Here is a 55,425-nt window from a genome sequence, read left to right on the forward strand (position 1 = left end):
TTCAGAGAAAAGAGGAAAGAGGAAAATAAACAATCGTAAGTGATTAGTTTTAATCCCAGATCTGATAATTAAAATATTGCCTGCCTAACTGAATAGACAGGCAATAGCAATTATTTATCCTCTTGGAGGGAACTTATCGTTTCCATAACTGTTCCGTTCTCTGATTTGTCCAGTTTTATTATGGATAAATAGCTCGGATTTTTGTTTCTTTGCGACGTCTTTAGCAAACGATATAGCGTCTTTTTGAGTTTCGAATATTTTTGTTGCTTTAGTATTCCCAGCACCTTTGACTTGGTAGCCACCTTCAGAATGCGGTGTTACATGTTGGTTCTTTCCCATTATACCGACTCCTTTATTTGAAAATTGTATGTGGGGCGAACATAGGTACTCTTTGAAATATATATAGAATGTTGTATCATGTGAGTGTAAATATTTTTATGGGCTCTTAATTGTTTGGCAGAACAATTAAGAGCTTTTATTTTACTTTTCTTTGAAGTTCTCTCTCAATTCTTTGTAATCCCCTTTTAACTTGCTTATCCACTTCTCGATTCATGTCCCTTACTAATTTGTTAATATTGGATGTTTTAATCCTCACTCTCATTTTTACTCACCACCTTTATATGAATATTTATCCATCCCACACTATTGTATTATAGCACCGCTTACTCCTTGCAACAACATGTAGTCGCTAAAAAATTTATATATACAATATGTTGTGTTTTGGGTGGGGCGGATATTGAATTTGTCAAATTAGAAAAGTGCAGAGATTAATAGAATGATTTAGGATTAACAAGAAAAGGGCAAGATTTCTCGACAATTTCTATAATTTTCTACATTGCTAAAAATTGTGCAAAGATTTTTTTCATTGATTATATACAAAATAACCACAGCTAGCCTCAAAATGACTAGCTGTGAGCATGAATTTTTCAAGGCAACATAGGACCTCTCAATCATAAGATATTCTTATTAGCCCGCGGCACCAAATAAGAAGGCATCTCCACCTCAAGCTCCCACACAAAACTCATCGGCTTATTACCAGAGTGCTTAATATAATTCGCTGTCCCTAAAAATACAAATGGGGAAGGGATGCTTCCTTTTTCCTTCTTATATTCCCTTACAAACAAAGCGATTTTTCCACCGTTCTGACGGTGATGAATATATCGCTGACCAGTCGGACTTTCCTCGCTCACTCTACTTTGAGTCTCCCAGTGAAAGAGGGTTTCGTTGATCGCGTAGTCTTCGTATAGCGTGGACGGTGAGAAATCCTTCTCTGACTTGTTCAGGGTGATAAAGAAGATGTCTAGGTTTTTGTCTTTAAAGTATTTGACGCCTTCTCTAAAGGCCGGACTTTGGTCTAAGTTGTAATAGTTGAAGCCTGCCATGATTTGGGCTGTGGAGTACTGGCTGTGTACTTGCAGCGGGCAGGTGAAGTCAAAGTTTGGTTCTAGTTCAATGGTTTCTAGAGATTCGTATAGAACTTCGAGAATTTGTTTGATTTCGTCTTGGAAGACGGGATGCTCGAGTACGAGTTCGATTCCTTCTTTAATTGATTCAAATCCTTCTTTTGCAGGGTGTGCTTGATAGAAGGAGTAGTAGAAAAGGTTGAGCATGAGTTCTTCTTCTTTTCCCTTCACTTCTCTTGTATTCATATAGTTGAGTAGGAATGAGAGAAGTTTTCTTGAGTTGAGATGGAACAGGTTTGGTAGACGACTGGTGATCCATTTTTCCTTTTCGTATGTGAAGTTTTCTTGGATTCCTGCTTCAACAAGGAGTCGGTGAAAGCTTCTGTTTTTGTTTCCGCCATAGAAATCGTACAGATCTAGATGATAGTGTGTTAAGACATTGAGTAATGACAAGGGTTGGCCTGTGTCTTGTTCAAAGGTTTTTAGTTTTGAGATGATGTTAGCCTTCGTATTGGCACTTGATTTGATGTTTCGCAGGATGTATTCCTTCGCTTGTTTTTCTAGTTGGACAAAGCAGCCTTTTGGAAGGTTGAAGAATCCATTTTCTACGTAGTACTGAACAGAGTGCTTGGACTTGCCGATGAGTGCCCGCAGTTTCTCTTCATATGAGTAGTTTTGATGGGCTTGACCTACGAAATCGAGTACGGTTAAGCATTCTTTGTCCTCTGATAAGCGAAGCCCGCGACCTAGCTGTTGAAGGAAGACGGTTAAACTCTCCGTTGGACGGAGGAATAGTACCGTGTTGATTTCTGGAATGTCGATTCCTTCATTGTATAGATCAACGACAAAAATAAATTTGATATCACCTGACACCAGTAATCGTTGTGCCTCCATCCGAGTAGTCTTGTCTGATCCTCCATGTAGAGCAATTGAAGGGATCCCAGATTGGTTAAAGAAGTCGGCCATGTATTGGGCATGAGCGATAGAAACGCAGAATCCGAGTCCTTTGACGTCACTCAGATCCGTTACGTATTTCTCCACACTTTGAATAATTTGACTGCTTCTTAAATCGTTTGATGTATAGACATTCTCTAATTGTTTCGTATCGTAGCCACCCCGGGACCATTTTAGATGGGAGAGATCAACGGTATCGGTGACACAGAAATATTGAAAAGGACTTAATAACTTTTGGTTGATGGCTTCGGTTAATCTCATTTCTGCGGCGATGTGATCGTCGAAGTAGGTGAGAACGCTTTTGCCATCCATTCGTTCTGGGGTGGCAGTTAACCCTAATAGAATACTAGGGTTAAAATGATTCAGCAGCTTTTGATACGAGTCTGCTGCTGCGTGATGAAATTCATCGACAATGATGAAATCGTAATAGCCGCTTTCTATGTGGGTGTGAAGCTGTTTGCTATTAAAGCTTTGAATGCTGACGAATAGATGATCTAGTGAGGAAGGCTGTTGGGTTCCCACTAGCATTTCTCCGAAGTTGGGGTCTCTGAGTATGGCACGAAAGGTATCCATGCTTTGCATTAAGATCTCTTCTCGATGTGCCACAAATAAAAGTTTTGCTTTTCCTCCGTTCGCTTTTCTGAACTGTTTATAATCGAAGGCAGAGATGACGGTTTTACCGACACCTGTTGCCGCGACTAATAGGTTCTTATGTCTCCCATGAATGTCTCGTTCTGCCTGTAATTTTTCGAGAATTTCTTTTTGGTAGTAGTAGGGCTGAATATCAAAAATGTACTGTACAGAGCTTTCAGCCACTTCGAATTTACTTCGTTCAAGAGCCATTCGTAGAGTGTGCGTGTCCTCTTCATTTTTTCCATTAAACGCTTTAAACTCCTTGTCATTCCAGTAACTTTCAAACGTTGCTTCACATTTTTTTAGCACATCAAAGGAGTCCTTTTCCGTTACTTTCACATTCCATTCTAAGCCGGAAGTGAGAGCTGGATTCGATAGGTTAGATGATCCAATATACGCTGTGCTGAAGCCGGTATCTCGCTTGAACAGATAAGCTTTTGCATGAAGACGGGTTCGTTTCACATCATAGGAAATTCGAATCTCCGTGTTGGATAACTTACTGAGTTCTTGAATCGCCTTATAATCCGTCGCTTCCATGTAAGAGGTGGTAATGATGCGAAGCTTGCCTCCTCCTTCGGTAAACGTCTTTAATTCTTCTAAAATAATCCTCAAGCCACTCCACTTAATAAATGACACGAGCATTTCGATGGAATCCGAAGAGAGGATTTCTTTTTTTAGTTCACCCAGCATATTCGGTTCATAGCTAGATCCTGTGAACAAAGAACTTTCTGAGATGGGGGTAACAGGACGGACGACTTCTTGCTGCTGGATGCTCCTTACGAAATTTACTCGAGAGTAGATATGCGTTAATACTTCAGCTTCTTCTGATATTTTAAGAGAGTTGAACTCTTGTTGATCCAAATTACGGCTCAGCGTGTCGATGATCTCGTTACAGGTTTCGATTTGTTTAAGGAGAGCATCATGATCATTCTTTTCTTGATCACGGACATGTTTAAGAGCGTTTCTCGTTACTGAGCTTATGTAGGAAGACAGCATTTTACGGGCTTCTTCTACGTCTATAGGGGTACGGCCGATTTCGATGTCTAGGTCTGTGTTAGCTAGTTCTTGGTGGAGCTGTTGGGTAATGATTTGTTCGTAGATTCCTTGTTTGAGCATGGTGGTGGACACTTCTTTCGCTGGATTTATTTGGTATAATCATATCATAGATGTTATACAGGTAAGGAACTAGAAAGTTTAAGTTAGCTTAAAGTGTTTTGGAACTATTGGACTTATTCTTCAAATAATAGAATGATAGCTACAACACTGGAAAAAAGTGAATTTTTTATAAGAGGACAATACTTTTAATATGGGAGTGTACTAAATGACTGCAAACACCAAGCTCGAATTGATTCTTGAGAAATCTTTAAGTCTGCCAGGGGTGAAGGTTTCAAGAGAAGAGTTTTTAACAAAAGTTTTCTCTAAGAGAAAGGGTGCGTCTGAGCTAAGGGAGATCATGGAGAAGGGTCCATACGGGGCAGGGGTGACGAGGAAGGAAATCGATAACATCGCCAAGTCAGTCATCCACAAAAGGACATTGACTAGTACCTCACTATCATTCGGAGCGGGGCTGCCAGGGGGCATTGCTATGGCAGGGACTATCCCTGGGGATGTTATTCAATTCTATGGAATTGCTATGAGGCTCGCACAAGAATTGGCCTATTTATATGGACATCACGACTTATGGTTGGAGGAACACCTAGATACTGAGAAAGCACGTGATAATATCCTAGTTTTCTTAGGTGTCATGTTCGGGGTGGGGGGATCCCAATCAGCCATTAAATTCTTGTCCTCAAACCTATCTAAGCAAGTATTGAAAAAATTGCCTCAAAAAGCACTAACTAAAACACTATACTATCCAATTATTAAGAAAGTGTTAGCCTCTATAGGGATAAAGCTTACTAAAGATTCGTTTGCAAAAGGTGTTTCTAAAGTCATTCCCGTTGTTGGGGGTGTTATTTCAGGATCTCTAACGTATACTACCATGAGACCAATGGGTAAAAGATTAGCAGTAACGTTATCAGAAACCTTGGTCATGACAGAAGAGGAAGTTAAAAAAGAATATTATGAAATGCGAAAAGAGTTTCCAGAGATTATTGATATTGATTTTGAAGAGGTTGAGGATGAAGAGAAAGATAAAAAAGACATCTCCGTTTAATAATGCAATTTTTTTTTGCTAATTAATATAATTTGGAGATCAGCTTTCAAGAATAAAAACCTCACTATTATCTGGTGGTGTAAGAATGAACGAAGTTATAATAAATGGTGAAGATGCAGGAGTTTCATAAGTATATTAAACGGAACCTGGATTTACCTGAATACTATGGTGAGAACCTAAATGCTTTATGGGATTGTTTGACTGGTTTTATTCAGTTGCCTTTGTTGCTTGTGTGGGAGAAATTTGATATAAGTAAAGGTCATCTTGGGGAAGACTCAGAAAAGATTTTACAGCTTTTTAAGGAAGTACAAGAAGAGCTGGAAGGCGATTTTATTATTGAGGTTAAGTGAGTTTTTAATATGAAGACGGTTATCTTTTATGATAGCCGTCTTTTTTTATTTAGTCGATGTGAATTTCCAAGTGAGAATTGCTGAGGCATTTTTATCTTAGTTTGATGTCATTTTATTACAATTTCTGTTTATTTATATAGTGATAGGTTATAAGAATAATATACCTAATTTGCACATGTAGGAGAGGGAAGTGATGACGATGTTTGTTGCATGCCTAATCATAGCTGTGGTTTATCTCTTTATATCCTTTGCAAGCTACAGGGCATTTACAAATGTGTATCTCAGAACAGGAGTCGGTTTAATACTGGGAATAATACCTTTGGTTGTATTTGTCCATTTTGAATGGTGGTTTATTCTAAGTTCAATCACGCTTACGATCTTGATTATGTTGCTTCCTAACTTCATGAGAAGAACTTAGTTCTGGTGTTTTCTTGCCATTGGATGACACAGTTCCTGCTGCGTTTTACTAATTTCATAAACTCGCCTTTTAACATTCGGACCCCACCCGAATGTTTTTTTTATAAAAATATTATCCATAGGGTGTCCCTTTCACTCCCATCTCCCTATATAAAGGGTGAAACCAAAACGAATGAGGAGTGATTGTAATGAATGGATGGAGAAAGTTGGAGACAGGTATGTTGGATAAGGAGACGTTTCATCACCCGGAGGATCTTCGGCTGTATGTGTTGATTCTGTTGAATGCGACGTATCAAGGCGGGGTTCAGGTTGGGGGTGTGGTGCTTGGGGAAAGGCAGTATGTGCGTTCGCTCCGGAAGCTGCGGGAGGATCTGTGGTTCTATAATGGGAAGAAGATTGATGAGTATTCGCATTCGCGGATTCAACGTTCGATTAAGCGGTTGGAGAGGGATGGATGGTTGAAGGCAGAGAAGTATGAGCATGGGTATGTGTTTACGCTGAGACCGACGAAGGATTTCGCTTGTGGGGAGTATTTGAGTTGGATGGGGATGTCGAAGAAGGAAGAGGGACGGGAGGAATCCGGTGGTGACCAGCCTGATGATGGGGCTGGTTCCGGAGGGTCTTCGTGCGGCGAAAAGGATGTGAAACAGGTGCGGAGAGAACCTGCAAACAGACTTAAGAACTTAGAGAATGAAGAGATCTTAGAGAACAACAACATCAACACCACTGCCACTAGAGACACTATGGATGTAAGTAGGCTGCAGGCGCTGATCGGGCATTTCGTCGGCAGGAGGGGACAAGGCTTTCTGTTGACACCGATGGATCACGTGGCGATGGAGCGGATCAGTTTGAGCGAGTTGTCGACGGATGAGCTGATTCAGTTCATGGATGAGCAGTTTGACAAGCAGGAGAGCATCAATCCGAAGCTGACGATCAACAGTCCGAAGTATTTGGAGAAGGCCCTTGAGGCGTACATCACTCCTCGGGAATCGATGCAGGACATGGATGACTTCTTGGAGGGGCTTGAGGAGATTGTGACGGAGGCATGACGTCGGGAGAGTTCAGGGAGCTGGTGAAGATGATCAAGGGGGCCTATCCTCACCGGCTACTCAGTCGTGAGACGGCGATCATCTGGTATCGGCACCTGAAGGACTGTGAGTATGACGGGGTGAAGAGGCGGATTGAAGCTCATATCAAGGTGAGCCCGTACATGCCGACGATTTCTGAGCTGTATGAACCGCCGGTGGAGGAAACGACGATACTACAAACCATGGAAGCGTGGGAAAAAGAAGGAGCGATTCGAATTGAGGATGAACGACGAAATGAATGGACACGACCTGCACCACCCTGGGGCTGATGAGCAGCTGCTTCGGGAGTTGCATGAAGCGGAGAGCATGATCATTGGAGCTGTGCTTCTGGATGCGGATGTGTTAGATACACTGACTTTGGAGGAGAAGCATTTTAGCCTGGTGAGGAACCGCCTCATTTTTAAAGCAATGAAGGGGCTACAGAAGAAGCGGCTGGAGATTAATCTCGTGATGTTGTTGGAGGAGCTTGGGGATGACATTGAGAATGTGGGTGGGGTCCAGTTTCTCCTGGCGCTTGCCAACTACTGCCCGACGACGGTGAACATCGAGCAGTATGAACAGATTGTCCTGAAGTATTACGAACTGAGCCTCATCAAGAATTCGGCCCACCACTTCCTGAACGCCTACACCCCGGAATCCGCACAGGGCCTCTACAAAGCACTCATCGACATGCATACGAATGCGGCGATCGACGAAGAGTCGAAGGACGACATCATCATGGATCTCTATGAATCTCTTTACATGGAGAGGGACGGACTTCCGGGTGTCTCGACGGGATTTGAGAGCCTGAATGCGCTGACGGGAGGGTGGAAGGAAGGGGAGCTCATCATCCTGGCGGCAAGGCCTTCCATGGGGAAGACGGCTTTTGCCATCCAGCTTGCTTGGGAATGCACGAGGGAGAAAGGTGTGAGCATGGTGTTTTCCTTAGAGATGAGTTCGAGGCAGATCATGCAGCGACTTCTTTCAAGTATCACGGATATTAACATGATGAAATGGCAGAATCCGTATAAGTATTTGACGAAGGACGAGATGCCGAGGATGCACGGGGCGATGAACGCCGTGTACAAGGCGAAGCTTGAACTGTCGCAGAATGGGATGATTACGTTGCCGGAGATCAGACAGCGGATCATGAATCTGAAGCGGGAGTACCCGACGGAGCCGTTTCTTGTGGTGATTGATTACCTGCAGCTGATCACGGTGAAGGAGCGGTTTGACCGGCATGATCTGGCGATTGGGCATATTACGAAGCAGCTGAAGGGAATGGCGAAGGAGTTTGGAATTCCGATCATTCTGTTGTCGCAGCTATCGAGGGGAGTGGAGTCTAGGGATGACAAGCGGCCGAGGCTGTCGGATCTGCGGGACTCGGGGAATATCGAGCAGGATGCAGATGTGGTGTTGTTTTTGTATCGGGATGATTACTACTATCCGGACTCGAAGAACGGGCAGGAGGTGGAAGTGAAGATTGCAAAGAACCGGAATGGGCCGGTGGGGACGGTGAAGTTGGAGTTTGTGAAGGAGTTTGGGCGGTTTCGTGGGGGATGGATGAAGCAGGGGGGCGGTTCTGTTGGTTCGGTTTGAGTGTGGGCCTGGGGGACAGGCCCGATTGGCTCACTGAATGATAAAGGGGGAGGGATTGGGATGTTGGTGACGGAGTATGCGAAGGGGAATGAGTTGAATTTTCGGGTTGAGAGTTTGAAGGTGTATGGGGTGTTGGTGGGATTGTTGGGTGAGGAGCGGAAGAGGCGTGAGGATGGGTATGGATTGGTGAGTTATCGGGAGTTGTGGGAGGGGTGTAAGGAGGCGGGGGTGTTGAGTGGGGTGGATCAGGGGTTTGCGGTGATGATGGATATGGTGGGTGTGGTGGAGGATGGGGGATTGATTGGGAGGGAGAGGGTTAGTGGGGGGAGTTGGATGGGAATTTAAGTAAATGAAATGGAAGCAGGAGAACCGTCCCTCTGCTTCTTATTTTTCTCCTTTTTCACCCCACCTATTCTATGGTAAATTTAGTAGAATAGTAGTTTCACTTTTCAAACAATAGAATTCTATTCTGCATTAACCATGGAGGCCATATGTTTTTCTCACTTCGCAATCGATTATTTATGATCTTCACTTTGCTGCTGACCTTTCCTTTTCTCGTTCTGTCGATTCTGATTCCGAACTGGTTTACGTCTATTATGGAGGAACGTACGACGAGTTCGACGATTGAAATGATGGAACAGTATTCCCTGTATATTGATTCGATTACGTCGCAGGCAGAGGATTTAGGAAAGCAGGTACTGGTGAACCCTACGACTCAGGATTGGATCAAATCCGAAGAGGATGAAAGGGAGGCAACGGAGGCTGAACGTCTTTTGATGAAGAATCAGTTAAAGGCGGAGTTGTCTTCGATGATGATCAACAATTCCAAGTCGATGTCCGTATCGGTTTACCTCAATGATGGGACTGGGACTGCCGGGAATCTTCCTCCTCTGGAGAAAACAGATTGGTTTGATGATTTCTATAAAGACGATCAACGCTGGCTAAGGTCTCATAATGATCTGATGGCGGATCATGTGAACAGTTATCTTCTGCCCCTCTTTGATATTAATACCCTTGATTTATCCGGGGTGATCAAGGTGAACTTTCCATCGTCCCTTCTTGAGAATGCCTTAAGCAAGATCAAGCTGGGTGAGAACGGAAGAGTCTATCTCCTGGACAGCAGCGGCAGAAATGTGCTGACGGGCAGCATTGATACACCGGAGAATGTAGTAGAAGAAAGCTTAAAGACCATTAAGACGGAAGCAAACAGCTCGGGATTAATAGAGGTCCCTTTCAAGAAAGAAGAGTATATGATTTTCTATCAGAAGGCAAAGGTTGGGGATTGGGTACTGGTCAGTGAAATTACCAAGTCTGAACTGTTCGCTCAGATTAATGAGCTTCAGAGGAATCTCCTTTTGACGAGTGGATGGATTTTCTTATTGACGATCATGGCGTCTTATCTTTTCTCTTCAACTATCGTAAAGCCTTTGGGGAAACTGACCGGTGCCATGAAGCTGGTTGAAAAGGGAGAATTTAAGAAAGCGAAGCAATTGATTCCTTCCATAAAGACAGCAAATGATGAGATTGGTTATGTGGTGGATGTGTTCGGCCAGACAACCAACCGCCTCGACACCCTGATCGAAACGGAATATGAAGCCAATATCCGCAGAAGGGATGCGGAATACAAGGCGCTGCTCCTGCAAATCAATCCCCATTTCTTCAATAATACTCTGGAAACCATTGGTGGTCTCGCAGCTCAAGGGAAGAACAAAGAGGTGATCGATGTCACAATCCATTTAGGGAGGATTATGGGCTATTCCCTCAATACGGAATCGGACATGGTGACCCTCGGAGAAGAAATGACCTATATACGGAGGTTTATGGAAATTCTAAAGCTGCGCTATGAAGAGGCTCTTTCCGTTTCCATTGAGGAAGATCCTGAAGCCTCTACGCTCCCGATCATTAAGTTCGTTATCCAGCCACTTGTGGAGAATTCTGTGAAATATAGCTTCATAGAAAAAACGGAGGCCGTTCTTCGCATTGCGACGAAGAAAATGGATGACTGGGTAGAAATTGTGATTGAGGACAATGGAATCGGGATCCCTGAGTCTATTGTGGAAGAGTTGGAACGTGACCTGAGTCGTCATGAAACTAGTCAAGTACTTGAAAGCAAAGGACGAAGCATCGGGCTTAAAAATGTCCTGGGACGATTGAAGCTGTATTACGGAGAACAATTCACCTATCACATTACAACCAAAGAGAATATAGGCACAACCATTGTGTTACGTATAAAAAGTGGAGAGGGGGATCTTCATGCTGAAAGTGATTCTGGTCGATGATGAGATTCAAATCCGGAGAGGGTTGAAGTGGAAAGTGGATTGGGAAGAAGAAGGCTTCGTTATTGCCGGTGAAGCCTCGAATGGTAAGGAAGCGTTACAGGTCATTGAAGAGGTGGTGCCTGATCTTGTCCTGACCGATGTCAGGATGCCGGTCATGGACGGGATGCAGCTTGTGAAAGCGTTATCGGGTAAGTATCCGGAGATCAAGGTAATCGTCCTGTCGGGTTACGCAGATTTCGAGTATGTCCGTTCCTCTTTGGTCGAAGGAGTAAAGGATTATCTGCTTAAACCGGTCGATCCCGAGGAATTGACGGCTGCCCTTAGAAAAAGTAAGGGCGAGATTGAAGTGGAGAAGCAGAGAAGGATGGAAACGGATAGAATGAACCAATTCCACGCCGAGGAAATGAGGGAGCAGTACCTTCTTCATTTGGTGAAGGATGAATGGGCGGAGAAGAATATTTCCAGGGAGAGGCTGAGTCAGCTTAAGCTTGATGTGCTGGTGGGTGAGGACACGGTCGTCCAGTTCATTACCGTAGAGATTCGAAGTAGTGACTCCGAACAAGTGAGGGATTTGTTTCTGCCGTTCAAGATGTTGTGCAGAGAATTATCCTATGAGCATGAAGGCATCATGTCCTTCTATGACACGAGTTACCCGAATATGATTCATTTTCTATGTCATCATCATTCAGGGGGAGACCAAGTCCCTCACTTTGTTCAGGAGCTGCAAAAGAATGTCAGCGCCTATCTTCATCTTGAAACGGTCATCGGACTGGGGAAAGTGGTCAGGGGCTTATCACAATTAAAGAACGGATATATTTCGGCCCTTCTTTCCTGGAGCCAAAGTTCAGCTGATGTCATGTCCCAGGTTATCGACGGGACATCGAGTAAACAGACCGCCGAGTTCACTGAGGATGCAGAGTGGAAGCTGTCAAACAGTATGGAGCAGGGGGATTTCGAGAGCTTCAGAAAACATCTTCTGACAACTCTTGCTGAATGCGACCGGCAATCCGTGATGTCGTATTCCTTTGCAGCGAGCCGGGTGCTCTTCATGCTTGGATCCATGGCAAGAAAATATGATCTATATACCGATGATTTGAAGAAGAAGATGTGGAATTGTCAACTGGGGATATGGGAACTGACTTCCCGTGACCGGGTTAAAGGAGAACTGTTGGACCTTGCAAGAGTGATTGCGGAAAAGGTGAGTGAAACCCGCCATTCCTCTAATGGCATTGCCATCGTGGAGAATGTAAGGCGGTATATGGACAGGCATTACACGAATGAAATTTCACTTACCTCCCTTGCTGATCAATTCCATATCAACTCGGCCTATTTATCGGAGATGTTCAAAGAACTGGTAGGACAGAATTTCAGCGATTATCTCGTGAATCTCCGAATGGAAAAAGCCCGTTCCCTATTGATGGATGAACAGTTAAAGGTCATCGAAATTGCCCATCTTGTCGGCTATTCCAATTCCGGATATTTCAGTACGGTGTTCAAAAAGCGATTTGGGCAAAAGCCACTGGATTACCGGAAATCCATGACAGAGGATAAGGGGGAGGCACGATGAAGTATAAATTGCCCATTATCTATGTTCTCGCTGCGCTACTCATGTTGACAGCCGGCATTTACAGTATCTTCTCTTTCACCTCCTTCAAGGAAAGCAGCAGGGATAAGGCCGGTGAAATACAAGATGAACAAGCCAAAATCCACCTGACATTCTGGAGAAACAAAGGGACAGAGCTTGAGAATCAGGCGTATGAAGAGCTGGTGGCTGACTTTAATAGGGAGCATCCTACGATTGAAGTGAAGATGATTCCTGTACCATATGGTGATTATGAGTTGAAACTAAGAACCGAAATGGCAGCAGGTGATCCACCTGATATCTTGACGATCGATACGCCTACTCTCGCCCTTTATGCCAGTGCGGGTGGATTGATGTCCCTGGACGATTATATGAAACAAGAAGGTCATATCGAGGATCTCGCAGCCCCTACGTTGAAGGGGATCACATACGAGGATAAAATCTATTTATCACCCATTGCAGAGTCGAGTGTCGCCCTTTTTTATAATATCCATTTGTTCGAAAAAGCAGGGGTACCCCTCCCTTCCAAAAATCCACATGATCCGATGACATGGGAGGAGGTTCTCGAGGCAGCTAAGAAAATCTCTGCTTTATCACCTGACATCACGGGGATCGACCCCGCTCAAGGGTTCCCGGATGGGGAGTCACCTTCCTACTTCAAGATGCCTATCCTTTGGCAATTTGGAGGGGATGTCCTGGATCCGGACAATCAGACAGCGAGTGGATATTTGAACTCCCCGGCTTCCCTGAGAGCCTTGCAGTTTTATCAGGATCTGTATCAGAAACACCGGGTGGCCAAGGTCGAACTCCCCGAGGAGGCCTTGGAGACCGATAAGCTCGGCATGACCGTCCTCGGTTCCTGGATGGTGGAGAGTCTCAGTAGTATGAATCCTGATTTCCGACTGGGTGAGGACTTCGGTATTACCGCCCTGCCGAAAGGGAGCGAACAGGCGGTTCCAAACGGAGGTTGGTCTCTCGGTATATCGTCTGAAACCGACTATCCCGATGAAGCATGGGAGTTCGTCCGATATGTCACCAGCTTTGAAGGGGCAAAGAAGTATGTGGAGATCACCGGTGATGTTCCTGCGCGATATTCTGTTGCCGAAGCCTTTCCTGAATTCAATGAGTACCCTAAGAATATTTTTGTGGAACAGGCACAAAAGTACTCAAGGAATCGACCGATTACCCCTGCTTATCCTGTCGTGAGTGAAGCGGTCAAAACGTTATTTGAAGACGTGGGGATCGGAGGGAAAGATGTCAAAACGTCAGCAGATAAGGCGGTAAGAACGATTAATGAAGAACTGAATGATTTAGAGTAGAAACCTTTGGCAGACGCCGGAGGTTTTTTTGTGCCGTGAACTTCCAAAAAATTTAAACTGTCTCATCCGAAAATAGTAAACGTTTTCATTCTGGGATTCTAGTAAAGTGAACACAACAGGCAGGTCATTGTATAACACACAACTTGATTTTTTATAAAGGGGGTCAAACGATTGCAAGAACTTGCGAAGGCAGATACACCAGTCATAACAGAAACACAGAAAGATTCGAAACTCAAATCAAAGCTCCATTATATGAAGAAAAACTATATTCTCTATTTGTTTCTTGCACCGGCCATCATTCTTACGATCATTTTCAAATATGTTCCCATGTATGGCGCATCCATCGCCTTTAAGGATTTCAGTCCCATCAGGGGGATCAATGGAAGTGAATGGGTGGGATTGAAGCACTTTTCGGACTTTCTATCGTCTCCGAATTTCATGGATATCCTGATCAATACGTTGAAATTAAGTTCCTTCGAGCTACTGATCGGATTTCCGATTCCCATCATCCTTGCACTCATGCTGAATCAACTCAGAAAAGCAGGAGTAAAGAAAAATGTACAACTCATCCTGTATGCACCGCATTTCATCTCGGTCGTCGTCATCTCGGGTATGGTCTTTCTCTTCCTATCACCTACGGGACCCATTAATGCGATGTTGTCGGTATTTACGGATAAGCCGATTTCGTTCATGTCTGATCCCGATGCCTTCAGAAGCATCTATATCTGGTCAGGTGTTTGGCAAGGTGCAGGGTGGGCATCCATCATCTATGTGGCAGCACTCGCCAATGTGGATCCCCAGCTCCACGATGCAGCAACCGTCGATGGGGCGTCCCTGTTGCAACGCATCTGGCATATCGATCTTCCGACATTGAAGCCTGTCATGGCGGTTCTATTTATCCTGGCTGCAGGAGGCATCATGGCCATCGGATTTGAGAAAGCTTATCTGTTACAGACGTCTATGAACCTTCCAACCTCGGAAATCATCTCTACCTATGTATACAAGCGGGGGCTGCAGGCAGGGGACTATTCATTCGCCACGGCAGTAGGGTTGTTCAATGCCGTCATCAATGTCATCTTGTTGGTTTTCGTCAACCGTGTGGTCAAGAAATTAAACGAAGGCGAAGGTCTTTTATAGAAAGGGGGAAACGAGATGTACCAATACACCAGGAGTGATAAACTCATTCTTTTCATTAACAAAATCCTGCTTGGGGGAATCGTGATCATCGTTCTGTTCCCTTTGATTTACGTTCTACTATCTTCGGTTCTTGAGCCGAATGTTCTCGTGAAAAAAGGATTACTCATCAGCGGATCGGATTGGACGATCGAGGGATATAAACGGATCTTCGAGGACGGGACCATCGTTAGAGGATTCATCAACTCGATTCTCTATTCTGCCGGGTTCACCCTCATCACCGTGAGTGTCTGCATCTTTGCCGGCTATTCCCTCTCGGCTGAAGGGCTTGTCGGACGAAAGTTCATCATGGTGTTCTTTCTCATCACGATGTTCTTCAATGGAGGGTTGATCCCGACGTATATGGTGGTGAAGGACTTAGGGATGCTGAACACGATCTGGGCGATCATCCTTCCCAATGCCATCAATGTTTGGTTCATTATCCTTGCAAGAACGTATTTCAAATCGATTCCGAATGAGTTGAAGGAAGCAGCACGGATCGATGGGGCTTCGGAGTTCAAGATTTTCTTGAACATCGTCTTTCCATTATCGAAACCAATTATCTTTGTCATCGCACTCTATGCGTTCATCGCACAATGGAATTCATATTTCGATGCGATGATCTACCTGGAAGACCGGGATTTGTACCCGTTACAGCTGGTCCTGCGATCGATTCTGATCCAGAATGAGGTCCAGCCGGGGATGATCGCGGATCAACAGGCGGCTGCTGAACTGCAAAGGATTTCAGAGATGATCAAGTATTCATCCATCGTATTAGCAAGCTTGCCGCTGATCATTATGTATCCATTCTTCCAGAAATACTTTGAAAAAGGTGTTATGGTGGGATCTTTAAAATAATCTATTTTTTATCAATGGGGGTTTAACAATGGGGAAAAAGACAAAGACAATGTCGGCGATTCTAATGTCAGGTATGCTGCTTGCAGCTGGATGCAGCAACAACAGTGAAAGTGCTTCTTCTGAGAATTATGAACTGGAAAATGTGAAGTTTCCGTTAGAGGAACAAGTGACGCTTAAGATGATGACATCCAGCTCACCACTTGCGCCTGATGATCCAAATGAAAAGCTGATCTTCAAAAGGCTCCAGGAAGAAACGGGAGTGAAGATTGACTGGACTAATTATACAGCGGGTGAGACCTTCAATGAAAAACGGAATCTTGCTGTCGCGAGCGGCGAGCTTCCAGACGCGATCATGAATGCGGGATACAGTGACTATGAGCTGTTGAAGCTTGCGAAGGATGGGGCGATCGTTCCTGTTGAGGATCTGATTGATGAGCATATGCCCAACCTGAAAAAGGTCTTGGACGCTGCGCCTGAATATCGTTCGATGATGACGGCACCGGATGGACATATTTATTCCTTTCCTTGGATTGAAGAGCTTGGTTCAGGGAAGGAAAGCATCCACTCTGTTGATGACTTCCCTTGGATCAATGTCGAATGGCTGAATAAACTGGGGCTTGAGATGCCGAAAACAACCGATGAACTGAAAGAAGTCCTGAAAGCATTTAAGACACAGGATCCTAACGGGAATGGAGAGGCAGATGAAATCCCGATGTCTTTCATCATCAACCATGGAGGTGAAGATGTGTCCTTCTTGTTCGGTTCATTCGGACTCGGTGAGAACTGGGATCACACGGTTGTCACCAACGACGGCGAAGTGAAGCTGACGGCAGCCGACGAAGGGTATAAGGATGCCATCAATTATTTGAATGAATTATATAAAGAAGATTTGATTGACGTAGAAGCGTTTGAACAGGATTGGAACACCTACCTGTCGAAAGGGAAAGAAGGACGCTACGGCATGTACTTCACATGGGATAAAGCCAATATCACGGGTATGAACGATCGATACGACCTCATGCCGGCCCTTGAAGGACCTGATGGAACGAAGAATGTGGCAAGAACGAACGGTATGGGATTTGACCGGAACAGAATGGTCATCACGAGTGCGAACGAGAACCTTGAACTGACGGCGAAGTGGATCGATCAATTCTATAACCCGCTTCAATCGGTTCAAAATAACTGGGGAACATATGGGGATGACAAACAGCAGAACATCTTCGAAATGGATAGTGCAAGCAAATCATTAAAGCACCTTCCATTAGAAGGAACGGCCCCTGTTGAGCTCAGGGAAAAGACATCCGTCGGCGGTCCACTGGCCATCCTGGACGAATACTATGGAACCGTGACGACAAAACCGGATGATGCTGCCTGGAGACTGGGACTCATGAAGGATGTCATGGTACCGGATATGAAGGCGGAAAACATCTATCCAAAAGTATTCTTCTCCCTAGAAGAGTTAGATAAGCTTTCGAAGATCGAGACCGACTTACTTGCTTATGTCCAGCGTAAAAAGGCGGAATGGATCACCAACGGGAAAGCTGATGAAGAATGGGCGGATTATTTGAAAGAACTCGATCGCCTTGGGTTACAAGAGTGGCTGAAAATCAAGCAGGATGGATATGACCGTAACCAATCATAATCAATATTCAGACTGTGCCTTGCTTTGGCAATCGCGCAGTCTTTTGAATGCAAAGGAGGATTCTCATGACGAACGAATTTCAAGAAAAAATGTGCCTTTATACAGAAACCTATCGTCCACAATTTCATTTTTCCCCAAAGGAAAAGTGGCTCAATGATCCGAATGGGATGGTCTATTTCGAAGGGGAATATCATCTCTTCTTTCAATATCATCCACAAGGAACGACGTGGGGACCGATGCACTGGGGGCATGCGGTTAGCCGTGATTTGATCCATTGGGAGGAGCTGCCGATCGCTCTTTATCCCGATGAGCATGGGGCTATTTTCTCTGGAAGCGCCGTGGTGGATTGGAAGAATACATCTGGGTTCTTTGAAGAGGAGAATGGCGGGCTGGTCGCCATTTTCACACATGCTGACTCTTATCCGGATTCCGATCGTCCAAGGCAGAGACAGAGCCTTGCGTACAGCCATGATAACGGCAGGACGTGGGAGACATACGAGGGAAATCCTGTCCTATCAGATGAAGACATTACCGATTACCGGGACCCCAAAGTATTTTGGCATGAAGAATCTGGACGTTGGATCATGGTGCTTGCGACGGGTCAGACGATTACCATTTATACGTCACCTAATTTGATCGACTGGGAGTTCGCCAGTGAATTCGGTCAGGAGGAAGGAGCCCATTTCGGAGTATGGGAATGCCCGGATCTGTTTCCACTTATGGTCGACGGAAATCCCAATCATTTGAAATGGGTGATGTTGGTGAGCATTGGTGACAATCCTGATTTCAAGGAAGGGTCAAGAACGCAGTACTTTGTTGGTGACTTTGACGGCAAGACGTTCATCAACCATCATGGTGCGGACACCATCCTCTGGCTTGATCACGGAAGGGACAATTATGCGGGAGTAAGTTGGTCTGATATTCCTGTAAAGGACGGGAGACGCATCTATCTTGGATGGATGAACAACTGGAGATATGCAAACCAGGTTCCGACTGAAACGTGGAGAGGAGCCATGACGCTGCCTCGAGAATTGACCTTGATTTCTACTGCAGATGGTGTTCAGCTTTTACAAAAACCTGTATCCGAAATCAGCGGAATCAGAAAAGAATCAAAGGTCACTAAAGCAATAGAGGTAACGGAAGAAGCATCCTTAATGGAAGTGAATCATGAATTAGTGGAAGTGAATCTGGCTGTAACGTTGAAAGAGGCAGAGGAGTTCAGTTTGACTATCCACCATTCATCCGATGAGAAAACGAGTATCCGGTACAATCGAATTAACCAATTGTTAACGGTCGATCGGAGTCAGTCAGGAGAACATGAGTTTTCAGATTCCTTTCCGGGAATTTCCGAATGTCCTGTGGCAATAATGGACGATATACTCAACCTTCAGTTATTCCTGGACTCATCTTCCTTAGAAGTATTCGCACAGGGAGGACGGGGAGTATTAACGAATCTTATCTTTCCGAAGGGAACGAATACCACCCTCTCCCTCACTTCCCGTGGAGGTGTTGCCAAGGTAGAAGAGCTCTCGGTTACCGAGCTTTCCTCTATCTGGGGAAAGGAAGAATTAGCATATGAATGAATCCACGATCCTGTGCATCGGTGAACTGCTCATCGATTTCTTTTGTACCGATATCAACACAGACCTGGCTCAAGGACAACATTTTTCCAAGCAAGCAGGAGGGGCCCCTGCGAATGTGTGTGCCGCCATTACTACACTTGGGGGGCGAGCCAGATTCCTGAGCAAAGTAGGAAATGACCCCTTCGGCCAGTTCCTGAAAAAGACCATGAAAGATCTTACCATTGATGATTCTTCCATTCTTCTTGATGAGCATCATCCTACGACTCTGGCATTTGTATCATTGAAAGAAGATGGGGAAAGAGATTTCGTGTTTAATCGAGGGGCGGATGCCCATCTGAACAAGGAAGAGCTTCATGAAAGCAGCTGGAGGGAATCCTCCATCATTCACTTCGGGTCGGCTACCGCTTTACTGGATGATCCTTTTAAGTCTGCATACGTATCCTTTATCCAAATGGCCAAAGAAGCAGGGAAGTTCGTCTCCTTTGACCCGAACTTTCGAAGCGACTTATGGAAAGGGAGAGAGGGGGACTTCATTGAGGTTGCGGAGCAGTGCATCAGTCAATCAGACTTAGTCAAAGTAAGCGAAGAGGAATGTAAGATCATTTCTGGCTTCGCCCATCTATCAGATGGAGTCGAATGTTTTCATCGATTGGGAGCCAATACGGTAGCCGTCACCATTGGAAAAGATGGAACATTCGTTTCAAATGGAAAAGATTCGTGTATCGTCCCAAGCATTCCCGTTCATTCCATTGATTCTACGGGGGCAGGCGATGCGTTCGTTGGGGCAACACTGCATCAACTCAATCACTATCCGGATCCGAAAGCGTTCCTGAAGGATTTCGAAGAATTAAAGAACGTCATTTCAATCAGCAATCGCGTGGGGGCTACTGTTTGTACAAAAATAGGAGCGATCAGCGCGATAAGGGAATTAGAGGGACGGACCTCTAATTGGTGATCGCTATACATTTGCACTAAATTGGTGCCTGATGCCCAGCATGGTAAAGCTTTAGCGTGCTGGGGGTCAGGCACCGTTTTTGGATCTATATAGGAGTGGTGATAGCAATGGGAAGAAGAGAAGTGTTATTGTCGGAAGGATTTGCTGAAGGGATAAAAAAAGAGCTTCACCCCATTTTCTTGGGAGTGGAGCTCATTTTCAGTTTCTGCTGCTTTTCGTTTTAGGTGGGTGAAATGGAAGCAGGAGAACCGTCCCTGTGCTTCCCAGGGGTGTAAATGTAAATAAAACTTTGCTATGATTCAATTAGATTACATTTTAACCAAATAGTGGAATATAATGAAAGTTGAATATCTTTCGAGACTATGAGATTGAATTTTTATCCCTATTTGTCGGTGTTCCACTCATTTCATACAAAAGGAGAAGATATATGCTTCAGAAAATGAAAGAGACTATTTCACAAGTCATGGTGGATAAGGAAAATGAAATTGAATTAATGATGATCGCCTTATTAAGTGATGGCCATATTTTACTTGAAGATGTCCCTGGAACCGGGAAAACGACGATGGCAAAGTGCTTCTCGAAAAGTATAGAGGGAACATTCAGCCGCCTGCAATTTACACCGGATACCTTGCCATCGGATATCCTTGGCCAGGAGTACTTTGATATGAAGGAAAGTGATTTTAAGACCCGAAAAGGGCCTGTGTTTAGTAACGTCTTATTAATCGATGAAATCAATCGGGCCGTGCCGCGTACCCAATCGGCATTATTGGAATTGATGGAGGAGAAGAATGTGACATTGGGTGGAATCACTTTCCCCCTCCCCCAACCATTCATCGTCATTGCCACTCAGAATCCGTTTGATGCAACGGGAACATTTCCTTTGCCGGATGCACAATTAGATCGATTTTTGCTAACGATTAAACAAGGCTATCCTTCTCCTCAACATGAGAAAATGATGCTAAAACGATTTAGACTGAAAAATCCAATGGACTCAATCGATCGTGTGATCAGTGTAGGGGAAGTCTTGAATATGAAGGAAGAAGTAAGGAAAGTACTTGTGTCAGATGATATGGAAGATTATTTGTTAGACATTATCCAATCCACTCGAAAGCATAAATATGTGGACATTGGAGTGAGTCCAAGGGGATCATTGGCATTCATGAGGGCCATTCAGGCTCGGGCCTATATTCATGGCAGAGACTATTGTACTCCTGAAGATATAAAGGCTTTGTCCCAACCTTTACTGGGTCATCGGATTGTATTGAATGTAGAAGGAGAAGTCAAGGCGACGAAAGGCCATATTATTCAGGAAATTATGGATGGGGTCACCGTTCCGGTGGAAGCCTAAATGAGAGCGGAAGTCGATCAGTCCTTTGTTTCTTCTCCTCATTTTCTACTATTCATTATCATTTTATTTGTTATCACCAGTTTTTTTGAATTCAGTATCCTCTCGTTTTTATTAGCGTTATTTCTCGTTTTGATGGCAATCGGCAGGGTGTACCTACACTACGTACATACAAAAGTCCGATGGGAATTTAAAAGGTATACCCTTGCGTCGAGTGTTGGTGATGAAGAGGAATTCTACATTGAACTAGCGAATGATTCCCTTTTTCCCCTATACCGCATGCAGCTCATGATGGAAAGTGAGAATGATCAGAGCTTTGTGTTTCTTCAATCGGATGAGAGTGAATCCACTATTCACAAAGTAGTCGTTGATTTACCTCCAAGGTCACAGAAGACGATCCCTGTAAGAATGAGAGCCAAAGGAAGAGGGCTTCATCAATGGTCCAATTTTGAAATCATAGTGGCGGACCCCTTTACACTCCTCTCCTATCGACTTGAATATTCGAGTGAGGGCTTTCCGGTATTTGAAATATATCCTCCGTTCCATCCATTAAATAAGCTTCATTTCCGATCGATTGTTTCTGGTCATCAATCATCCCATTACTCTTTTTATAAAGATGAACTGAGCATTATCGGGACAAAAGACTATGAAAATGAGAGCTTTCGACATATTCATTGGCTGGCTACTGCGAAGGAAAATAAAATAGTGGCTAAAAAATATGAAAAGGTACAGGGGAATGTCTATTCCGTGCTACTGAATTTTGTAGGAAACGGGAATTTTTTTATCAGAAAAGATATGGAGTCCCTTATTGAATACTCAGTAGCGTTATGTTCACTCCTGATAAAAGAAGGCTGCCATATCGAATTCTATGTAAATTATGCGTCCCATAAAAATGGCCTATTAAAAGTGGAGAATCTTTCAAACATGCAACAAATAAAGAAAGTATGTAAAGCCACTGCCTTCATTCATACAAATGGGACGTTCCTATCAACGAATCACTTCTTCGACCACGTGAAAAGGGATAAGAATCCACAATCATCAGTATTGATCGTCGGGACGGCGCCTGATGATAAAAAAACCAACTGGATACAGGTAAAGGGATGAGGGGGGAGAGGCATGAAATATAGAATGATGATGATCGCTTTTGTTTTGTTGATTGCCTGTTTGATCAGCCTCTCCCTGACCTCTCTTTCTACTACCCTTTCTTCTAGTGTAAAAGATCATTTGTTTACAGATGAAGATATTGAGATGAAGGGACAGACTCATTTTACCGGGGAGTATACCGAACTGGACGAGGAAGCTCAGGAGGGAACGGAAGTAGAGCCTCTACTAGAAGCTGTGCTCTCTCCGTTTATAGGGGAAGATACGAGTAAAAAGAAAAGAAACTATCTTCTTTTTTCGCTATTGGCTTTGTGTATAGGGATAACAGGTTATTTGGTCTATAGAAAGTATCGGAAGAACCAACAAGGGAAAGACCAATCATCATCCTCTTCTCCTGTTGGAGCAAAAAATGATGAGGAAGTATCTGTAGACCATTCACCTTTTCTTAAAAAAGAAAGTCAAAGCAACATTCATCTGGTAAGGAAGTCTCTACAAAAATGGGAGAAGACACTCGGCACACACAATCAGAAACGACCTGCTGAAACGATCAATGAATGGTTTCAGAGAATTAATGGACCAATGGAGATTATCCCCATTTATGAGAAAGTAAGATATGGAGAGTCGGGATGCTCAGAAAAGGAATGGCAACTGGTGAAAAGGGTATTAAAGTCGTGAGATGGAAAAGGATAACCTGTTCAGGCTGAGGCAGGTTATCTTTTTCTATTTTATTTGTTAATAGTCAAGGGGGAGTGGGATGGTAATGGGTGGTTCAGGTAGATGAAGAAAGGAAGCGTGGGAACCGTCCCCATGCTTCCACAAAAAAGGGTTATCCCACTTTTTGTGGAATACTAGATAATAGAAAGCCTAACGATCCTTATTTATTCATATCAGAATCTCTACAAACGGACTGTAAGATCGAACCTTCCTAGTTTTTCCGGGGAACAAACAGGGAATAGTGAAAAGAGTGTGAGAGATAGACGAAAGATGGACTTGCTCCATTTTTGTAGAATGCTAGATACTCTATTCATAAAGGGAGGTTCGGAGTATGTTCCCTATGATTATCGCAAAATTACTGCGCCTCTATTCTAATCAATCCAAAAACCCACCTATGATTCCTCAGCAGAAAGTAAAAATGAAAAAAGATGTGTTCGTTGAAACATCTGTCGGGCCCACTTCCGTTTCCTTCTATTATCCTTTTGCAGCAAAACCAAAAAAGCTCCCTGTTTATATCAATTTCCATGGCGGGGCGTTCATTATGAATGATAAGGAGCTGGATGATCCTTATTGCAGGTATCTTGCGAATCAGGCCGAATGCGTGGTTCTGAATGTCGAATACGGCAAAGCACCTGAGTATCCTTTTCCGAAAGCCATTGAGCAGGGCTATGAGATCATTCAATGGATGAAGGAAAGAGCGGAGGAATGGGGCATTGATGCAGAAAAGGTCATGGTGGGCGGACAAAGCTCAGGTGCCAATATCGCCGCAGCCCTTTGTCTCTACCTTGAAGAGAAAGGGGACGAGCAGCCGTTCCTCCAAGTGCTGTCGTGCCCGATGCTGGATTTCGTCACCCCTCATGCGGAGAAGCCGGAACCGGGCTGGTGGCGTTCGCGCTTTCCGGGAGTAGCTCATTTCATCCATTGGTGCTACCTCCCTGTAAAGGAACAGGCGGGTCATCTCCTTGCTTCCCCTGTCCATGCCGAGGTTAACGGACGCCTAGCCTCAGCCCTGATTCTCATAGCTGAGTCCGATGCCTTCAGGCCGGAAGCGGAATGTTATGCGAGGAAATTGAAAGCAGCAAGGGTGAACGTTCAAGAGGAGTTATTCAGGGGATGTTCCCATGCCTTTACCCATCTCGGACCTAAAGAAAAAGCAGAAGAAGCCTGGCAATTGATCGCAGAAAAAATCAAGGCTGTGGCCGAAGCGCCTCTCTCAAAACACATCCATCGTTTTCCTTTAAAGGGAGATAGGGTATAAGATAAGTACGGAATGTACAGACTTAATGCTGAGAAAAGTCTGAACAAACAGAATATAGGTGGATGATCCAGAGTTGGATCAGGAGGAGATGGATATAGAACTGGCACAAGGACAGGCGAATTTTGAAAACATACATGCTCCAAACAAGATTTCCGACAAGGAGGAAAGATAACCATTGAAAAATAAAACGGTACTTATCATTGGAGGCGGGCTCGGCGGGGTGTCGGCTGCCATTTCACTCGCACAGGCGGGGTACGATGTATCCTTATATGAAAAAAACGATCACATTGGAGGAAAGTTGAACCGGCTGGATCAAGACGGCTTTGGTTTTGATCTGGGTCCATCCATTTTGACGATGCCCCATATTTTTGAGAAATTGTTTGCGGCCAGCGGAAAGTCCATGAAGAATTATGTCCCGATTGAGAAGCTGGATCATCAATGGCGCTCCTTTTTTCCCGATGGAAATATCATAGACTTATATGAAGATGTGAAGGACATGCGGGAGAAGAACAGGTCTCTCAGTGAAAAGGACATTCGTGAATATCAGAAGCTGCTGGATTATTCGAAAACCCTCTATGATATGACGGATAAAACCTTATTCAAGCACGGTGTTGATTCGACGAGAGGGATGATGAAGCACACGGGACTGTTCTCGGCCTTGAAGAACTTTGACCTGTTATCGACCGTACATAGATCCCTCGATAAGCGGATCAGCAATGAGCAGTTCCGTGATATGCTTTCCTATTTTATCAAGTACGTCGGTTCGTCCCCTTACGATGCGCCGGCCGTGATGAATATGATGATCTACATGCAGCATGACCAGGGCGTATGGTATGTCCCCGGCGGTTTGTACAAGCTGGCGGACGGCCTCGTGAAACTCGCGGAGGAAGTGGGAGTCACCTTCCATCTTGGAAAGCCGATCGTCAAGCTTGAAAAGAAGGATGGCGGAATCACTGGAGCCGTTTTGGCAGACGGGACCAGACTCACGGCGGATTACTTTGTTTCCAATATGGAAGTCATTCCGGTATACGAGCGCTTGCTGGAAGAAGACAGCCATTATATCAAAAAATTAAAAAAGAAATTTGAACCGGCGAGTTCCGGTCTCGTCATGCATCTGGGCGTGAAGAAGAGTTATCCGCAGCTGCGCCATCACAACTTCTTTTTCGCCGAAAATATGAAGCAGCAAATGGAATCGATTTTCCATCGCCGTGAATTGCCTGAAGATCCGGTCATTTATCTTGTTAACGTCAATAAGACCGATCCGACACAGGCCCCTGAAGGACATGAGAATATCAAAGTACTTCCTCATATTCCGTTTATCCGGGATGAAAATCCGTATACTCAAGCCGATTATGAACAATTTGCTGAGCGGGTACTGATCAAATTGGAGAAAATGGGCCTTGATGGCTTGCGTGACAACATTGTCACTCGTGATATGTGGACACCGGAAGATATCAGGCGCACCTATGGCTCCGACCGCGGGGCGATTTATGGGACCGTGTCGGATAAAAAGAAGAATAAAGGATTCAAGCATCCGAAGCAGAGTGAACGCTACAATAACCTCTATTTTGTGGGGGGGACGGTAAACCCAGGCGGCGGAATGCCGATGGTTACGTTAAGCGGGCAGCTCGTAGGGGAGCAGATTGTGGAGAGGGATTCATCCCTTGCCTGAAGATGATCGAGCCTTTCTGGAGACGTTACCGGAAAGGCTGGTTTTCTCGTTTGTAGCAAAACTATTGAACCTTTTAAACCAAGGGGTGATGTCATGATCGTATCACTGCCTGTCCATTGGATCATTATCATCGATATACTTGCCTGGACGTTCTTTCATCTCGCCATTTCGGTCATCTGTTTGAAACTGCCTTTGTCATGGTTCCTGGAAGACCGTTTCTGGTTTCGGACGTTCTCTTTTGAACAATCGGGAAAACTGTGGCAGCGCTTGTTCCGGGTGAAAACGTGGAAGGGACTGATTCTCGATGGCACGATTTTTTTGAAAAAGGGATACAGCAAAAAAGGGTTGCATGGGACGAAGGCGGGGGACCTGATGGTGTTTGCGGCGGAAACGAAACGCGCGGAACTCACCCACTTGCTTTCCATTCTCCCTGCTCCGCTGTTCTTCATCTGGAATCCAGCATGGGCAGGATGGGTGATGATCCTGTATGCCCTTGTCTTCAACCTTCCGATTATCGTGGTTCAGCGCTACAATCGGGGGCGCATCTCGGCCATCACGGCAAGGAATCAAGCAGACTATTGTAAGGAAATGAGGGAACGCATATGAGTAAGAAGGTGATTGTCGTTGGGGCAGGTGTTGCCGGACTTGCCAGTGCCATCAGGCTTCAGCACGCGGGGTACGAGGTGGAGTTATATGAAAAAGGATCCACCCCCGGGGGCAAAATGAATCAAATTAAACTGGACGGCTACACGTTTGATCTGGGTCCGAGTATCGTCATGATGCCGGAACTGTATCGGGAACTATTCGAATTATGCGGCCGTGACCCTGATGATTATATCCCAATGGAAAAATTGGATCCGATTTACCGGGCCTATTTCACGGATATTCCCGACCAGCCTTTTGATATCTCGACAGACCTTATCCAAATGACCAAGACCATCGAATCCCTCAGCGAAGAGGATACGGAAGGATTTTTTCAATACCTGCATGAAATTTACAGACGATTTGTCATCGCCAAGCAACACATTCTTCAAAGACCTTTCCGCAAGAGAACGGATTTCTATAATTTCCCCCTGTTGACGAAAGTGCTGCAAATGAAACCATACGACACGGCAGACACGTTTATGGGGAGATTCATCAAGAATGAGCGGCTGAAGCAGCTGATCAGCTTTCAAACGCTGTACATCGGCATTTCTCCTCTAAAAAGTCCATCTTTCTATACGATGATCCCGATGATTCAATTTTTATATGGCGTATGGTTCATCAAAGGCGGAATGTATACGATGGCTTTAGGGATGGAGAGGCTCTTCAAGGAACTTGGGGGAACGATTCACTACGGCAAGGCGGTAGAGGAAATCTCCATTCAAAACCGCAAGGCGGACGGGATTATCGTGGACGGCGGGAAAATCCCTGCAGACTATGTGGTCTGTAACGCAGACTTCCCTTATGCCATGAAACACCTGGTGAAAGACAAGGCTTCCAAGGGCAGATTTACGGATAAGAAGATCGACAGCATGAACTACTCTTGTTCCTGTTTTTTAATGTATCTCGGGATGAACCGGAAATATGAAGACGTCGATCATGTACATACGTTTATTTTTAACGAAAAGCTCAATCAGAATCTGGAGGATATTTTTGACGGGAAGAAATTGACGAATGCCTCCTTTTACGTGTATATCGCTTCAAAGAAAGACCCATCCCTTGCACCTGAGGGGAAGGACGGTTTGTACATTCTGATGCCTGTCTCAAATATTGCTACAGCCGACTATACATGGGACGAGGAAACCATCTCCTATTATCGAAACTATATTTTAAACGAATTAAAGAATATCCCTGGCTTTGAACATGTGGAAGATGAGATTGTGACCGAAACGTATACGACACCACTGGATTTCGAATCGAAATTCAATGCCTATCGCGGGGCCACATTCGGCTTGCAGCCAACACTGGATCAAAGCAACCACAAACGTCCCCAGAGCAAGGCCAGCCACTGTGAGAATCTGTACTTCACAGGAAGCAGCACCCATCCCGGTGCCGGTGTCCCGATCGTGCTGTTATCAGCCAGGATCACCGCACAGGAACTGATACAGGATGATACAGGCAAAGTGTACGATTATTCAGCGAACATACAACCTCAACGGGGATTGTCACATTAGGGACGTCACCCGAAGAGGAAGGAGGCAGGTTATATGACAGCTTCAGAAGTGATCAATCTCGTCTTGGGGGGCCTCGGGGTTGCGATTGCCATTATCCTGTTTTGGTCCTTGCCGGTCCCACGTTTCAAATCCAACAATACGGAGGGACTGCCGTTTCTGTCCATCATTATCCCTGCCCGGAATGAAGAAGCGAGGATCACCCCGTTATTGCAGTCGTTGCAGGAGCAGAGATTCAAAGGATTTGAGGTTTTGTTGGTGGATGACGATTCATCAGATCGTACCGCGGCCATCGCAGAAAGCTACGGAGTCACGGTCCTCCAGAATAACGGGGCAGGGAAATCGTCTGCCTGCTGGCGTGGTGCCAACGAGGCAAAAGGGAGCTGGCTGCTGTTCCTCGATGCAGATACCAGATTCATGAGTGTGGATGGACTACGCAATCTCCTGCATGTGTACCAGGGAAAAGGCGCCAGGGGAATCCTTGCCTTGCAGCCCTATCACACAGTGGAGCGGGTGTATGAACATCTCTCCATTGTCTTTAACATCATCGTCGTAGTGGGCATGAACCTATTCACCATCTGGGGATCACGATTCAAAGCCGCCGGTTCGTTCGGTCCATGCATTCTATGTGATCGAGACGATTACTTCTTATCCGGAGGGCATGAGAAAATCGAAGGGGCCATCATGGATGATCTGGCACTGGGCGAGGCCTTTCTTGAACAGAACCTTCCCGTTCGCTGCCTTGGCGGTAGAGGAATCATTTCGTTCCGCATGTATCCGGAAGGGGTGGGCAGCCTGATCGAAGGCTGGTGCAAAAGCTTTGCCGTTGGTTCGAAGTCCACTCATCCCGTCGTCATGTTGATGGTCATCCTTTGGATTACGGGAAGTTTAACCACTGCGTCTTCATTGATTTCTTCGGTTATTGTGGGAAATACCACCGCTATGATCGTTTATGGGGTATTGTATATCCTCTATGCCGTTCAAACTGGATGGTTTGCCCGCAGGGTCGGGAATTTCAGATGGGGGTATTTCCCGTTTTATCCGCTGTTTTTTTTGTTCTTCGCAGGGATTTTCATTTATTCTTTTGTCCGGGTGAATGTGTTTCATTCTGTGAGGTGGAAGGGGCGGAATATAAAGGTGTGAAAAAGGGTGCTTTTCTAGCGTTTTGAAGGTAATGAGTCTTGAGAAAAAAGGGTGTCTGACCTCAGTAGGTCAGACACCCTTTTGCGGTTTGTGATGGAATGGTCTAACGAAAGGAAAATCGAAGAAATGGAGTGTGGATCATGGTGAGAGGGAACGAAGTGTGGGTATAAGATAGCCGTCATAACCTAAGTAGAGAAATGAAGATTACCTTTCAGCTCGATTCTCAAGAGTGAAAACCCGTTTATCAATATTAGTGATTCTGGTGTTCAGATAATGAAAATCTGTTTCAGAACGTTGGCTGCCTACTTTAACAAAGCAATGACATCTTCTGTTTGGGATGTTTCAATTCGATTGACTGTTTCTTTTACCTCTTTCAAATCATTTCCGAATTCCTTCAGTTTACCGTCGAACTCTTTCATATTACTGTCTAATTCTTTTATGTTACTGTCTAGTTCCTTAATGTTCTGTTGAATATCAGATAACATGTTCACGATTTGTTTGTCCATTTTTCTCACCTCCTTCCTCCTATTATAGTGGAAATGGAATGATGATACTACTCTGATAGTGTGTGAATAAGATGCCAATGGGACAGGTACATTATTCCAGATACCATTGTTTATGTTTTCCCCATTTTGAATGATTACCTTTTTGGATAAGGTAGAATGAGCTTCACTCCATGTTTAGGAGTGGGGCTTTTTAGTGGCTATGATCTTGAAGTATGATAGAGGGAATCTACTGTTTTCCCTTGGCTTAAAAAGGAAGCAGGAGAACCGTCCCCATGCTTCCCTTCTTATGCCCAAAACAAAAAATCCACAAATTTTTTAAAAACATATTGTAAAGCGCTTTCAATTATCATATAATTTCAATAAATCGATTTAGTAAACCGGTTTAGTAAATCGGTTTAGGAAATGAAAGTTGGAGACTATGGAATGAAAAAAGTGACGATTGCTGATGTTGCTCAGCATGCGAATGTATCTAAGAGTACCGTTTCCCAGTACTTAAATAATCGTTTTGATTATATGAGGGAAGAAACGAAGAATCGAATAGAAGAAAGCATCAAAGAGCTTGGGTATCGACCGAATATTGTCGCGAGGAGCCTCAAGCAGAAGTCGACGACGACAATCGGGGTGATTGTGGCGAATATTCTACATACGTTCTCGACCCAGGTGATCAGGGCCATTGAAGACACATGTCAGGAAGCCGAGTTTCACACGATTGTCTGTAATGCAGATGATGATCCTGAGAAAGAGCGGAAGTATATCGAAATGCTCCGTGCCAAGCAGGTGGATGGAATCATTCTTTTACCAACCGGTGATAATGCAGCCTTATACAATGAGATGCTTGCGGAAGGCTATCCCATCGTGTTCGTTGACCGGACGGTGCCTGATGTAGGGATACCATCGATGCTCCTTGATAACGAGAAAGCATCAGGGATGGGAATTCAGCATTTCATCGACAGGGGATACACGAAGATTGGCATCATCACGAATGTGATCCGGAATGTCACCCCGAGGATGGAGAGGATCAACGGCTATAAGAATACGATGAACGCCAATGGCCTGGACATACGGGAAGACTACATCAAGAGCCTGGAAGTGAGCAGGATCAGAGAAGGGGTTCACGAACTGCTATCCCTGGACGATCCGCCGGAAGCGATCCTGGCGGGAAATGATTTAACGCTCATTGAGATTTTGAAATATGTAAAAGAACATCATGTGAAGATTCCTGAAGACTTGGCCATCATCGGAATCGACGATGTGTCCTTTGCCGGTTTCTATGAACCGGGATTGACGATTGTGGCTCAGCCTACGTTTGAAATCGGGAAGAAAGCAGCGGAATTTTTATTAAACAAAATTCAGAAAAAAGAGGATCAGGATGAGGGCTTGGTATTCCGATTCGATCCGAAGTTGATCATACGAGAATCTTGTTAGACAGAAAGGGTGTTACCCATGAATGATGTAGTGACGATAGGCGATGCGATGATCACTCTTGATCCATCATCGACCGGGCCGATGCGGTTTGTCTCTTCTTTTGAACGGAAAATCGGGGGAGCCGAGCTGAACTTTGCGATTGGCTGTGCACGGCTTGGATTGAAGACCGGTTGGATCAGCCGACTGGGGAATGATGAGTTTGGAAGGCATATCTTCAACACTGTCCGCGGTGAAGGGGTGGATGTGTCCGAAGTGGAACTCGTAGATGGATATCCGACTTCCCTGAACTTCAAGGAAATCATGGGGGATGGGAGTTCACGGACCTTCTACTACAGAGACCGTTCTCCTACAACCGTGTTGACGAAAGAAACCCTGAATGAAGAATTCTTGAAAAACACGAAGATCCTTCATATCACCGGGGTATTCCCGGCAGTGGATAAAACGAAGAATATCGAGCTGATCCGCCACGCAATCATCGAAGCCAAAAAGCATGGAGTGATGGTATCATGCGACCCGAATATCCGACTGAAGCTGTGGAGTGAGGATGAAGCGAGGGACGTGCTGAGAAGCTTCCTCCCATATGTCGACATCCTTCTGACGGGAATCGAGGAAGCCGAGCTGATGTTCGGTACGACCGACACGAATGAAATCATCGAGCATTGTAAGCAATTCGGCATCACTCATCTCGCCATTAAGAAAGGTGAGGAAGGTTCGGTTGGATATGTGGACGGTGAATATGTTGAAGCCCCGGCGGTAATGGCGAAGAAAGTGGTGGATACGGTAGGTGCCGGTGATGGATTCGATGCAGGTTTCATTTATGGGATCCTTCAGAACTGGCCTTTGAAGAAAGCGCTTCATTTTGCGAATATAATCGGGTCAATGGTTGTCAGTGTGACGGGTGATAATGAAGGGCTGCCCTATTTAGAAGATGTCCTTGTCCATTTGGGTGAAAAAGAACGAGTGGAAAGATAGGGGGATGGCATGAATATACAAGTGGCGCTTGACCGCCTGACCAGGGAAGAATGCTTTCAGATTTTGGAGGATACAGGTTCTTACGTGGACTGGATCGAGATAGGAACTGGTGTAATAAAGGAATATGGAATGGCGATTGTCCGCGACATACGCGAGAAGTATCCGGATAAAACCATCGTCGCAGATATGAAAACATGCGATGCAGGTAAACATGAAGCGACACAGGCTCTTGATGCCGGGGCGGACATCACGACCGTCATGGCGTTCTCTGCCGACAAGACGATCACCGATACTCTCGAAGTGGCTGAGTCACGAGGAAAACGAGTGATGATCGACCTTCTGGGAGTTTCGGAGAATGAGAGAGTCAGAGAATTACAGGAACTTGGTGTTTCTCTTGTCAGCCTGCACATCGGAAAAGACATGCAGGAAACAGGTGAAAGCACCGGCAGTCTGTTTGATCTGATACAGGGAATCAGCGGACTTGAGACGGCCGTTGCCGGGGGGATCACACTCGAGACACTGCCAGGCATTGTGAAGAACAGCCCCGATACGGTCATTATTGGTAGCGCTATCACGAAAGCGAAAGACCCTGCAGAAGCTGCAAAGGCGATGAAAGGACTGATTAGAGAATGAAATCAATCATCACGACGGTAGCCGATGAAATCACAGAAGTTTTATCAAAGGTGAAAGAAGAAGAGGCGATCCATCTTTCAGAGCAATTGAAAAAAGCGAAGCGGATCTTCGTATATGGTGAAGGACGTTCAGGTTTGATGGGGAAAGCATTCGCGATGCGTTTGATGCACGGAGGCTTTCCGGTATATGTCATCGGGGAAACAATCACACCGAGCATGGACAAAGGGGACCTGCTTATCGCTATTACAGGATCGGGTTCAACAGGAGCGATTGTTCAATTTGCCACAAAAGCGAAAGAAATTGGGGCGGGAGTGTTTTTAGTAACCACAAACCGTGAATCAAAGCTTGCGTCGATCAGTGACGGGATCCTTTGCATCCCCGCTGCTACAAAATTCCGGAGAGCGGAGGAACCGGAAACGATCCAGCCCCTCGGCAACCAGTTCGATCAGTCGGTCCACCTTGTGCTTGACGCGGTCATCATCGGGACACTGGATGATGGGGATACAAATGAAACCATGGCCAAACGGCATGCAAATATAGAGTAGAGGGGCGGTGAAGGAATGAATCCAATAGAGTTTATGAAAGAAGAAATCCTCGTGGCCGTCATCCGGGAAGCCACTCCACAAACCATTCTGCCGATTGCAGAAGCATTGTATGAGGGCGGAGTGAAAGTGCTTGAGCTCACGGCGGAGACACCGAAGTTTACAAGATTGATCGAAATCGTCAGAGAGGAAATGGACGGTCGGGTCCTGACTGGTGCAGGGACCGTCCTCGATCCAGAAACAGCAAGGGCCGCCATCATGGCAGGAAGTGAATTCATCGTTTCCCCGTCATTCAATGCGGAGACGGTGAAGATGACCAAACGCTACGGCATCCCGAGTATACCGGGGGCCCTGACACCGACGGAAATCCTGACGGCATATGAGCTCGGGGCCGACATGATCAAAGTATTTCCTGCCAATACATTCGGACCAGGCTATGTGAAGAGCATCCACGGTCCATTCCCATCGATCCCACTGATGGTGACCGGGGGAATCAATATGGATAATCTTACGGAATATCTGGAAGCTGGAGCGTTGGCTGTCGGTCTGGGGGGCAACTTAGTGAATACTAAGCAATTGCATCGTGCAGAAGATTATCAGCGTTTGACTCAGAAAGCACGTGAATACAGGCAACTCGTTCAGAAGGTAAAGGCTGTTCAAACGATTAAATCATAATAAGGGGGAACTAGGGATGAAGAAATTTTTCTTACTTTCATTTGTATTATTGTTGGCTGTTTCCGGCATTCTTGCAGGATGCGGAAGTGACGAAGCATCAGGGGGAGAAGCAGGGAAGAAAATCAAGATTGTAGCGGCGCATAACCAGACATCACCGGACAATCCATACCAAACGGGACTTTTGAAATTCAAGGAAGTCGCTGAAAGCAAGTCAGACGGGGATATTGAAGTGGAAGTGCATGCAGGAACCATCGGGACGGAAGAATCGGAACTGGTTGAAAAGCTGAAGCTTGGGGCAGCGGATGTGGTACTTGTTTCACCTGGATTCATGACTCAAACAGGAATCAAGGAAATCGACCTTCTGGCCATGCCTTACCTTTTTGACAGCTATGATCACTGGGAAAAGACGGTTGACGGAGAAGTCGGGGATGAAATGGCAAAATTGATCAACGAAAAGTCGAACAATGATTTCAAACTGATCGGGTACTGGTCTGCCGGTGTGAGACATTATTATGGGAAAAAGCCGCTTGAAAAAATGGAAGACATTAAGGGAATGACGTTCAGAACACAGACATCAGGTGTAGTGGCGGACTATTGGAAGAAAGTAGGGGCCATCCCGACATCGATCGCGTGGGGAGAATTATATCAAGCGCTTCAGCAAAATGTCGTCGATTCCTCTGAAAACTCATATCCATATTTTGTACAACAGAACCATCATAAAACGGACAACGGGAAATATATCACGGAGACAGCGCATGATTACACCACACGTTTCTTATTGGTGAACGGTAAGAAATTTGATTCCTACTCGAAAGAACAGCAGGATATCATCATCGAAGCAGCAAAGGCATCTGTGAAAGCAGAAAGAGAAGCAGTTTATGCTCAAGAAGAGGAGTACAAACAAAAAGCCATTGATGAAGGAGCGAAAGTAAACGAAATCGACCGTGAACCATTCATCAAATTGGCAGAGCCTCTTCAAGAGAAAGCAGCTAAAGATATTGGAGCAGAAGACCTGCTTAAAAAAATTAAAAAGCTTAAGTAAAAACGCTCGTTAAAAGGGAAGAGATGATCTGTTCTTCCCTTTACTTGTGAAAGGGGGAAGACGATCTTATGATAAAGGCTCTTGAAAAAATTCAAATGACCATCGGTGCTATGTTCTTACTTATCTTTTTTGCAGCCATCATGGTTCAAATCGTCACCAGACATCTTGGGATTTCTGTCATCTGGACAGAAGAGGTGGCCAACTATTCCTTCATTTGGTCAGTCTTTATGGGTGCATCCGTCATGGTGAGCAAAAGGGAACACTTCAGTTTCGACTTCCTTATCGGGAAGCTTCAAGGGAAGTCGAAAGTGTCATTACTGATCGTGATTGATGCAGTGATCTTATTATTCTCATTTGCTCTTTTCTACTATGGAATTGAAACTGTACAGAATTTCTGGAATTACAATTGGACGTCCATCCCTGAATTGAAGATGGGATATGTGTGGATTTCCATCCCGGTCATGGGGGCGACCATGATGATTTACTCCGGGAGTCAATTGGTTAACAATATTAAATCGCTTAAAGGAAGGGGGGCACAGGCATGATTGGTATAGGATTGGTTGGATTATTTCTGATTTTGATGCTGATCGGTGTACCGATTGCCTTTGTCATCGGCATCATTGCCCTCCTTGGTATTTTTACCGTACCGTATATTCCTGAAGTGACGGTCCCGATGAAGATGCTGAACGGGATCGACTCGTTCGTCCTGCTGGCCGTGCCGTTATTCATCCTGGCAGCCAACCTGATGAACCACGGGAAGATTTCACAAAAGCTGATCGATCTTTCACTGACGATGGTCGGTCACATCAGAGGGGGCCTCGCTCACGCGAATATCCTTGTCTCGATGATTTTTGCTGGAGTATCGGGTGCCGCTCAGGCAGATACAGCCGGGGTAGGGAAAATCCTGATCCCGAACATGAAAAAGCAGGGATATGATACGGAAACGGCTGTCGGCGTGACAGCAGCTTCTTCCACGATCGGCGTCATCATCCCGCCGAGTATCCCGATGATCATTTTCGCCGGATTGACGAATGCCTCGGTTGGAGCGTTGTTCCTTGGTGGGATCGTACCAGGTGTCTTGATCGGGCTTGGCATGATGCTCTTCATTTATATCATGGCGTTGAAAAAGGGATATCCAAGATCGAAACGCGCGACATTCAGCGAATTTTTCAAACTCATGTACGAAACGGTACCTGCCCTGATCACTCCGATCATCATCATAGGTGGGATCATCTCGGGGTTCTTCACTCCGACGGAAGCCGCAGCCGTTGCTTGTTTGTACACGCTATTGATTTGTATGTTTTTCTATAAAACATTGAAACTATCGGATCTTCCAAAGATTATTAAAGATACATTGGCGCTTAGCTCGCTGTCACTGTTTGCCCTTGCTGCTGCAAGTGCCCTGGGTGAGCTGATGAGCTACTATCAATTATCGGTTAAGGCGCAGGAGTTCTTCGTGAATAACGTTGGGGCAGAGTGGGTATTCATCCTGATCATTATTGCATTCTTCCTGTTCGTCGGAACGTTCATGGACGCGATTCCGGCCATGATCTTATTCGTCCCGGTCATCCTGCCGACAGCCAATCTTTTCGGAATGGAACCGGTCCATCTCGGACTGATCGTGGTCATGACGCTCGCCATCGGACTCGTCACCCCTCCTTACGGGTTATGTCTCCTGCTGGCAGCGAAGATAGGAAAGCTCAGTATCGAGAAATCCTTCTCAGCCGTCATGCCGTATATATTGATTGTCCTCGTCGTTCTGTTATTCGTCGCATTTTTACCGGAAGTGGCATTTTATCTTCCGAAGTTGATTAACCCAAGCCTATTCTGATGAACCGGCTAGATATAAAAAGGAGAGTCGATCGCAATGGTAAAAAGAGAAGTATTAAGCAGTGAAGGCTCCATGATGCTCGTAAAGGTGGAACTCGCGGAAGGATTCGTCGGCGACATCGACCAGCATCCCGAAGAGCAATTGAGCTTTATTGAAAAAGGGCAAGTGGAGTTCGAAGTCGATGGAGAAAAAAGAATCTTGTCACAGGGGGATACGCAGTATATCCCATCAAGCATCCAGCATCGGGTGAAAGTGCTCGAGGAGTGCGTGATTTTGGATATGTTTTCGCCGATTCGGAAGGACTTGCTGCAGGGATAAGGTATAGGAGAGCTTCACCCCGTGTTTTAGGGTGAAGCTTTTTTTATCGTTTATATAGAAGTATGATAAATGGGGACGACTCTGTTGCTTTGCTTTTGAGTGAAGAGGAAGCACGAGAACCGTCCCTATGCTTATAAAATTATACAACAGAGGTGACCCCATACCATGAGCTGGAAGATAAAGAGCTTCAATGAACTATCCACCCATGAACTATATGAACTATTACAAGTAAGGACCCAGGTGTTTGTCGTGGAACAGGAATGTCCCTACCTGGAAGTCGATGGGAAGGATCTGCAATCCCATCATCTTTATAGGGAAGAAAACGGAGAGGTGGTTGCCTATGCACGGCTCTTACCTGCGGGTGTTTCCTACAACGAACCATCCATCGGGAGGGTCCTCGTGAAGGAAGGACATCGTCGGAAAGGGTTCGCAAGCGAGCTGGTGAAAAGAGGATTGGCCTTCATACATGATGAGTGGGGGGACCAACCGGTGAAGATTCAGGCACAGGAATATTTGCGGGAGTTCTATGGGTCGTTTGGATTCAAGGCGATAACGGAAACCTATTTGGATGATGGGATTCCCCATATCGATATGATTTTGCAGAACCCTACCAGTTAAAAACATGCCAAACAAGCCACGGGGATAGGTCCCGTGGCTTGTTTAAGTTGCCGATATGGAAGCATGAGAACCGTCCCTATGCTTCTATTCTTTTAAAAATTTCTCCAATGCGATATGAAGGCTGGAGGTTACGGCGATCCTGGAAGAGTCGATTCCAAGGTGGGTCATGGTCTGGGCGATTTCGGGTCTGATTCCGGATAGGATGGTTTCGATTCCGATCAGGGATAGGGCATCCACTACCTTGAAGATGCGGTCTGCCACCATTGTATCGATGATCGGGACGCCGGATAGGTCAATGACCATGTATTCCAGTGATAATTCGTTCCCTTTTGAGAGTGCTTTATCCATCAGTTCCTGAGCTCTTTCGGTGTCTATGTCCCCGATTAATGGGAGAACTCCGATTTGCTTCGTGATTTTGATCACCGGGATGGATAACTCGAGCGCTGTTGCTTCAGCCGCATTGATCCGTGTATAAAATCTTCTTGTATACGACATGGTCAGCCAATGGACGGCCCTGTCCACCACTGCATCAAAATCAGAGATCAGGTCATAGAATTGATCAAATGACATATTGAATGTTGATGCTTCCCCTTTTATGATTTGCCCGATTAAATTCCGGTAATCCCTCACTTCATCCAGGGCCACTTCCAAAGGAAGATTGAAGTTAACGAGTGTATCGACAGCTTCCGATCCCCACTCTTTCAACTGTTCGAAGGCCGTGTCTAGGTCACTCTCAATCGATTTGGCATAAATGTCGATGATATCCTCACGCCAACTATGAAGCTTGGATTCTATGTTGCGATACTTACTTGACCGTAAATTATCCTTTTGAACAATCAGTTCTTGCTTTTGACTCAATACTTTTTCACAGATTGCTTTCGTATATGTTGGTCTGCCTTGATCGATCATGTTCGTAACGCCTCTCCTTTTACTGTAGTTTCCAACTATAGTTTAACATAATGGATGGTGAGAGTTGGAGTGGGAACGCTTGGGATGGGGGAGGGTGAGGCATGGGAGTTGGATTGTTTGTAGGGATAGCAAAGAGATTTTGATGTGATGTGGCTGAATTGCCACTTTTCGTTGGGTAGAGTGAGGACGGTTCGACTCTACTTTGATTTTATTAGTAACAACAATAATATCATTTAAATCAATATTAATTTATTGTAAAACAATAAACAGCGTGCTAAAATCGAGTTATCATTTTAAATGAGTGAGGTGTTTGGATTGAATGATAAGCGAGTTTCAGCCATTTTCTTAAAGGCCATTATTTTTCTGATTGGAGCTGCAGTGCTTACTTTGTGCGTGTATTGGATGCCTGTGTTAACCATCAGAGATGTAAAAGCTCATCCAGGTGGGGATTATTCGATATATCCCCTTTTAGTATGTGCGTATGGGATCTGTCTTACATTTCTTTTTTCGCTCTTTCATGTATATAAACTAGTCACCTTTATCGAAAGGAACAATGCTTTCTCGGAGTCATCCTATCAATCTTTAAAGGTGATAAAAAAATGTGCTTTTATCGTCATTGGCTTCTTTGTGTTCATGATCATCAGCTTAAAGGTGATTTCTAGTATCTCAGGAGATGATTCAGCAGGTCCGATATCGTTAAGTCTGATGAGTATTTTAGCAACAAGTATTATCATAGCGGTTGTGGACATCCTTCAAAGGCCATTAACAGCTTTCCTGGATAAAAAATAAGGTAGATTGGGTACGAATCCCACTCTACTTTTTTTCTTTTGGGAAGGGAATAAAATCTTTTTGATGAATTGGGGAGAAGCGGGGTGTTTGTAATGGGGGATGTAAAGGGAATGGTGAAACGAGGACACCGCTTTGGCACTTCTTTTTCACTAAAAAAGAAGCACGAGAACCGTCCCCGTGCTTCCCTTGACTTTCACAACGAAATTTATTATCGTTATAAAAAACCAAATATGATTTTTACATTCGTATAACTCCAATAATATGGTTTGGAGGTCTCTACCAGGAACCAGAAAATCCTGATTACGAAGAAGGTACCGTTCGGTGTATTTTCTTCGTAATCAGGATTTTTTTTATAGAAAAATTGAGGAGGTCCACCATGAATTATTCAAAAATGCCTAAAATTGAACTACACTGCCATCTTGATGGGAGCGTCAGACCCGAGACGATTATTGATTTAGCAAAAAAAGACGGGATACATATCCCTTCATTTGATAGGGAAGAGATGAGAGGGGAACTCATCGCCCCATTGGACTGCGAATCATTGGATGAATACTTGGAGAAGTTCTCGATTCCCAATGACGTGATGCAGTCGAAAGAGAATTTGAAGAGAATCACCTTTGAACTCTATGAAGATGCAGCGGGGGAAAACGTGAAATATATGGAGGTCCGGTTCGCCCCGTTGCTTCATACACAGAAGGGATTATCGGTGGAAGAGATTATCGGAAGTGTCATCGAAGGAATGAAAGAGGCGGAAGAGCAATTTGATATCAAAGGAAATATCATTCTGTGCTGTATGAGAACGATGTCACCGGAAAGTGCCTTTGAGGTTGTGGAAAAGGGGAAGAACTTCCTCGGAAAAGGAGTCGTCGCCATTGATTTATGTGCGTCCGAAGAGGAAGGGTTCTGCAGGGAATTCATCGAACCGATTGCCCTCGCCAGAGAATATGGCTACAGAGTCACCATCCACGCCGGTGAAACGGGAATCGGAAGAAATGTCCTCGAGGCGGTTGAATGGCTCGGGGCCGAACGAATCGGGCACGGCGTTTACATAAAAGACTGTCCTGAAGCGTATCAGGTTGTAAAAGAAAAGGGGATCGTCCTTGAAATCTGCCCGACGAGTAACGTCCAAACAAAAGCTGTGGAGGAGTTCCGCGATCACCCACTGTACGATTTTCACCGGGAAGGCATCAAGATCACCATCAATACCGACAACAGAACGGTATCGGACACCACAATGACGAAGGAATGTGAACTCGTCTGGGGTGAATTTGCCATGAATGAAGAGGACTATCGGGCGATTTATCTGAACAGTGTCGAAGCTGCTTTCGCGAGTGATGAGGTGAAGGCTGGGTTAAGGAAGCAAGGGGACGGTTCTGCTGCTTCCTTTTGATATAGAAAATCAGGAAGCACGAGAACCGTCCCCATGCTTCCTGATTTTAGTTACCAACTCTTCTTAAAGGATTCCTTCACATCGCCAACTTTTTCTTGAATCTTTCCTTTATCTTTGTCGCGTTCGCCTTCCGCAATCGTAGAATCGTCGTTTGTCAGTTTGCCTAAGCCTTTCTTCAAATCACCTTTAACCTGCTTTTGCTTTCCGCTTGCTTGATCATGATTTTCTCTCATTTTTCACTACCTCATTTCTATATTTTTATTTCCTATTATTCAATAACCAATTGGAATAGAAATAAAACAAAAAGGGAGACGGGAAATAGTGGGAATGAGTGACGGAGGGGTATTCTACTTCTTTTCTAACCGAAAGGAAGCACGAGAACCGTCCCCATGCTTCCCCTTGAAAAAAATGTCTTTCTTTTCTGCACGTCTATAGTGTATGATACATAGTATAAAGCATATAGTGTACGACACACAGTATTTTTAATCAAAGAGGTGAACATATGGATAAGTCACTGCTGACATCGTTGACGACGGAGCTGCGGAGGGGGACTTTGACCCTGGCGGTACTAAGTCAATTGCGGACACCGCAGTATGGATATTCACTTGTACAACTATTGGAGAAAAGCGGAATTTCAATGGAGCAGAGTACACTCTATCCACTGCTGCGCCGGTTGGAGAAACAGGAACTGGTCACGAGCAGCTGGGACCGGACGGAAAGCAGGCCGAGGAGATATTATGTGCTGAGCGAATACGGCATTGAGATTCTCGGGCAATTACAGACCGAATGGGAAAAGATGTCTGGGGAATTGGCCATTTTATTAAAGGGGGACGAGGAAGGATGAAGCTTGTTGAACTCTATATTCAAGAAGTGATGCGAAGGCTTCCGGAGAAGAACCGGGAGGATATTGCCTTGGAATTGAAATCGACGATCGAAGACATGCTGCCGGAGGATTACACAGAAGAGGATGTGAGGGAGGTACTGACTTCACTCGGGAATCCAGCTGTGCTTGCCTCGAATTATCAAGACAGACCGATGCATCTGATCGGGCCAAGATATTATGATCTGTATGTAACGCTCTTGAAGATCATTCTCCCGCTTTCCGTTGCGATTACGTTCATCGTGTTGGCCGTTTCATCTGTTTTGAGCTATTCAGGGGAATCAAATCCCATCGGGGTCCTCTTGTCGATTGTAGGAAATGGGCTGGGCGAGGCCATCGGAACAGCCATGCAGGTCTTCTTTTGGCTGACCCTCACCTTTGCCGTCATCGAGCGGACCGTTTCAACGGACAGTCAGACTCCCATCACCATGAAAGGGAAAGAGTGGACGCCTGATGACTTGAAAGACATTCCCTATATTCCGAAAGAAAAACGAATTTCCAAGTTTGAGATTTTCGGAGGCTTGGTGTGGACGATCATCTGGGCAACCTGTTACTTTAAAGCCGCAAGTATTGTCGGTATGTATGAAAAGACTGATAGCGGAAGAATATTCACTCCTTTTTTTAACGGTGATGTACTCATCGGATATTGGCCATTGGTCGTGTTCCTGATCGCCCTGGAACTTCACCTGCTTCTTAAAAAGTGGAAAGCAGGGGTATGGACCAGGAAGCTTGCCATCATGAATGCAGTCTATCAGTTCATTCCCGTACTAGCCTTTATGTTCATGTTCAGGAATATGGAGTTGCTGAATCCCGGATTCATCGATCGCATCCAGGAACTCTTCAACGGCTCCTTCAACTTCCAGTGGCTCTACCTGACCATATCCGTTGCGCTACTAGTCGCAGCCGTGATCAACAGCTATGACGGATTTAAAAAAGCCTGGAAGCATGGGGACGGTTCTGCTGCTTCCATTTGATTTTAAAAAGAAGCACGAGAACCGTCCCCGTGCTTCTAAACCGCTTGAATCATTTCCACCCGATTCCCAAATGGGTCCCTGAACTCGAAACGTTCGAATCCGGGGATCGGGATTCCTTCAAGGATTTGAATGTTCTGTTTCTCTAACACGTTTCTCCAACTGGAGATATCATCGACCTGATAAGCCAAGTGCGCTTTCGTTTGGGATCGGTCAAATCCGTCTTCCGTACCGACGTGAACATCTCGGTCCCCGACTTTTAACCAAAACCCGCCCCGACCTTTTAGTGAGGCGGGTTTTTCAACTTCAGGTAAGCCAAGAAGACCGCAATAGAAGTCTTTCCCTTCCTTTTCAGAGCCTTTTGGAATGGTGATTTGGACGTGGTGCAGACCAAGAATCATCGTATTTCCTCCTTATTTGAGTGGACTGTAACCTTAATCCAATCCTATCCCTCCCGTCTTAATAAGTAAATGACGATTCCTTTATTATGTATGATAAGATTTACTTATTATGGATATATATGCTAATGAACAAGGGGTTCATTGAAACCTTCATGATTTGAAAATCGTCAAATAGATGAACAGGGGGTGCCCAATGTTTTGGTTGAAGTTTGTCTTGATTGCGTTGGTCGTGTTTGCCCTTATCTCGCTTGTTAAATTTATTTTACGAAGAACGTTGAAGATCGAGAAAGTAAAGATGGAGTTCTTTTCTAACAATTATATTAATGAATTGCATCGTCAAGTGGACAAATGGGTGGGGCGTTTGACTGGGCTCATCTTACCTATTCTCATACTGGTTCTGATTAACAATGACGCCTTACATTATTTGTTGATAGTGGGAATGATATTCACCTCCCTGCTGGACTATGGGGTGAAGGCATTCTTTGAGTATAGATATAGTGAAGTCCCGAAGCAGGCGATCTTAACGGTAGCAGAATGGTTCATGGTGATCACAGCCGTAGTGGTTGTGTTGCAGTTGGGGTTGCTGGGTTCTTTTTAAGAAGCATGGGGACGGTTCTGCTGCCTCCTTTTCTGTAGTGGACATATCCCTAAAAATCTTTTTTCGGAAAGGGGGAGAAGGATGGGACTCTTCTTCTTAAAAGTCATTCTCATCTTGATGATCTATCTTTTGCTGATGTACACATTCCACCGAGGGATAAGCAGCTGGCTCAGTGTGGACAAACGGAAAATATTTTCCCATGATATCATTAATGAACACCATGAAAAAGCGGATACAATACACAGGAAAATAATGGTGTTCGCCTTGTTCTCCTGCGTCATTATAGATGTCATTTTTGATTTTGAGTACTGGTATCAGAATCCTTACTCTTACGTGCTGATCCTGCTCTTCAGCGGTTCATTCCTGAAAGCCTACATGGAATGGAAGTATGTTGAGAATAAACGTGAATGTACCTATACAGTATTGGAAACGAGTTTCGGATATGGTCTATTACTCTTGTTATTAACAGTGGGAATTGAATTGGTATTTTAAACAAAAGCATGGGGACGGTTCTGCTGCTTCTTTTTTTAAACGAAAAGGAAGCACGAGAACCGTCCCTTTGCTTCCTCTCAAAGATTATCTGTACTGATCCTTGGGGCTTCGGACTGTAGAGAGGCTGCCGCTTTGGCGTTATCGTTGTGTCGGTCGTGTTTCTTTTCGGATGTGCTGTATTCTTTGGGTGTTTTCTTTTTGTCCGCCATCATATCGCCTCCTTTGGATAGTATGCTCCATTTTCACTGGGGAAATGAATGTGATCATGGATGGGGGGCGGTTCTGCCGCTTCTTTATTAACCAAGAAGGAAGCAACAGAACCGTCCCTGTGCTTCTTCAGAAGGAATTAAGGTTTTTCTGAAGAATACTACAAAGAGGTACTTTTTTTTGCAGAAAGGCCATCATGGCATTACATACGTATTTTCATCTCATTTAGAACTTGAGGAGGAAACGAAATGTCCAACAGCAATCAAATGCTTTCCAAAGTAGAAGATAACCGGGTGCTTGTACTTGAGAGGATTTTCGATGCACCCCGTGACCTGGTATTCAGTATGTTCAAGGAGCCCGAGCATCTTAAGGCTTGGTGGGGACCACGAGGCTGGGAGTTACCTGTATGCCGTGTGGATTTCCGTCCAGGCGGTGTCTGGCACTACTGTATGAAGTGCGTGGATTCCAACCAAGGTCAATTCTATGGAATGGAATCATGGGGAAAAGGGATGTATAAAGAAATCATCGAGCCGGAGAAGATCGTCTACGTCGATGCATTCTCGGATGCAGAAGGTAACACAAATGAAGACCTGCCTGAAACGGAAGTGACAATGGAATTCATGGACATGGGAAGCAGGACAAAGCTGATCAGCCGTTCTCTATATTCGTCAGAAGACGCCCTTAAGACTGTTATGGACATGGGCATGATCCAAGGCATCACGGAAACGTGGGATCGTCTGGAAGAAGCTCTTCATGTACTAAATAAGTAAAAATGATAAGTGAATAGATACTAAAGGAGTGGACCAATCAATGATTACGAAAGTCGGTCAAATCATGTTATACGTCAATAACCAAGATGAGTCAGTAAAATTTTGGACGGAAAAAGTAGGGTTCACCGTGAAGGCAGAGGAAGACAACGGTCAAGGAATGAGATGGATCGAAGTGGCACCGAAGGACGCCGAAACCAGCATCATTTTGCACAATAAGGAACTCGTGGCAAAGATGTCAGCTGGGGTCAATCTGGGTACGCCTTCCCTAATGTTTTTCACCGACCGGTTTGATGAACTATACACCGATTTATCCAACAAGGAAATCAAAGTAGGAGAAATCGTCAATATGCCTGCCGGCAGGGTGTTTAACTTTGCTGATCATGAAGAGAATTACTTTGCGGTGATGGAGAGGAAGTAGAAGCATGGGGACGGTTCTGTTGATTCTTCTTGATTTTGAAAAAGAAGCACGGGAACCCCGCGCTTCTTTTTTTTAAGGTCTTTCCAACACGGCAGCAAGCATGTTATGCACGACCTCATGATCCCTCACATCATGCAAGCGATATTCTTCTCCGGGCAGTGAATACCACTCCTCAGCCCCCACGTAGGTGATCGACAGCGTAAGGGCACCATTCTCCTCACAAGTTGTCACCAGTTCAAGTTCTCCACTGATCACCCCGACTTCAGATGTCATGACCCCGTGTGTTGCAGTAAAAACCGTTGATCTCTTTTCCATATGTAGGCCTCCATTTTTGGGTTTGAATTTCAAAAAGGAAGCACGAGAACCGTCCCCGTGCTTCCCAAAAATCAATACACGCAGCTGTTTAGCATGCTTTGAAGTGCGGTCTTTTCTGAAGATTGTAGGCTTAAGCCCCATTTGTATTTCGTGCTGATCCACCATTTCGAGTAACCACAGGCGGCAGCGGAACGCGGTGGCTGCCATGTGGATGGATCCTGGTCACCTTTGGAACGGTTGGAGCTTGCGCTGACGGCGATGAGCTGCGGGCCGCTCAGGTCATTGGCAAAGTCCACCCGCTTCTGTGTCGTCCAGCTGCTGGCTCCGGAGCGCCATGCCTCGGCAAGAGGGACAACGTGATCGATATCAAGATCGGATGGATCGGTGAACGTAACTCCATCATAATAACTGTACCATGAACCTGACGTCACCGTGCAGCTGCCACTGTAGCTGTCAGCGTCACGCTGCAAGACGAGCTGTCGTGTGTCACAGCCATTTCCTTGCCCGATCCAGTGCGGGAACTTATCCCGGGAGTAGCCGGTCATGGAGCTTTCTGATTTCACAGTCAGGGCGTTCAGTTGAGATTGGGCCGTGGACTTGGACGGTGTGCCGGGCGGAAATGCGAGTGCGGACGGCATGAATAAAGCGAACGAGAGAAGCAGGACAACGACAAACAACAATGAATTCTTTAGCATGGGGATGCCTCCTGGATTTTTTTATATCAACATGATTTCCCTGAGAGAAAGACATGTTCATAGTGAAACAGCGCAGGCAGTGAGACATGATTTTTTTAGAGGAAATAGCATAAGGTGTGTTCGCTTCTACTTAAAATGATAGGGGATGGAATAAGCTTCTCACAAGTTAATATTTTGTAAATCAGGGGGCTTTTAGAAAGATGAATCTTTATGCCTGTACCTTCAGAATCAGGTGGTCATCGGGAGTGAGAGATTTGTGTGACGTAATGACTACATGGAGAAAGGTGTGGATAGGACAGAGTGAGTTTGAAATAATTGGAAAAAGTGTGGGGCGGTTCTTCTGGTTCTTTTTGGTTGAAAAAGAAAGCACGAGAACCGTCCCCATGCTTCACCCCTTAAACGTAAACAATTCCTCAGAACGAACTATTGGTTCGTTTGATGTCTTCTCTTCTTTTACCTTCTTTTTAACTTTCACATCACTGTCAATCAGCGCCTTCTTTAACGTGGAGCTGATGGAATTAATCGATAGGATCAGGATCGAGAACAGGATCAACGGTACGACCACAAGCAGCGGATTCGTGAACACCTGTTGGATGTTCATGCTGATCGTCGCAGCCCATTCGTTTGTCTCCGAAAAATAGACCGGGTTGCTCGGTTCAAAGGGACCGATGGCAAATTCAGCTATCTTCATGCCGCCAAGGGCCATCAGGATGATGCCGAGCTGAATGAGCAAGGAAAGGGCCTGTGACACCTGTTCGGAAAATAACACAATCGATTGACGCAGAAATTGGGGCAGCAGATGTTTGCGAATGAGATGAAAGCGGCTTGCTCCCATCGTCTTCGACACATCGACGAATTCCTGCTTCATAAAGAGCTTCATTTCTTCTCCGAGATAGATTCCAAGAGAAGGAATCGTGATGGCGGCAATCCCCACCAGCTGGATGAAGAAGTATCGGCCGGACGGAAGGGCGTCTCCCTGGAAAGCGCCCTCGAGCGGTGCCAATAGCCCGAACACGACGATAGCAAGGGGGAGATATTGAAACGCCTCACCCAATCCTTTCAATGTCCGGGTGAAAGCTCCCGGTAGAAAGGTGTACAAAAGGGCGAACCCAAAGCCGAAAATCATCCGGAGGCCCGCGATGAAAAGGGCTGCGAAGATGGTGAATTTTGCGCCGGCAATAAGGAGGAAGAGAAAGTTCCGACCCAGCCGGTCACTCCCGAGCGGCGGCATTTCTTCCGGTGTAAATGGCGGTGCAGCCGTCACCTTATTGTTTTCATCCATCAAGTACTGCGTGATTTTATCGTAATCTGTGTTCAAAACCGGAATCAAAAAGCTCGCCACAAGGAGGGCGACGATGATCGACACCGGAAAGGCCAATCGTTTGACGAGTGTCTTAGACATTGTATTCTCCCCCTTTCAGCCATTTCTTCAACAGTAGGGAACCGATCGTAAACACGATGTAAAACGGGACAAATATGAGAAGCATCCCAATGAAAAAGGCAGGAGATGACGACGTGGCCGTTTTGAGCAGGACCGTCATGAAGCCTTTGATATTGAATAAAATCTCGATGACAAGCAGGTTCGAAAGCATGAGAAGAAAGATCGGCTTCAAATGCAAGAAGAAGTGGATCCACACATTTCGGAACACATGGAACCAAATCGTATAACTCTTTTTGAACCCTTTTGAAAAGGAAAACTCTACGTAAGGCTTACTTTCCTCTTCTTTCAATTGGAATAAGAATTGTTTGACTAAAAACACCACAGGCAGAAACGAGAGGCAAATGACGGGCAGCATGTAAATCTGTTCTTCCCCGGTAGTGTAGATATCAAATAAGAGAAAGTCTGTTTTTTTAAATAACCAGATGATGAACAATTGGAACAACACGACGAGGAATACATCCGGAATTCCGTCGAGGATGTTGACGACTTTTTCTGAAGCTCTGAATAGATTTCTCGGCATAAGCATCATCAGGTAACTTGCGACAACCGAAATCAAGATGGCGACGATAAATGAGATGAACAAAATGGTGAATGAATACGGATAGGTAGTGAGAAAGATGTCGAACATTCCGTATTGTTTATTCTCTGCTCCCCAGAGGACGACGATGGAAGAAGGTGAGGCGAGTTCAAGGATCGTCTGCCATAATCGAAGACCATATGCTCCTACATTGATGACAAGCTCTGTATCATAATCCAACAAAGCGCTGATGCCGCTGAGTAGAAACAAACCGATGAACACAATGATAAAATGAAAGGGCGTGCGTACTACTTTATTCATAGAAACTCCCCTGCCTAACTTTAGGAAAAATTACAAATTTTACAATATACATGCTACAATAAAGACATGCAATAGTAAACACAATTCAGAAAATATTGTCGAAGGTGATATGTAAATGTGTCGAAAGATAATGGTATTTGTTTTACTCACTTCCACTTGTTTGTTTCTTACAGCCTGCCGGGTCGTCTTTGATCCATTCGCTCAAAACGCAGAGCAGAAGGAAGTACAAAAAGAACACCGGCAAAAAGCGGACGTACAGGAGCAGGAGGAAGTCGTGGAGGAAGAGCCTGAAGAGTCTGCGTTCAAGATTGATGCAACTCTAACATTGGATGGGGAGAATATGGTGTTATCAGGAGAAACGGATCTTCCGCCTGATACCTATTTAAAGATTAATTTAATTCCATATAAGGGAAATGCAACGGCGGAAGAAATTAAGGAAAAAACCGCTGGGACTCTGAATGAAGTGCCTGCGAATACGGTAGGGATCGGAACTTCGGTTGAAGAAGACGGATCACTCAAGGAGAAGACATACTACAGACCGGATTTATCGACCCGCTACCGGTTTGAATTGACCTTTGAACCGGCCGGGCAGGAAGAAGATATCAAGGAGCAATTAGTCGAACAAGCCGGCGCCCTGGATGAGCTGGCCGGACTTCAGGTGTTAAAAGAAGCAGATCCCGATTCGTCCATGGTCCATGGAGATGACCCGGTGAAGGGATATATCCAAACCGTCAACATCATGAAAGCCGACGAAGAGAACGGGGACGGGGTGACATTGGAGTTTGAAAGGTAAGCAAGGGGACGGTTCTCGTGCTTCCAAATAAAAAAGGAATGCTATTCACTCTCAGCATTCCTTTTTTGTTTCTCCGGCTTCTGAATCATGGCATACGCCACATACCCGATCATTCCGATGAAGACCCCGTTCCCGCCAAAAATATAGATCATCGTGAATATCTTACCGAATGTGGTCTGAGGTTCAAAGGTGGGATGCCCGATCGTGCTTAACGTGACTACGCAAAAATAAAGGGCGTCGATCACCGACAGGCCCTCCTGCTTCACATAGAAAAGGGTGCCTGAGAATAACATGACCAGCACCATGGTGAAGAGTACCTGGAAGTTTTTTAATTTAAAAGCCTGCCATAGGGCTTTGAGCAGTCGCTTTAGTGAGAGGAAAAATGAAATCATGGTGACTCCTTTGATTGTTTGGTTTTTTGATAGCATAACAGATGGGAGGTAGGTTGAGAAGAGTCTCTAAGGGGGCGGATTCGGAGAGATTCGACCGGTAATGAAAGGGCGGATCGATAAATCATCTCGATTCTCCTCGAAAAGGAAGCAGGAGAACCGCTTCCCCCTAAACCTCCGGACGCACCCACAATTTTGCAAAGTCCACATATCCAAAATGCTTGGTTTCGATATTCATAATGTCGGTGGAAAAAGGGATGTACCGTTTCTCATAATAAAGAGGGATCATGATCGATTCCCTTATGAGGCTATTTTCCAGATTCATATTTAGTGCGGTCCAGTCCTCAAAGGGCGTATGTTGATATTCGTCGAGAAGCTCCCTCCATACTCCGTCTTTTTCAAAAAGACCGACAAGAGGGGAATAGCCGTTTTTCAAAAAGTGATAAAACGAAAAATCCTGATTGGATTCAAAGATTTCCCCGTGAATGAACAGATCGACATGTAAGGTCTCCGGCTGCCGTGTCAGGGTATCGGCAAATGAAAACCACCGAACTTCAACGGGAATCCCTTCTTTTTCAAAGATTTCTACGAGCCACTCGGTCGTTTTCGCCGTATGATTGGCACAGCGGATCACGAGTGGTTCCGTGAAGTGGGGACGATCGACTTCGGGGATCGTCATGCCTTGATCCTTGCCGACGAGAATGCTTTTCCCGTTCGGAGTTAGGCGTGGATCGAGGTCAGGGAGGGTGTGGCGGTTCTTCGCGATCACCCAGTGCAGATAATCCCGGACTTCTTTCCTTTGAATCTGGGAATCTCGTCCCGGAAGTGCATTCATGACGACGATGCCGAATCCTGAATCACTCTCAAACTCGACCGAGCTGGACTGATTTTCTTCTATTTGAGAGTGATAGATTCCCCTGAAGTCCTTAGGCACCTGAACGAATTCGACCGTATCCAGGAGTGGCCTTTCCTGAAAATGCTCCTTGAAAGCGGTAAGGGTGGTCTTCGAATCGGTATTCTCTTCAAGGGAGAAGCAGCCTGTCCCCAAGGTCCGTCCCTTGTTTTCTTTATAAATGCTCGCACACATCATCGTGAGCATGGGGAGGATGTAGCTGCAGCCACTTGGGTGATGGATGTCGATGATGAGAGGGGTTTTGACCTCGATTTCTTCGATCGGCTCCCATAGTTCCCGGTAATGCCGGCAGTTCTTTAGCCGGTCGAGGCAATGGGCGACATCCTTTGCGGTGAGAATGGATCCATCATGGAAACGGACATCCTTTTTTAAATAGAGTCTGAGTTTAGGGTGGGAAACATCCCAGCTGTGCGCAAGTTCAGGTAAGATGTCCCCATTCTGTGTAATGGAAACAAGGCGGTTGAAGACGTTCGCCACCAGGTGGGCGCTCATGACGTCTGCCGCCTCCAACGGGTGGATGGAGAAAAAGGGATAGCGCTTCGGGACGATCAGCTTATCCTTGGGCGCCTTCACAAATCCGAGCTTACTGTGGAAATGATTCATCAGCCTCATCTTGCTGTCGGTGGACCAATCGTACATGAGATACTTGCTGCTCTCGTCAATCGGCTCCTGCTCGATCCGCTTCACGACTTCTTCTTCGAACACTTCCTCCACATCTCTTTTCCATTTCAAAGCGGATACATTCCCACGCCCGCGCCCCGGAGTGAAGGCGATCCAGCCTTCTTCGTTCCATTTTTTCAAGTAGCGGGAGGTCTGTTTATGGCTTAATTGCAGGGTTTCAGAGATTTCCTCAACGCGGATGCTGCCTGAGGGATAGTACCTCCAAAGGGTGAGTAATTTGTTCTCCATATGCTTTTCCTCCTAAAAGGGGACATCAATTTGAAAAGTGTCTATTTTTATAATGTTCCGTCTAGTTTACTATACAGTAAATAGAGGAGGGGGAACAACATGAAGTGGAAGGAATTACCTCAAAACATTAAAGTACGGATGATCACGTCATTCTTCAATCGTGCCGTTTCATCCGCAGTCATGCCGTTCATGGCGCTGTTCTTTGCACAGGAACTGAATAAAATCTGGGCAGGGATCTTTCTGATCGGGACCGTCGTGATCGGATTCTGTGTCAATCTGGTCGGGGGATACATTTCGGACCGTTTTCCACGGAAAAAGGTTCTACTCACAACATCTTGGCTGAATGCCCTGTTCTTTTTCATCATGACGGTCAGTCTTTTTCCAGAAAAGAACCTGATCCTGCTGTTCGCAGGTGCGTATATCGGATTCATCATCACAAGCAGCCTCGGCCGTCCGGCGATGCATGCCATCATCATCGATTCGACCACGCCGGAGAACCGGAAAGCTGTCTACGCGCTGGATTACTGGCTGGTCAATTTGAGTATGGCGATCGGGGCCGCCCTTGGGGGACTCTTGTATTTGAATCATCAAACAGAATTATTCATGATGCTGACCTTTACATCGACGACGATCCCCATTGCGTATGGGATCTGGCTTCAGGACCATTTTAAAGATCAGCTTCAGAAAAAACATGAAAATGTGTTCGTCGATCTCGTCAACAATTACCGGATTGCCTTCAGGGATTCCGCTTTCGTAAAAGTGGTGGCAGGTTCCACCTTCATCTTCGCAGCAGAATTTTCCCTGAACAGCTATATCGGGATCCGCCTGGCAGAAACCTTCAAGGTCGTGAACATCGGGAGTTTCGAAATTGTTGGAGTCAGGATGCTCAGTATCCTGAACATCGAGAACATGCTGCTCGTCGTTTGCCTGACGTTCATCATCAATCGCTATACAGATCGTCTGAATAAAAAGAACGCTCTCTTGATCGGGCTGCTCCTGTATGGCATCGGCTATGTGACCGTTACATCCGCCAACACGTGGTACGTCCTGATCGCCTTCAATCTGATTGCGACCATGGGAGAGCTGATCTACTCACCGATCCGAAACGCAGAACAGGCGAACATGATCCCGAGCGACAAGCGGGGATCTTACTCCGCTTTTTCCAATCTGTCCTTCAGCGGGGCGGACCTTGTCGCACGATCCACGATTATCATTGGAGCCTTCTTGATGCCGACGATGATGAGTGTGTATATTGGCTTTATCGTTATGCTCGGTACCGTTCTGGTTTACACGGGACTATTTGGCGGAAGTTTAGTGAAAGCGAAGGTATTGGGTGTGAGTGGAGAGAAGTAAGAGGGACGGACCTCTAAATAGTAAAATCCTTTCACGCAAATGGTCGTTTGGAAGGTCCGTCCCTCAAAAAAAGAGGAGGAAACTTTATGATCTATCGAAGAAAGATGTACCGTGTGTCTCCACGGATTATCGAGGATTTCAATGTGCATTTTAATCAAACGCTGTTACCGACGCAGTTGAAGTATGGATCCAGGCTGGTGGGAAGATGGATGACGAAGCATGCAGCTGGGGAAGTGGAAGTGTTTGCGATATGGGAATATGACAGTTATGAAGAGTACGAGAGGATCGAAGCCAATGTGAGGGGCGACGTGGCTCATGTGAAACGGGTGCAGGATTGGTACGGGAAATGGGGTGGAAGAGAGAACCTGAAAGAACATTTTTATCATATCGATCAGGATTTTATTGATTCCACTGTGACGTGATGGGGATGGGGGTCAGACCTTTGAGGCTGACCCTTATTTTTTCAAAAATCCTTCGCCATAATACTAAATTGATAGTTTTCGCCCCGTATTTCATTTTCGAATGATCCCCGTTTCCGGAACCCTTCTTTTTCATACGTCCGGATCGCTCGTTCATTAAAATCCGCGACGGCCAATTCCAAATGAGTGAACTTCAGGCGTTCACGTCCCTGTTCGATGATCGCTTGCACGAATGCCTGACCATGTCCCTTTCCTGTCATGGAAGGATTCATCTGTACCCCAAGGACCAGGATGGTTTCCCCGTCTTCTTCCACATCATAAAACTCACAATTTCCTACAAGATACTCATTCTCGTCCACGACAGAAAAGGCTCGTTCCAAATGGACGCTCTCTTTCAATCCTTCGATTTTTTCTACTTGGCTATTATTATCGTAAAACGAATAGATTCCGTCATATGTCCAAGTGATGAATTCGTTGATATCTTCCTGTGTCCGTCTTCTTATGTTCAGTTCCATGCTCATTTCCCCCTTAGGAATCCGGCTTCTCCAGCCATGCTTTCACTTTTTTGTCCATCTCTTTTTCGAGTCCCCCGATATTCGCACTGTCCTTCTGTGCGGATTTGACGTATTTCGCCGGGAACATTTTTTCCAGGGAGGACTGGTACATACTGCCGTCTTGCGGCTCTGTGTAGTCGATGACCGAATAGGTGTCGCCATCTTGTTTTAAGCGGATCACGGCAGGCAGTGAATGTCCGGATTGGGCTTCGGTTCCCGTCGCTTGATTGAATCCCCCGTAATACGACCACATGTAGACACTCAAGACTCCATCCTTTTCGCTCGTCCCATAGACTTTGTGAACTTCAAACTGCTTATCAGTGCCGGAGTAGGAGGTGGCGTACTTTTGGACAATATAATGAGAAATCACTTCATCGATCTGCTGGGTGATTTGTTTATTCCCATCTGTCAAATTCAGGTCTTTGTCATTGCAACCTGCCAGTAAGACTGCGCTCATCACTAATAGGAAGAATCGTAACTTTGTCAAAGTCATCATTGCTCCTTATGTAAAGGTATTTTAATAGAGGAAGCGGTACCAATTCTCAATCATTTTACCATATAATTTCTATTCTTTTCCTTTTTTTGCAATTAAATCTGTGTTATCTTCAAGTATAGTGATAGAAAAGGAGCTACGCCTATGTCCACAGGAATCATGGCCTTACTTACGACGTTGATCTGGCTTGTCGCCATTCACGAGTTTCAAAAGCCTGAACGAAAACAGAATAACCGAACCATCATCATTTCTACGGCAGCAGGTTCCTTGCTCACGCTGGTTTTGACGATTTCGCTTTTTCAGAGTCTTTCTTTTTAAACAAGGAGTTTTATTTGAATCATGATGACAGAGGTTCCGTTGGGGATGTCTGTTTTTTTATACAAGCAAAATTTCAATCAAAGATGAGATTGAATTGGAGAAGGGTGTGACAGGTTATGGAAAATAGTCATTGGCCAAAATGGGCCGTGGAGTCGATTGAGGTGGTACCTCCGAATCCGGATTGGATCGAGTCAGGAAGAGCGGAAGTGAAGGAACTCATGCAAGGTTTGAGTCCCTATGGTGTCAAAGAAGT

At 45.3% G+C, this 55,425-nt stretch carries 61 protein-coding genes and 1 riboswitch (2 of these 62 running past the window's edge); of the genes, 46 read left to right on the plus strand and 15 right to left on the minus strand.

Annotated elements, in window-relative coordinates; all coding sequences use genetic code 11:
• Nucleotides 1–29, plus strand: partial view of a DEAD/DEAH box helicase family protein gene (locus BVI01S_RS00260; protein WP_061808766.1) — the final stretch only. 2,395 nt of this gene lie to the left of the window's left edge; 29 of the gene's 2,424 nt are visible here — the last part of the coding sequence; the start codon falls outside the window, past its left edge; its stop codon occupies nt 27–29.
• A gap of 85 nt (nt 30–114) precedes the next feature.
• Here BVI01S_RS00260 and BVI01S_RS00265 read toward each other — a convergent pair whose 3' ends face one another.
• On the minus strand, nt 115–339 hold the full coding sequence (locus BVI01S_RS00265) for a DUF2188 domain-containing protein (protein WP_061808767.1): 225 nt from the start codon (nt 337–339) through the stop codon (nt 115–117).
• A 611-nt stretch (nt 340–950) separates the two neighbouring features.
• On the minus strand, nt 951–4,106 hold the full coding sequence (locus BVI01S_RS00270) for a DEAD/DEAH box helicase (RefSeq protein ID WP_061808768.1): 3,156 nt from the start codon (nt 4,104–4,106) through the stop codon (nt 951–953).
• A 205-nt stretch (nt 4,107–4,311) separates the two neighbouring features.
• Here BVI01S_RS00270 and BVI01S_RS00275 point away from each other — a divergent pair, with 205 nt between their 5' ends.
• The 22 genes from BVI01S_RS00275 to BVI01S_RS00385 all read left to right on the plus strand — a co-directional run bounded on the left by BVI01S_RS00275 (nt 4,312) and on the right by BVI01S_RS00385 (nt 29,355).
• Entirely contained in the window at nt 4,312–5,145 is an 834-nt protein-coding gene (locus BVI01S_RS00275; protein WP_061808769.1) for a hypothetical protein, read from the plus strand.
• Nucleotides 5,146–5,249: 104 nt separating this feature from the next.
• Nucleotides 5,250–5,495 carry a barstar family protein gene (locus BVI01S_RS00280; protein WP_061808770.1) on the plus strand — a complete coding sequence of 82 codons (246 nt, stop codon included), beginning with the start codon at nt 5,250–5,252 and terminating at the stop codon, nt 5,493–5,495.
• Nucleotides 5,496–6,100: 605 nt separating this feature from the next.
• Nucleotides 6,101–6,961, plus strand: coding sequence for a hypothetical protein (locus BVI01S_RS00290; protein ID WP_061808772.1), 861 nt, complete (start codon nt 6,101–6,103; stop codon nt 6,959–6,961).
• Nucleotides 6,958–7,269: a replicative helicase loader/inhibitor gene (locus BVI01S_RS00295; protein ID WP_061808773.1), complete on the plus strand. Its 312-nt coding sequence runs from the start codon at nt 6,958–6,960 to the stop codon at nt 7,267–7,269. The genes BVI01S_RS00290 and BVI01S_RS00295 overlap by 4 nt, the downstream gene beginning before the upstream one ends.
• Entirely contained in the window at nt 7,235–8,578 is a 1,344-nt protein-coding gene (locus BVI01S_RS00300) for a replicative DNA helicase (RefSeq protein ID WP_061808774.1), read from the plus strand. The genes BVI01S_RS00295 and BVI01S_RS00300 overlap by 35 nt, the downstream gene beginning before the upstream one ends.
• 60 nt (nt 8,579–8,638) lie before the next feature.
• On the plus strand, nt 8,639–8,923 hold the full coding sequence (locus tag BVI01S_RS00305) for a hypothetical protein (protein WP_156477264.1): 285 nt from the start codon (nt 8,639–8,641) through the stop codon (nt 8,921–8,923).
• Between the two features lie 146 nt (nt 8,924–9,069).
• On the plus strand, nt 9,070–10,857 hold the full coding sequence (locus tag BVI01S_RS00310) for a sensor histidine kinase (RefSeq protein WP_061808776.1): 1,788 nt from the start codon (nt 9,070–9,072) through the stop codon (nt 10,855–10,857).
• Complete coding sequence (locus BVI01S_RS00315; protein ID WP_244886816.1) at nt 10,832–12,424, plus strand: response regulator transcription factor; 1,593 nt, start codon at nt 10,832–10,834, stop codon at nt 12,422–12,424. The genes BVI01S_RS00310 and BVI01S_RS00315 overlap by 26 nt, the downstream gene beginning before the upstream one ends.
• Entirely contained in the window at nt 12,421–13,758 is a 1,338-nt protein-coding gene (locus tag BVI01S_RS00320) for an ABC transporter substrate-binding protein (protein ID WP_061808777.1), read from the plus strand. Before BVI01S_RS00315 ends, BVI01S_RS00320 begins: the two co-directional genes overlap by 4 nt.
• Nucleotides 13,759–14,010: 252 nt before the next feature.
• Nucleotides 14,011–14,895, plus strand: a complete 885-nt coding sequence (locus BVI01S_RS00325) for an ABC transporter permease (RefSeq protein WP_094075239.1) — start codon at nt 14,011–14,013, stop codon at nt 14,893–14,895.
• Between the two features lie 15 nt (nt 14,896–14,910).
• On the plus strand, nt 14,911–15,789 hold the full coding sequence (locus BVI01S_RS00330) for a carbohydrate ABC transporter permease (RefSeq protein ID WP_061808779.1): 879 nt from the start codon (nt 14,911–14,913) through the stop codon (nt 15,787–15,789).
• A 28-nt stretch (nt 15,790–15,817) separates the two neighbouring features.
• On the plus strand, nt 15,818–17,431 hold the full coding sequence (locus tag BVI01S_RS00335; RefSeq protein WP_061808780.1) for an ABC transporter substrate-binding protein: 1,614 nt from the start codon (nt 15,818–15,820) through the stop codon (nt 17,429–17,431).
• Nucleotides 17,432–17,496: 65 nt separating this feature from the next.
• Entirely contained in the window at nt 17,497–19,014 is a 1,518-nt protein-coding gene (locus BVI01S_RS00340) for a glycoside hydrolase family 32 protein (RefSeq protein ID WP_244886817.1), read from the plus strand.
• On the plus strand, nt 19,007–19,969 hold the full coding sequence (locus BVI01S_RS00345) for a carbohydrate kinase family protein (RefSeq protein ID WP_061808781.1): 963 nt from the start codon (nt 19,007–19,009) through the stop codon (nt 19,967–19,969). The genes BVI01S_RS00340 and BVI01S_RS00345 overlap by 8 nt, the downstream gene beginning before the upstream one ends.
• Before the next feature lie 427 nt (nt 19,970–20,396).
• Nucleotides 20,397–21,317, plus strand: a complete 921-nt coding sequence (locus BVI01S_RS00350; protein WP_061808782.1) for an AAA family ATPase — start codon at nt 20,397–20,399, stop codon at nt 21,315–21,317.
• A complete protein-coding gene (locus tag BVI01S_RS00355; RefSeq protein WP_061808783.1) occupies nt 21,318–22,418 on the plus strand; it encodes a DUF58 domain-containing protein in 1,101 nt (366 codons plus the stop codon). It begins immediately after the preceding gene.
• A 12-nt stretch (nt 22,419–22,430) separates the two neighbouring features.
• Nucleotides 22,431–23,090, plus strand: coding sequence for a hypothetical protein (locus tag BVI01S_RS00360; RefSeq protein WP_061808784.1), 660 nt, complete (start codon nt 22,431–22,433; stop codon nt 23,088–23,090).
• A 370-nt stretch (nt 23,091–23,460) separates the two neighbouring features.
• Nucleotides 23,461–24,387: an alpha/beta hydrolase gene (locus tag BVI01S_RS00365; protein WP_061808785.1), complete on the plus strand. Its 927-nt coding sequence runs from the start codon at nt 23,461–23,463 to the stop codon at nt 24,385–24,387.
• A 175-nt stretch (nt 24,388–24,562) separates the two neighbouring features.
• Nucleotides 24,563–26,059 carry a phytoene desaturase family protein gene (locus BVI01S_RS00370; RefSeq protein WP_061808786.1) on the plus strand — a complete coding sequence of 499 codons (1,497 nt, stop codon included), beginning with the start codon at nt 24,563–24,565 and terminating at the stop codon, nt 26,057–26,059.
• A 93-nt stretch (nt 26,060–26,152) separates the two neighbouring features.
• Nucleotides 26,153–26,665 (plus strand): glycosyl-4,4'-diaponeurosporenoate acyltransferase CrtO family protein, encoded by a 513-nt coding sequence (locus BVI01S_RS00375; protein WP_061808787.1) that lies wholly within the window; start codon nt 26,153–26,155, stop codon nt 26,663–26,665.
• Nucleotides 26,662–28,215, plus strand: a complete 1,554-nt coding sequence (locus BVI01S_RS00380) for a phytoene desaturase family protein (RefSeq protein WP_061808788.1) — start codon at nt 26,662–26,664, stop codon at nt 28,213–28,215. The genes BVI01S_RS00375 and BVI01S_RS00380 overlap by 4 nt, the downstream gene beginning before the upstream one ends.
• Before the next feature lie 33 nt (nt 28,216–28,248).
• Nucleotides 28,249–29,355, plus strand: a complete 1,107-nt coding sequence (locus BVI01S_RS00385) for a glycosyltransferase family 2 protein (RefSeq protein WP_061808789.1) — start codon at nt 28,249–28,251, stop codon at nt 29,353–29,355.
• A gap of 302 nt (nt 29,356–29,657) precedes the next feature.
• On the opposite strand, the gene BVI01S_RS00390 is transcribed toward BVI01S_RS00385, so the two are convergent.
• Nucleotides 29,658–29,861, minus strand: coding sequence for a hypothetical protein (locus BVI01S_RS00390; RefSeq protein ID WP_061808790.1), 204 nt, complete (start codon nt 29,859–29,861; stop codon nt 29,658–29,660).
• Nucleotides 29,862–30,284: 423 nt separating this feature from the next.
• Between BVI01S_RS00390 and BVI01S_RS00395 the strand changes: the two genes are divergently transcribed.
• The 10 genes from BVI01S_RS00395 (at nt 30,285) to BVI01S_RS00440 (ending at nt 37,917) form a co-directional block, all read left to right on the plus strand.
• A complete protein-coding gene (locus tag BVI01S_RS00395) occupies nt 30,285–31,286 on the plus strand; it encodes a LacI family DNA-binding transcriptional regulator (RefSeq protein WP_061808791.1) in 1,002 nt (333 codons plus the stop codon).
• A gap of 18 nt (nt 31,287–31,304) precedes the next feature.
• The gene (locus BVI01S_RS00400) at nt 31,305–32,258 is read left to right on the plus strand and encodes a sugar kinase (RefSeq protein ID WP_061808792.1); all 954 of its coding nucleotides are present in this window, start codon (nt 31,305–31,307) and stop codon (nt 32,256–32,258) included.
• Between the two features lie 9 nt (nt 32,259–32,267).
• Complete coding sequence (hxlA, locus tag BVI01S_RS00405; protein ID WP_061808793.1) at nt 32,268–32,891, plus strand: 3-hexulose-6-phosphate synthase; 624 nt, start codon at nt 32,268–32,270, stop codon at nt 32,889–32,891.
• The gene (gene hxlB, locus BVI01S_RS00410; protein ID WP_061808794.1) at nt 32,888–33,436 is read left to right on the plus strand and encodes a 6-phospho-3-hexuloisomerase; all 549 of its coding nucleotides are present in this window, start codon (nt 32,888–32,890) and stop codon (nt 33,434–33,436) included. The genes hxlA and hxlB overlap by 4 nt, the downstream gene beginning before the upstream one ends.
• Nucleotides 33,437–33,451: 15 nt before the next feature.
• Nucleotides 33,452–34,108, plus strand: coding sequence for a bifunctional 4-hydroxy-2-oxoglutarate aldolase/2-dehydro-3-deoxy-phosphogluconate aldolase (locus BVI01S_RS00415; protein WP_061808795.1), 657 nt, complete (start codon nt 33,452–33,454; stop codon nt 34,106–34,108).
• A gap of 16 nt (nt 34,109–34,124) precedes the next feature.
• Complete coding sequence (locus BVI01S_RS00420) at nt 34,125–35,150, plus strand: TRAP transporter substrate-binding protein (RefSeq protein WP_061808796.1); 1,026 nt, start codon at nt 34,125–34,127, stop codon at nt 35,148–35,150.
• A 68-nt stretch (nt 35,151–35,218) separates the two neighbouring features.
• Nucleotides 35,219–35,695, plus strand: coding sequence for a TRAP transporter small permease (locus tag BVI01S_RS00425; RefSeq protein ID WP_061808797.1), 477 nt, complete (start codon nt 35,219–35,221; stop codon nt 35,693–35,695).
• Nucleotides 35,692–36,981, plus strand: a complete 1,290-nt coding sequence (locus BVI01S_RS00430) for a TRAP transporter large permease (RefSeq protein ID WP_174523008.1) — start codon at nt 35,692–35,694, stop codon at nt 36,979–36,981. The genes BVI01S_RS00425 and BVI01S_RS00430 overlap by 4 nt, the downstream gene beginning before the upstream one ends.
• A gap of 36 nt (nt 36,982–37,017) precedes the next feature.
• The gene (locus BVI01S_RS00435) at nt 37,018–37,299 is read left to right on the plus strand and encodes a cupin domain-containing protein (protein ID WP_051758384.1); all 282 of its coding nucleotides are present in this window, start codon (nt 37,018–37,020) and stop codon (nt 37,297–37,299) included.
• Nucleotides 37,300–37,464: 165 nt separating this feature from the next.
• Nucleotides 37,465–37,917 carry a GNAT family N-acetyltransferase gene (locus tag BVI01S_RS00440; protein ID WP_061808798.1) on the plus strand — a complete coding sequence of 151 codons (453 nt, stop codon included), beginning with the start codon at nt 37,465–37,467 and terminating at the stop codon, nt 37,915–37,917.
• 84 nt (nt 37,918–38,001) lie between these two features.
• Here BVI01S_RS00440 and BVI01S_RS00445 read toward each other — a convergent pair whose 3' ends face one another.
• Nucleotides 38,002–38,826 (minus strand): STAS domain-containing protein, encoded by an 825-nt coding sequence (locus tag BVI01S_RS00445; protein WP_082804602.1) that lies wholly within the window; start codon nt 38,824–38,826, stop codon nt 38,002–38,004.
• Between the two features lie 315 nt (nt 38,827–39,141).
• On the opposite strand from BVI01S_RS00445, the gene BVI01S_RS00450 reads away from it, so the two are divergent.
• Complete coding sequence (locus BVI01S_RS00450) at nt 39,142–39,615, plus strand: DUF2975 domain-containing protein (protein ID WP_061808799.1); 474 nt, start codon at nt 39,142–39,144, stop codon at nt 39,613–39,615.
• 223 nt (nt 39,616–39,838) lie between these two features.
• A riboswitch (purine riboswitch) is annotated at nt 39,839–39,938 on the plus strand.
• Between the two features lie 53 nt (nt 39,939–39,991).
• Nucleotides 39,992–41,005 carry an adenosine deaminase gene (add, locus tag BVI01S_RS00455; protein ID WP_061808800.1) on the plus strand — a complete coding sequence of 338 codons (1,014 nt, stop codon included), beginning with the start codon at nt 39,992–39,994 and terminating at the stop codon, nt 41,003–41,005.
• 50 nt (nt 41,006–41,055) lie between these two features.
• Here the strand turns inward: add and BVI01S_RS00460 are convergent, their stop codons facing one another.
• A complete protein-coding gene (locus BVI01S_RS00460; protein WP_034761901.1) occupies nt 41,056–41,238 on the minus strand; it encodes a CsbD family protein in 183 nt (60 codons plus the stop codon).
• 269 nt (nt 41,239–41,507) lie between these two features.
• Here BVI01S_RS00460 and BVI01S_RS00465 point away from each other — a divergent pair, with 269 nt between their 5' ends.
• Together BVI01S_RS00465 and BVI01S_RS00470 are read left to right on the plus strand one after the other, a co-directional pair.
• Entirely contained in the window at nt 41,508–41,849 is a 342-nt protein-coding gene (locus BVI01S_RS00465; protein WP_034761903.1) for a PadR family transcriptional regulator, read from the plus strand.
• Nucleotides 41,846–42,859: an HAAS signaling domain-containing protein gene (locus tag BVI01S_RS00470; protein ID WP_061808801.1), complete on the plus strand. Its 1,014-nt coding sequence runs from the start codon at nt 41,846–41,848 to the stop codon at nt 42,857–42,859. Before BVI01S_RS00465 ends, BVI01S_RS00470 begins: the two co-directional genes overlap by 4 nt.
• A 35-nt stretch (nt 42,860–42,894) precedes the next feature.
• Here BVI01S_RS00470 and BVI01S_RS00475 read toward each other — a convergent pair whose 3' ends face one another.
• Entirely contained in the window at nt 42,895–43,257 is a 363-nt protein-coding gene (locus BVI01S_RS00475; RefSeq protein ID WP_034761908.1) for a VOC family protein, read from the minus strand.
• 193 nt (nt 43,258–43,450) lie between these two features.
• Between BVI01S_RS00475 and BVI01S_RS00480 the strand changes: the two genes are divergently transcribed.
• Together BVI01S_RS00480 and BVI01S_RS00485 are read left to right on the plus strand one after the other, a co-directional pair.
• Entirely contained in the window at nt 43,451–43,855 is a 405-nt protein-coding gene (locus tag BVI01S_RS00480; protein ID WP_061808802.1) for a DUF4181 domain-containing protein, read from the plus strand.
• A gap of 81 nt (nt 43,856–43,936) precedes the next feature.
• Nucleotides 43,937–44,347, plus strand: a complete 411-nt coding sequence (locus BVI01S_RS00485; RefSeq protein WP_061808803.1) for a DUF4181 domain-containing protein — start codon at nt 43,937–43,939, stop codon at nt 44,345–44,347.
• Nucleotides 44,348–44,424: 77 nt separating this feature from the next.
• On the opposite strand, the gene BVI01S_RS23030 is transcribed toward BVI01S_RS00485, so the two are convergent.
• Nucleotides 44,425–44,559, minus strand: a complete 135-nt coding sequence (locus BVI01S_RS23030; RefSeq protein WP_280512973.1) for a hypothetical protein — start codon at nt 44,557–44,559, stop codon at nt 44,425–44,427.
• Nucleotides 44,560–44,802: 243 nt separating this feature from the next.
• Here BVI01S_RS23030 and BVI01S_RS00490 point away from each other — a divergent pair, with 243 nt between their 5' ends.
• Complete coding sequence (locus tag BVI01S_RS00490; RefSeq protein WP_061808804.1) at nt 44,803–45,324, plus strand: SRPBCC domain-containing protein; 522 nt, start codon at nt 44,803–44,805, stop codon at nt 45,322–45,324.
• 40 nt (nt 45,325–45,364) lie between these two features.
• Nucleotides 45,365–45,742, plus strand: a complete 378-nt coding sequence (locus BVI01S_RS00495; RefSeq protein WP_061808805.1) for a VOC family protein — start codon at nt 45,365–45,367, stop codon at nt 45,740–45,742.
• Between the two features lie 72 nt (nt 45,743–45,814).
• Here BVI01S_RS00495 and BVI01S_RS00500 read toward each other — a convergent pair whose 3' ends face one another.
• The 4 genes from BVI01S_RS00500 to BVI01S_RS00515 form a co-directional block, all read right to left on the minus strand.
• Nucleotides 45,815–46,057: a hypothetical protein gene (locus tag BVI01S_RS00500; RefSeq protein WP_061808806.1), complete on the minus strand. Its 243-nt coding sequence runs from the start codon at nt 46,055–46,057 to the stop codon at nt 45,815–45,817.
• Between the two features lie 71 nt (nt 46,058–46,128).
• The gene (locus BVI01S_RS00505) at nt 46,129–46,752 is read right to left on the minus strand and encodes an HNH endonuclease family protein (protein WP_061808807.1); all 624 of its coding nucleotides are present in this window, start codon (nt 46,750–46,752) and stop codon (nt 46,129–46,131) included.
• Between the two features lie 388 nt (nt 46,753–47,140).
• Nucleotides 47,141–48,154, minus strand: coding sequence for a hypothetical protein (locus tag BVI01S_RS00510; protein ID WP_061808808.1), 1,014 nt, complete (start codon nt 48,152–48,154; stop codon nt 47,141–47,143).
• Complete coding sequence (locus tag BVI01S_RS00515; protein WP_061808809.1) at nt 48,147–49,031, minus strand: ABC transporter permease subunit; 885 nt, start codon at nt 49,029–49,031, stop codon at nt 48,147–48,149. The genes BVI01S_RS00510 and BVI01S_RS00515 overlap by 8 nt, the downstream gene beginning before the upstream one ends.
• A gap of 115 nt (nt 49,032–49,146) precedes the next feature.
• On the opposite strand from BVI01S_RS00515, the gene BVI01S_RS00520 reads away from it, so the two are divergent.
• Nucleotides 49,147–49,824, plus strand: coding sequence for a hypothetical protein (locus tag BVI01S_RS00520; protein WP_061808810.1), 678 nt, complete (start codon nt 49,147–49,149; stop codon nt 49,822–49,824).
• A 41-nt stretch (nt 49,825–49,865) separates the two neighbouring features.
• Here BVI01S_RS00520 and BVI01S_RS00525 read toward each other — a convergent pair whose 3' ends face one another.
• Both BVI01S_RS00525 and BVI01S_RS00530 read right to left on the minus strand, forming a co-directional pair.
• Nucleotides 49,866–50,216 (minus strand): potassium channel family protein, encoded by a 351-nt coding sequence (locus BVI01S_RS00525; RefSeq protein WP_061808811.1) that lies wholly within the window; start codon nt 50,214–50,216, stop codon nt 49,866–49,868.
• Nucleotides 50,217–50,382: 166 nt separating this feature from the next.
• Nucleotides 50,383–52,035 (minus strand): ABC transporter substrate-binding protein, encoded by a 1,653-nt coding sequence (locus BVI01S_RS00530; protein WP_061808812.1) that lies wholly within the window; start codon nt 52,033–52,035, stop codon nt 50,383–50,385.
• Nucleotides 52,036–52,134: 99 nt separating this feature from the next.
• On the opposite strand from BVI01S_RS00530, the gene BVI01S_RS00535 reads away from it, so the two are divergent.
• Nucleotides 52,135–53,388, plus strand: a complete 1,254-nt coding sequence (locus BVI01S_RS00535; protein ID WP_061808813.1) for an MDR family MFS transporter — start codon at nt 52,135–52,137, stop codon at nt 53,386–53,388.
• A gap of 86 nt (nt 53,389–53,474) precedes the next feature.
• Complete coding sequence (locus BVI01S_RS00540; RefSeq protein WP_061808814.1) at nt 53,475–53,810, plus strand: NIPSNAP family protein; 336 nt, start codon at nt 53,475–53,477, stop codon at nt 53,808–53,810.
• Nucleotides 53,811–53,851: 41 nt separating this feature from the next.
• On the opposite strand, the gene BVI01S_RS00545 is transcribed toward BVI01S_RS00540, so the two are convergent.
• Nucleotides 53,852–54,322: a GNAT family N-acetyltransferase gene (locus tag BVI01S_RS00545; RefSeq protein ID WP_061808815.1), complete on the minus strand. Its 471-nt coding sequence runs from the start codon at nt 54,320–54,322 to the stop codon at nt 53,852–53,854.
• A 13-nt stretch (nt 54,323–54,335) separates the two neighbouring features.
• A complete protein-coding gene (locus BVI01S_RS00550; RefSeq protein WP_156477265.1) occupies nt 54,336–54,848 on the minus strand; it encodes a hypothetical protein in 513 nt (170 codons plus the stop codon).
• Nucleotides 54,849–54,998: 150 nt separating this feature from the next.
• Between BVI01S_RS00550 and BVI01S_RS22680 the strand changes: the two genes are divergently transcribed.
• Both BVI01S_RS22680 and BVI01S_RS00555 read left to right on the plus strand, forming a co-directional pair.
• Nucleotides 54,999–55,172, plus strand: coding sequence for a hypothetical protein (locus BVI01S_RS22680; RefSeq protein WP_094075250.1), 174 nt, complete (start codon nt 54,999–55,001; stop codon nt 55,170–55,172).
• A 116-nt stretch (nt 55,173–55,288) separates the two neighbouring features.
• Nucleotides 55,289–55,425, plus strand: partial view of a GrpB family protein gene (locus tag BVI01S_RS00555; protein WP_061808817.1) — the start only. Its footprint extends 397 nt past the window's final position; 137 of the gene's 534 nt are visible here — the first part of the coding sequence; it begins with the start codon at nt 55,289–55,291; the stop codon falls past the right edge of the window.

It is taken from the genome of Rossellomorea vietnamensis NBRC 101237, assembly GCF_001591825.1.
GTDB lineage: Bacteria > Bacillota > Bacilli > Bacillales > Bacillaceae_B > Rossellomorea > Rossellomorea vietnamensis.

What these genes read in the sequence shown, in the direction of transcription:
- BVI01S_RS00415 (WP_061808795.1), top strand. Translation starts at nt 33,452, where the DNA reads ATGAATCCAATAGAGTTTATGAAAGAAGAAATCCTCGTGGCCGTCATC.
- BVI01S_RS00350 (WP_061808782.1), top strand. Translation starts at nt 20,397, where the DNA reads ATGCTTCAGAAAATGAAAGAGACTATTTCACAAGTCATGGTGGATAAG.
- BVI01S_RS22680 (WP_094075250.1), top strand. Translation starts at nt 54,999, where the DNA reads ATGTCCACAGGAATCATGGCCTTACTTACGACGTTGATCTGGCTTGTC.
- hxlB (WP_061808794.1), top strand. Translation starts at nt 32,888, where the DNA reads ATGAAATCAATCATCACGACGGTAGCCGATGAAATCACAGAAGTTTTA.
- BVI01S_RS00270 (WP_061808768.1), bottom strand. Translation starts at nt 4,106, where the DNA reads ATGCTCAAACAAGGAATCTACGAACAAATCATTACCCAACAGCTCCAC.
- BVI01S_RS00360 (WP_061808784.1), top strand. Translation starts at nt 22,431, where the DNA reads ATGAAATATAGAATGATGATGATCGCTTTTGTTTTGTTGATTGCCTGT.
- BVI01S_RS00390 (WP_061808790.1), bottom strand. Translation starts at nt 29,861, where the DNA reads ATGGACAAACAAATCGTGAACATGTTATCTGATATTCAACAGAACATT.
- add (WP_061808800.1), top strand. Translation starts at nt 39,992, where the DNA reads ATGAATTATTCAAAAATGCCTAAAATTGAACTACACTGCCATCTTGAT.
- BVI01S_RS00430 (WP_174523008.1), top strand. Translation starts at nt 35,692, where the DNA reads ATGATTGGTATAGGATTGGTTGGATTATTTCTGATTTTGATGCTGATC.
- BVI01S_RS00290 (WP_061808772.1), top strand. Translation starts at nt 6,101, where the DNA reads ATGAATGGATGGAGAAAGTTGGAGACAGGTATGTTGGATAAGGAGACG.
- BVI01S_RS00365 (WP_061808785.1), top strand. Translation starts at nt 23,461, where the DNA reads ATGTTCCCTATGATTATCGCAAAATTACTGCGCCTCTATTCTAATCAA.
- BVI01S_RS00490 (WP_061808804.1), top strand. Translation starts at nt 44,803, where the DNA reads ATGTCCAACAGCAATCAAATGCTTTCCAAAGTAGAAGATAACCGGGTG.
- BVI01S_RS00520 (WP_061808810.1), top strand. Translation starts at nt 49,147, where the DNA reads ATGTGTCGAAAGATAATGGTATTTGTTTTACTCACTTCCACTTGTTTG.
- BVI01S_RS00340 (WP_244886817.1), top strand. Translation starts at nt 17,497, where the DNA reads ATGACGAACGAATTTCAAGAAAAAATGTGCCTTTATACAGAAACCTAT.
- BVI01S_RS00330 (WP_061808779.1), top strand. Translation starts at nt 14,911, where the DNA reads ATGTACCAATACACCAGGAGTGATAAACTCATTCTTTTCATTAACAAA.
- BVI01S_RS00545 (WP_061808815.1), bottom strand. Translation starts at nt 54,322, where the DNA reads ATGGAACTGAACATAAGAAGACGGACACAGGAAGATATCAACGAATTC.
- BVI01S_RS00485 (WP_061808803.1), top strand. Translation starts at nt 43,937, where the DNA reads ATGGGACTCTTCTTCTTAAAAGTCATTCTCATCTTGATGATCTATCTT.
- BVI01S_RS00440 (WP_061808798.1), top strand. Translation starts at nt 37,465, where the DNA reads ATGAGCTGGAAGATAAAGAGCTTCAATGAACTATCCACCCATGAACTA.
- BVI01S_RS00325 (WP_094075239.1), top strand. Translation starts at nt 14,011, where the DNA reads ATGAAGAAAAACTATATTCTCTATTTGTTTCTTGCACCGGCCATCATT.
- BVI01S_RS00280 (WP_061808770.1), top strand. Translation starts at nt 5,250, where the DNA reads ATGGTGAAGATGCAGGAGTTTCATAAGTATATTAAACGGAACCTGGAT.
- BVI01S_RS00265 (WP_061808767.1), bottom strand. Translation starts at nt 339, where the DNA reads ATGGGAAAGAACCAACATGTAACACCGCATTCTGAAGGTGGCTACCAA.
- BVI01S_RS00510 (WP_061808808.1), bottom strand. Translation starts at nt 48,154, where the DNA reads ATGTCTAAGACACTCGTCAAACGATTGGCCTTTCCGGTGTCGATCATC.
- BVI01S_RS00295 (WP_061808773.1), top strand. Translation starts at nt 6,958, where the DNA reads ATGACGTCGGGAGAGTTCAGGGAGCTGGTGAAGATGATCAAGGGGGCC.
- BVI01S_RS00395 (WP_061808791.1), top strand. Translation starts at nt 30,285, where the DNA reads ATGAAAAAAGTGACGATTGCTGATGTTGCTCAGCATGCGAATGTATCT.
- BVI01S_RS00320 (WP_061808777.1), top strand. Translation starts at nt 12,421, where the DNA reads ATGAAGTATAAATTGCCCATTATCTATGTTCTCGCTGCGCTACTCATG.
- BVI01S_RS00480 (WP_061808802.1), top strand. Translation starts at nt 43,451, where the DNA reads ATGTTTTGGTTGAAGTTTGTCTTGATTGCGTTGGTCGTGTTTGCCCTT.
- BVI01S_RS00460 (WP_034761901.1), bottom strand. Translation starts at nt 41,238, where the DNA reads ATGAGAGAAAATCATGATCAAGCAAGCGGAAAGCAAAAGCAGGTTAAA.
- BVI01S_RS00400 (WP_061808792.1), top strand. Translation starts at nt 31,305, where the DNA reads ATGAATGATGTAGTGACGATAGGCGATGCGATGATCACTCTTGATCCA.
- BVI01S_RS00470 (WP_061808801.1), top strand. Translation starts at nt 41,846, where the DNA reads ATGAAGCTTGTTGAACTCTATATTCAAGAAGTGATGCGAAGGCTTCCG.
- BVI01S_RS00275 (WP_061808769.1), top strand. Translation starts at nt 4,312, where the DNA reads ATGACTGCAAACACCAAGCTCGAATTGATTCTTGAGAAATCTTTAAGT.
- BVI01S_RS00310 (WP_061808776.1), top strand. Translation starts at nt 9,070, where the DNA reads ATGTTTTTCTCACTTCGCAATCGATTATTTATGATCTTCACTTTGCTG.
- BVI01S_RS00505 (WP_061808807.1), bottom strand. Translation starts at nt 46,752, where the DNA reads ATGCTAAAGAATTCATTGTTGTTTGTCGTTGTCCTGCTTCTCTCGTTC.
- BVI01S_RS00345 (WP_061808781.1), top strand. Translation starts at nt 19,007, where the DNA reads ATGAATGAATCCACGATCCTGTGCATCGGTGAACTGCTCATCGATTTC.
- BVI01S_RS00475 (WP_034761908.1), bottom strand. Translation starts at nt 43,257, where the DNA reads ATGATTCTTGGTCTGCACCACGTCCAAATCACCATTCCAAAAGGCTCT.
- BVI01S_RS00500 (WP_061808806.1), bottom strand. Translation starts at nt 46,057, where the DNA reads ATGGAAAAGAGATCAACGGTTTTTACTGCAACACACGGGGTCATGACA.
- BVI01S_RS00540 (WP_061808814.1), top strand. Translation starts at nt 53,475, where the DNA reads ATGATCTATCGAAGAAAGATGTACCGTGTGTCTCCACGGATTATCGAG.
- BVI01S_RS00335 (WP_061808780.1), top strand. Translation starts at nt 15,818, where the DNA reads ATGGGGAAAAAGACAAAGACAATGTCGGCGATTCTAATGTCAGGTATG.
- BVI01S_RS00380 (WP_061808788.1), top strand. Translation starts at nt 26,662, where the DNA reads ATGAGTAAGAAGGTGATTGTCGTTGGGGCAGGTGTTGCCGGACTTGCC.
- BVI01S_RS00375 (WP_061808787.1), top strand. Translation starts at nt 26,153, where the DNA reads ATGATCGTATCACTGCCTGTCCATTGGATCATTATCATCGATATACTT.
- BVI01S_RS00420 (WP_061808796.1), top strand. Translation starts at nt 34,125, where the DNA reads ATGAAGAAATTTTTCTTACTTTCATTTGTATTATTGTTGGCTGTTTCC.
- BVI01S_RS00515 (WP_061808809.1), bottom strand. Translation starts at nt 49,031, where the DNA reads ATGAATAAAGTAGTACGCACGCCCTTTCATTTTATCATTGTGTTCATC.
- BVI01S_RS23030 (WP_280512973.1), bottom strand. Translation starts at nt 44,559, where the DNA reads ATGATGGCGGACAAAAAGAAAACACCCAAAGAATACAGCACATCCGAA.
- BVI01S_RS00300 (WP_061808774.1), top strand. Translation starts at nt 7,235, where the DNA reads ATGAATGGACACGACCTGCACCACCCTGGGGCTGATGAGCAGCTGCTT.
- BVI01S_RS00315 (WP_244886816.1), top strand. Translation starts at nt 10,832, where the DNA reads ATGCTGAAAGTGATTCTGGTCGATGATGAGATTCAAATCCGGAGAGGG.
- BVI01S_RS00385 (WP_061808789.1), top strand. Translation starts at nt 28,249, where the DNA reads ATGACAGCTTCAGAAGTGATCAATCTCGTCTTGGGGGGCCTCGGGGTT.
- BVI01S_RS00425 (WP_061808797.1), top strand. Translation starts at nt 35,219, where the DNA reads ATGATAAAGGCTCTTGAAAAAATTCAAATGACCATCGGTGCTATGTTC.
- BVI01S_RS00355 (WP_061808783.1), top strand. Translation starts at nt 21,318, where the DNA reads ATGAGAGCGGAAGTCGATCAGTCCTTTGTTTCTTCTCCTCATTTTCTA.
- BVI01S_RS00435 (WP_051758384.1), top strand. Translation starts at nt 37,018, where the DNA reads ATGGTAAAAAGAGAAGTATTAAGCAGTGAAGGCTCCATGATGCTCGTA.
- hxlA (WP_061808793.1), top strand. Translation starts at nt 32,268, where the DNA reads ATGAATATACAAGTGGCGCTTGACCGCCTGACCAGGGAAGAATGCTTT.
- BVI01S_RS00525 (WP_061808811.1), bottom strand. Translation starts at nt 50,216, where the DNA reads ATGATTTCATTTTTCCTCTCACTAAAGCGACTGCTCAAAGCCCTATGG.
- BVI01S_RS00465 (WP_034761903.1), top strand. Translation starts at nt 41,508, where the DNA reads ATGGATAAGTCACTGCTGACATCGTTGACGACGGAGCTGCGGAGGGGG.
- BVI01S_RS00445 (WP_082804602.1), bottom strand. Translation starts at nt 38,826, where the DNA reads ATGATCGATCAAGGCAGACCAACATATACGAAAGCAATCTGTGAAAAA.
- BVI01S_RS00530 (WP_061808812.1), bottom strand. Translation starts at nt 52,035, where the DNA reads ATGGAGAACAAATTACTCACCCTTTGGAGGTACTATCCCTCAGGCAGC.
- BVI01S_RS00495 (WP_061808805.1), top strand. Translation starts at nt 45,365, where the DNA reads ATGATTACGAAAGTCGGTCAAATCATGTTATACGTCAATAACCAAGAT.
- BVI01S_RS00305 (WP_156477264.1), top strand. Translation starts at nt 8,639, where the DNA reads ATGTTGGTGACGGAGTATGCGAAGGGGAATGAGTTGAATTTTCGGGTT.
- BVI01S_RS00535 (WP_061808813.1), top strand. Translation starts at nt 52,135, where the DNA reads ATGAAGTGGAAGGAATTACCTCAAAACATTAAAGTACGGATGATCACG.